This window comes from Acidobacteriota bacterium, assembly GCA_038040445.1.
GTDB classification, from domain to species: domain Bacteria; phylum Acidobacteriota; class Blastocatellia; order UBA7656; family UBA7656; genus Onstottus_A; species Onstottus_A frigus.
This window is the reverse complement of the sequence record JBBPIG010000003.1, coordinates 1-57,671: the sequence shown is the minus strand read 5'-3', so window position 1 is coordinate 57,671 and position 57,671 is coordinate 1. Positions and strand designations below refer to the sequence as shown.

Annotated in this window: 36 protein-coding genes (1 of these 36 running past the window's edge); 24 read left to right on the top strand and 12 right to left on the bottom strand. The window is 57.1% G+C overall.

Annotated elements, in window-relative coordinates; translation table 11 throughout:
- From nagA to AABO57_03930, 13 genes are all read left to right on the top strand, one after another.
- A protein-coding gene (nagA, locus tag AABO57_03990) for an N-acetylglucosamine-6-phosphate deacetylase (protein MEK6284879.1) crosses the window boundary here: on the top strand, nucleotides 1–13 show its end. The gene continues 1,208 nt to the left of window position 1, outside the view; 13 of the gene's 1,221 nt are visible here — the last part of the coding sequence; the start codon falls outside the window, past its left edge; its stop codon occupies nucleotides 11–13.
- 367 nt (nucleotides 14–380) lie between these two features.
- Nucleotides 381–587 (top strand): DUF2934 domain-containing protein, encoded by a 207-nt coding sequence (locus AABO57_03985; protein ID MEK6284878.1) that lies wholly within the window; start codon nucleotides 381–383, stop codon nucleotides 585–587.
- Nucleotides 588–779: 192 nt separating this feature from the next.
- On the top strand, nucleotides 780–2,822 hold the full coding sequence (gene tkt / locus AABO57_03980) for a transketolase (GenBank protein ID MEK6284877.1): 2,043 nt from the start codon (nucleotides 780–782) through the stop codon (nucleotides 2,820–2,822).
- A gap of 79 nt (nucleotides 2,823–2,901) precedes the next feature.
- Entirely contained in the window at nucleotides 2,902–5,775 is a 2,874-nt protein-coding gene (locus tag AABO57_03975; GenBank protein ID MEK6284876.1) for a bifunctional transaldolase/phosoglucose isomerase, read from the top strand.
- An 88-nt stretch (nucleotides 5,776–5,863) separates the two neighbouring features.
- Entirely contained in the window at nucleotides 5,864–6,688 is an 825-nt protein-coding gene (locus AABO57_03970; protein ID MEK6284875.1) for an HAD family hydrolase, read from the top strand.
- A 145-nt stretch (nucleotides 6,689–6,833) separates the two neighbouring features.
- Entirely contained in the window at nucleotides 6,834–8,303 is a 1,470-nt protein-coding gene (gndA, locus tag AABO57_03965; GenBank protein MEK6284874.1) for an NADP-dependent phosphogluconate dehydrogenase, read from the top strand.
- A complete protein-coding gene (locus AABO57_03960) occupies nucleotides 8,300–9,058 on the top strand; it encodes an ROK family protein (GenBank protein ID MEK6284873.1) in 759 nt (252 codons plus the stop codon). The genes gndA (AABO57_03965) and AABO57_03960 overlap by 4 nt, the downstream gene beginning before the upstream one ends.
- A 158-nt stretch (nucleotides 9,059–9,216) precedes the next feature.
- On the top strand, nucleotides 9,217–10,029 hold the full coding sequence (gene pgl / locus AABO57_03955) for a 6-phosphogluconolactonase (GenBank protein ID MEK6284872.1): 813 nt from the start codon (nucleotides 9,217–9,219) through the stop codon (nucleotides 10,027–10,029).
- Nucleotides 10,030–10,073: 44 nt separating this feature from the next.
- Nucleotides 10,074–11,516: an NADP-dependent phosphogluconate dehydrogenase gene (gene gndA, locus AABO57_03950; protein MEK6284871.1), complete on the top strand. Its 1,443-nt coding sequence runs from the start codon at nucleotides 10,074–10,076 to the stop codon at nucleotides 11,514–11,516.
- A gap of 105 nt (nucleotides 11,517–11,621) precedes the next feature.
- Nucleotides 11,622–13,154 (top strand): glucose-6-phosphate dehydrogenase, encoded by a 1,533-nt coding sequence (gene zwf, locus AABO57_03945; GenBank protein MEK6284870.1) that lies wholly within the window; start codon nucleotides 11,622–11,624, stop codon nucleotides 13,152–13,154.
- A complete protein-coding gene (locus AABO57_03940; protein MEK6284869.1) occupies nucleotides 13,154–14,296 on the top strand; it encodes a glucose-6-phosphate dehydrogenase assembly protein OpcA in 1,143 nt (380 codons plus the stop codon). The genes zwf and AABO57_03940 overlap by 1 nt, the downstream gene beginning before the upstream one ends.
- Before the next feature lie 43 nt (nucleotides 14,297–14,339).
- A complete protein-coding gene (locus tag AABO57_03935) occupies nucleotides 14,340–14,591 on the top strand; it encodes a hypothetical protein (GenBank protein MEK6284868.1) in 252 nt (83 codons plus the stop codon).
- A gap of 108 nt (nucleotides 14,592–14,699) precedes the next feature.
- Nucleotides 14,700–16,091 (top strand): mechanosensitive ion channel family protein, encoded by a 1,392-nt coding sequence (locus tag AABO57_03930; protein ID MEK6284867.1) that lies wholly within the window; start codon nucleotides 14,700–14,702, stop codon nucleotides 16,089–16,091.
- On the opposite strand, the gene AABO57_03925 is transcribed toward AABO57_03930, so the two are convergent.
- The 9 genes from AABO57_03925 to AABO57_03885 form a co-directional block, all read right to left on the bottom strand.
- Nucleotides 16,088–17,731, bottom strand: a complete 1,644-nt coding sequence (locus tag AABO57_03925) for an adenylate/guanylate cyclase domain-containing protein (GenBank protein ID MEK6284866.1) — start codon at nucleotides 17,729–17,731, stop codon at nucleotides 16,088–16,090. The genes AABO57_03930 and AABO57_03925 overlap by 4 nt on opposite strands.
- Before the next feature lie 12 nt (nucleotides 17,732–17,743).
- Complete coding sequence (locus tag AABO57_03920) at nucleotides 17,744–18,514, bottom strand: 3',5'-cyclic-nucleotide phosphodiesterase (protein MEK6284865.1); 771 nt, start codon at nucleotides 18,512–18,514, stop codon at nucleotides 17,744–17,746.
- A 214-nt stretch (nucleotides 18,515–18,728) separates the two neighbouring features.
- A complete protein-coding gene (locus AABO57_03915) occupies nucleotides 18,729–21,899 on the bottom strand; it encodes an NAD(P)-binding domain-containing protein (protein MEK6284864.1) in 3,171 nt (1,056 codons plus the stop codon).
- Nucleotides 21,900–21,948: 49 nt separating this feature from the next.
- Complete coding sequence (locus AABO57_03910) at nucleotides 21,949–24,387, bottom strand: cyclic nucleotide-binding domain-containing protein (protein ID MEK6284863.1); 2,439 nt, start codon at nucleotides 24,385–24,387, stop codon at nucleotides 21,949–21,951.
- Nucleotides 24,388–24,604: 217 nt separating this feature from the next.
- On the bottom strand, nucleotides 24,605–25,498 hold the full coding sequence (locus AABO57_03905) for a cytochrome c3 family protein (protein ID MEK6284862.1): 894 nt from the start codon (nucleotides 25,496–25,498) through the stop codon (nucleotides 24,605–24,607).
- A 23-nt stretch (nucleotides 25,499–25,521) separates the two neighbouring features.
- Nucleotides 25,522–26,484, bottom strand: a complete 963-nt coding sequence (locus AABO57_03900) for a hypothetical protein (protein ID MEK6284861.1) — start codon at nucleotides 26,482–26,484, stop codon at nucleotides 25,522–25,524.
- A gap of 127 nt (nucleotides 26,485–26,611) precedes the next feature.
- Entirely contained in the window at nucleotides 26,612–27,130 is a 519-nt protein-coding gene (locus AABO57_03895) for a cytochrome c3 family protein (GenBank protein MEK6284860.1), read from the bottom strand.
- 66 nt (nucleotides 27,131–27,196) lie between these two features.
- Nucleotides 27,197–31,330 carry a hypothetical protein gene (locus tag AABO57_03890; protein MEK6284859.1) on the bottom strand — a complete coding sequence of 1,378 codons (4,134 nt, stop codon included), beginning with the start codon at nucleotides 31,328–31,330 and terminating at the stop codon, nucleotides 27,197–27,199.
- A 36-nt stretch (nucleotides 31,331–31,366) separates the two neighbouring features.
- Nucleotides 31,367–33,670 carry a cytochrome c3 family protein gene (locus AABO57_03885; GenBank protein ID MEK6284858.1) on the bottom strand — a complete coding sequence of 768 codons (2,304 nt, stop codon included), beginning with the start codon at nucleotides 33,668–33,670 and terminating at the stop codon, nucleotides 31,367–31,369.
- Between the two features lie 556 nt (nucleotides 33,671–34,226).
- Between AABO57_03885 and AABO57_03880 the strand changes: the two genes are divergently transcribed.
- From AABO57_03880 to AABO57_03865, 4 genes are all read left to right on the top strand, one after another.
- On the top strand, nucleotides 34,227–36,818 hold the full coding sequence (locus AABO57_03880; GenBank protein ID MEK6284857.1) for a caspase family protein: 2,592 nt from the start codon (nucleotides 34,227–34,229) through the stop codon (nucleotides 36,816–36,818).
- 180 nt (nucleotides 36,819–36,998) lie between these two features.
- Nucleotides 36,999–40,754, top strand: coding sequence for a carboxypeptidase-like regulatory domain-containing protein (locus AABO57_03875; GenBank protein ID MEK6284856.1), 3,756 nt, complete (start codon nucleotides 36,999–37,001; stop codon nucleotides 40,752–40,754).
- Between the two features lie 198 nt (nucleotides 40,755–40,952).
- A complete protein-coding gene (locus AABO57_03870; protein ID MEK6284855.1) occupies nucleotides 40,953–42,962 on the top strand; it encodes a heme-binding protein in 2,010 nt (669 codons plus the stop codon).
- Nucleotides 42,963–43,261: 299 nt separating this feature from the next.
- On the top strand, nucleotides 43,262–45,307 hold the full coding sequence (locus tag AABO57_03865) for a DUF11 domain-containing protein (GenBank protein MEK6284854.1): 2,046 nt from the start codon (nucleotides 43,262–43,264) through the stop codon (nucleotides 45,305–45,307).
- 544 nt (nucleotides 45,308–45,851) lie between these two features.
- Here AABO57_03865 and AABO57_03860 read toward each other — a convergent pair.
- The 3 genes from AABO57_03860 to bla form a co-directional block, all read right to left on the bottom strand.
- A complete protein-coding gene (locus AABO57_03860) occupies nucleotides 45,852–46,313 on the bottom strand; it encodes a group 1 truncated hemoglobin (GenBank protein MEK6284853.1) in 462 nt (153 codons plus the stop codon).
- Between the two features lie 207 nt (nucleotides 46,314–46,520).
- Nucleotides 46,521–46,739: a hypothetical protein gene (locus AABO57_03855; protein ID MEK6284852.1), complete on the bottom strand. Its 219-nt coding sequence runs from the start codon at nucleotides 46,737–46,739 to the stop codon at nucleotides 46,521–46,523.
- Between the two features lie 46 nt (nucleotides 46,740–46,785).
- The gene (gene bla / locus AABO57_03850; protein MEK6284851.1) at nucleotides 46,786–47,808 is read right to left on the bottom strand and encodes a class A beta-lactamase; all 1,023 of its coding nucleotides are present in this window, start codon (nucleotides 47,806–47,808) and stop codon (nucleotides 46,786–46,788) included.
- 258 nt (nucleotides 47,809–48,066) lie between these two features.
- Between bla and AABO57_03845 the strand changes: the two genes are divergently transcribed.
- From AABO57_03845 to ppdK, 7 genes are all read left to right on the top strand, one after another.
- Nucleotides 48,067–49,557, top strand: coding sequence for an amidohydrolase family protein (locus AABO57_03845; GenBank protein MEK6284850.1), 1,491 nt, complete (start codon nucleotides 48,067–48,069; stop codon nucleotides 49,555–49,557).
- A 238-nt stretch (nucleotides 49,558–49,795) separates the two neighbouring features.
- Nucleotides 49,796–50,191 (top strand): FKBP-type peptidyl-prolyl cis-trans isomerase, encoded by a 396-nt coding sequence (locus AABO57_03840; protein ID MEK6284849.1) that lies wholly within the window; start codon nucleotides 49,796–49,798, stop codon nucleotides 50,189–50,191.
- A gap of 25 nt (nucleotides 50,192–50,216) precedes the next feature.
- Nucleotides 50,217–51,656: a hypothetical protein gene (locus AABO57_03835; protein ID MEK6284848.1), complete on the top strand. Its 1,440-nt coding sequence runs from the start codon at nucleotides 50,217–50,219 to the stop codon at nucleotides 51,654–51,656.
- Nucleotides 51,653–52,372 (top strand): ABC transporter ATP-binding protein, encoded by a 720-nt coding sequence (locus tag AABO57_03830; GenBank protein MEK6284847.1) that lies wholly within the window; start codon nucleotides 51,653–51,655, stop codon nucleotides 52,370–52,372. The genes AABO57_03835 and AABO57_03830 overlap by 4 nt, the downstream gene beginning before the upstream one ends.
- A gap of 292 nt (nucleotides 52,373–52,664) precedes the next feature.
- Nucleotides 52,665–54,131, top strand: coding sequence for a thioredoxin family protein (locus AABO57_03825; protein ID MEK6284846.1), 1,467 nt, complete (start codon nucleotides 52,665–52,667; stop codon nucleotides 54,129–54,131).
- Between the two features lie 194 nt (nucleotides 54,132–54,325).
- Nucleotides 54,326–54,664: a hypothetical protein gene (locus tag AABO57_03820; GenBank protein MEK6284845.1), complete on the top strand. Its 339-nt coding sequence runs from the start codon at nucleotides 54,326–54,328 to the stop codon at nucleotides 54,662–54,664.
- A 117-nt stretch (nucleotides 54,665–54,781) separates the two neighbouring features.
- Nucleotides 54,782–57,556 (top strand): pyruvate, phosphate dikinase, encoded by a 2,775-nt coding sequence (gene ppdK / locus AABO57_03815; GenBank protein MEK6284844.1) that lies wholly within the window; start codon nucleotides 54,782–54,784, stop codon nucleotides 57,554–57,556.
- Nucleotides 57,557–57,671: the final 115 nt, after the last annotated feature.

Sequence of the window (57,671 nt, the reverse complement as noted above, 5' to 3'; positions counted from 1 at the left end):
CTTATGTAAGTGATACTTCAGTGAGACTTCATCGTGTGTCGCGACACCGTTGAAACGGCGAAGGGTCAATGCCCGTTTGTTGTCGATGTCGCAATCTTGAGTTCAAACATCGCCCTAAATTATGACCCGCGCGAACCCGCTTTCGTTTGACCTATGGCGATCAAAAGTTATAACCTCTTCAACCAACAACCAAGGGGTATTCAGGGTATCGAGGCCATGTCATGGTTACGTCTCCATCAGCAATCGGCATCATTGACAGGACTCTTCACCGTACATCCTCTGGCTCAGTTCTTCTTGTAATCGCTGGTTAGCATGAGAGTCCGTCTCTGCGAGACGCCGAGGCCCTCGCGAGCAGGCAGGACTTTCTTGAAGGAGACGAGATGGCAAAGACAGCAAAAGGCAAAACCCAACCAGGCACCTCGTCAGTAGAGGCTGATGAGCCGGGCGAGACGCCAGGCACACAGTCGACCGAGGAAGAGATCGCGATACGCGCCTATCATATCTACATCGAGCGAGGCGGTGTCGAGGGCGATCCGCTTGACGATTGGTTGCAAGCCGAGGGCGAGCTAGCCCGGGACGGTGGCTGATAGGAATAGTCGAGCCCGATCATTTGTATTTCTGGGGTATTGCTTGGGTATTTCTGGTTTGAAGCGGCGCGCTGTTGGTCGCTTATCAGTCGGGGCCAACTTTAACCCGCGGAGGGAGAGGTTGATTTTTGTGTTTCAACCGACCGAAGCGACTTCAGTGAAAAGGAGCGTGAGCAGATGAGCCAAGCATTGATGACCGATGAAGGCGCAACCCAAGGCGAAACCCATGATGCCAAGCTTGACCAGTTGTGCATAGATACGATCCGGACGCTTGCGATGGATGGGGTGCAGCAAGCGAATTCGGGCCACCCCGGAACGCCGATGGCTCTCGCCCCCGTCGCCTACGTTTTGTGGGACCGCTATCTGCGGCACAACCCGCGCAACCCACAATGGCCCAACCGTGATCGCTTCGTGCTGTCGGCAGGCCACGCGTCGATGTTGTTGTACTCGATGCTTCACCTGTCGGGTTACGATCTGCCGCTCGAGGAGCTGAAGCGATTTCGCCAGTGGGGCTCGAAAACGCCGGGCCATCCCGAATACGGTCTGACGGCTGGAGTGGAGACGACCACCGGACCGCTCGGTCAGGGTGTGGCGAACTCCGTCGGGATGGCGATAGCCGAGCGATGGCTCGCTGCGCACTTCAATCGGCCCGGCCACGAGATAGTCAATCATCGCGTTTACGCGGTAGCAGGGGATGGCTGCATGATGGAAGGAGTATCGCAGGAGGCGGCGTCGCTTGCCGGACATCTCCGGCTGAGCAATCTGACCTGGATCTACGACAACAACCACATCACCATCGAGGGCAATACCGCGCTCGCGTTTAGCGACGACGTAGCCGCCCGATTCACTTCTTATCACTGGAATGTGCTGCGAGTGGGCGACGCAAACGATACTGATTTGCTTGACCGCGCAATTCAAACCGCTTTGAAGGAGACAGAGCGCCCCTCGCTCATCATCGTCGACAGCCACATCGCATGGGGTGCTCCCAACAAGCAAGATACGTCGGCAGCGCACGGTGAGCCTTTGGGCGATGAAGAGATTCGCTTAACCAAGGAGGGTTACGGCTGGCCCCCCGACGCGAAGTTCCTCGTGCCTGATGAAGTGAGCAAGTACACGGATCGCTCAGTCGCTCGGGGCCACAAGGCCGAAGACGAGTGGAACGGGCGCCTGGCTGCGTACAAAGCGGCTCATCCCGCGCTCGCCGAAGAGTGGGACTGCATGCAGCGCGGCGAGCTTCCCAGCGGATGGGATCAAGGCATCCCCACATTCCCTCCCGACGAGAAAGGAGTGGCCGGCCGCGACGCGAGCCAGAAAGTGTTAAACGCCATCGCCCCGCGTGTCCCCTGGTTGATTGGCGGCTCGGCAGACCTGGCGCCCTCGACTAAGACCCGAATGAATGAGGGTGGCGACTTTGAAGCCGGCTCGTATGGAGGCCGTAATTTTCACTTCGGGGTACGCGAGCACGCGATGGGCGCGATACTGAACGGGATGGTGCTTTCTAAGGTGCGCGCGTATGGGTCGGGCTTCTTGATCTTCTCGGATTACATGCGCGCCCCGATTCGCCTCTCATCGCTGATGGAAATCCCGGTGTTGTACATCTTCACACACGACTCGATTGGAGTGGGCGAAGACGGACCCACGCATCAGCCGATTGAACAAGTCGTATCGTTGCGCGCTATTCCGCAACTCCTGGTAATCCGGCCTGCTGACGGCAACGAAGTGGCGGAAGCGTGGCGGGTCATGATGGGTTCATCGCATCACCCGATCGCGTTGATACTCAGCCGCCAGCCGCTGCCGACGTGGGACCGCACGAAGTACGGGGCCGCCTCGGGACTCAAGCAAGGGGCATACGTGCTTGCCGATTCCGATGGTTCGCCTGAAGTGATCTTTATGGGCACAGGCTCCGAGCTGCAGTTGTGTGTGGCGGCTCACGAGCAATTGAAGGCCGAAGGAGTAAAATCGCGCGTCGTCAGCATGCCTTGTTGGGAACTGTTCGAGCGCCAGCCCGTAGAGTACCGCGAGTCGGTTCTGCCGGCGTCGGTGCGAGCCAGAGTTGCCGTGGAAGCCGGAACGAGCCTCGGCTGGCGAAGATACACCGGAATAGACGGCCGCATCATCGCGCGGCGGGAGTTCGGCGCGTCGGCGCCATTGAAGGAGTTGCTGAAGCAATTCGGCTTCACCGTGGAGAAGGTGGTCGCCGCAGCCCGCGAGAGCATGACGGCAGCGCATAAATAGACCGAAGACCGAAGACCGAAGACCGAAGACCGAAGACGGTCGTCCGTCGGCGGTCGTCCGTCAAAAGAAAGGATGTGCTATGAGCAAGAACATATTGGTAGAACTTCAAAAAACGGGTCAAAGCATCTGGTATGACAATGTCCGCCGCGCGCTGATCGATAACGGCGATCTGGCGAAGAAGATAAGCGAAGATGATTTGCGCGGGGTGACTTCAAACCCGGCGATCTTTGAAAAAGCAATTGTCGGCAGCACCGACTACGACCAGGCTATGCGGCAGTTGATTGCCGATGGAAAAAGCGTCGATGAGATTTATGAGGCGCTTGTCATCGACGACATCCAGCGGGTTGCTGATCTTCTCAAGCCCGTTTACGACCGCACGAAGCGCATCGACGGTTATGTGAGCCTCGAAGTCTCTCCGCTGCTCGCGCACGACACCGAGAACAGCATCGCGCAAGCGCGAAAACTCTGGGCGGCGGTCAACCGGCCTAACGTCATGATTAAGATCCCAGCGACGCCGGCAGGCATCCCAGCGGTTCGAACGTTGATCTCGGAGGGCATCAACATAAACGTCACGTTGATCTTCTCCCAGGAGACCTACGATCAGGTGGCCGAGGCCTTCATCAGCGGGTTGGAGCAAAGACACGCGGCCGGCAAGCCGCTCGATCACGTGGCTTCGGTCGCCAGCGTGTTTGTCAGCCGGGTCGACACAAATATCGACAGTCAGCTCGAATTCAGAATGCGCCGATCGACGGACGACAATGAAAAGGCCACGCTCGCCGCGCTGCTTGGCAAAGCGGCGATCGCCAACATCAAGTTGATGTACCAACAATTCAAGGAAATCTTCAATGCCGGCCGCTTCGCAAAACTTGGAGCCGCAGGCGCGCAGATGCAGCGGCCTTTGTGGGCGAGCACCGGCACCAAGAACCCCGCGTATCGGGACACCTACTACGTCGACGAATTGATCGGACCCAACACTGTCAACACCGTGCCGCCCGCGACCTATACCGCCGCGCGCGATCACGGACGGACAGAGGCGACACTTGAAACAGATCTCGACGGAGCGCGCGCGACAATCGCGAAGCTCGCGGAGATTGGCATCGACCTCAAGCAAGTCACCCAGCAGTTGCAGGATGAAGGCGTGGCGCAATTCATGGCTTCATTCGACACAATGACCGGCAGCATTACGGCGAAGCAGGCCGCGATAACCAGCGGCGTGCTCGAGCGAATGAAGGCTGAACTCGGCTCATACGCGGATGACGTGAAAGCTGCGATCAAGAAGATGGAAGCCGACTCGTGGATTCGGCGCATATGGCGCAAGGACGCGACGCTGTGGAAGGACGATGAGGCTCACAAAAAGATCATAGCCAACGCTCTCGGATGGGTGACAGTAGTCGATCAGTTGGTCGAGCACGCCGGCGAGCTAGCCGCCTTCAGCCAGCGTGTGAGAAACGACGGATTCACTCACGCGATGCTGCTGGGAATGGGCGGAAGCAGTTTGTGCCCCGAAGTTTTTCGCCGGACCTTCGGCAAGATCGACGGTTTCCCGGAGCTGCACGTTCTCGACAGCACGGACCCGGCAACCGTAAAGAGGTTTGAAGAGGGAGTCGATCTGCCACATACCCTGTTCATTGTTGCGAGCAAGTCGGGAACTACAACCGAGCCGTTGATGTTCTACAAGTATTTCTTCAACCGCATGCGCGAGATAAAGGGCGAGCGCGCGGGCGAAAACTTTGTCGCAATCACCGATCCCGGTACGTTGATGGAGGAGATGGCCAAAGGCGACGCCTTCCGGCGAATCTTCCTCAACCCGCCTGACATCGGCGGACGCTATTCGGCGCTGTCGTACTTCGGAATGGTGCCCGCCTCGCTGCAAGGCTTCGACTTCAAGACGTTGCTTGATCGAGCCGACCGGGCGCAGCACGCCTGCATGCACTACGTTCCCGCCGAGGACAATCCAGCCGCCCGGCTTGGAGCGATACTTGGCACGATGGCCAACGCCGGGCGCGATAAGCTGACGCTGTCGATCGCGCCTGAAATTTCTTCGTTAGGTTTGTGGATCGAACAACTGATTGCCGAGAGCACCGGCAAGGAAGGCAAAGGAATCATCCCGATCGCCGGCGAGACGCTTGGCGCGCCGTCGGTGTACGGCAACGATCGCCTGTTCGTTCACATCGGAGTCGGAGCGCCCAATGCCGATACGGAAGCGAAGCTGCGCGCTCTGGAAGCCGCGGGTCATCCGGTCGTGCGCAGAACGCTTCACGATCTGCTCGATCTTGGGGAGGAGTTCTTCCTTTGGGAGATGGCCACGGCGGTTGCCGGCGCCATCATCGGAATCGACTCCTTCGATCAGCCGAACGTGCAAGAGAGCAAAGACAACACCAAGCACTTTCTCGAAGTGTTCAAAAAGAACGGCTCGCTGCCCGACCAGGAGCTTGGCTCGGAAGGCCGAGGCTTAAAGGCGTACTGTGACGCCGAGGCGATCACCGAGCTTGGATCGGGCGTCGCAATTGATGGCTTCGTCACCTTGCACCTCAAGCGGGCGCATGCCGGCGACTACATCGCGATGCTCGACTACATTCAGGAGACGCCCGAGCACGAAGAGCTGATTCAAGCAATTCGCACCCATCTGCGCGATGCGATTCACGTTGCGACGACGACTGGATACGGGCCGCGCTTTTTGCACTCGACGGGACAGCTTCATAAGGGCGGACCCGCGAGCGGGGTGTTCATTCAGGTCACCGCGGACAATGCCGTTGATGTCCCGCTGCCGAATGAGCCGTTTACATTTGGCATCTTGAAGCAGGCGCAGGCGCTCGGCGATTTTCAGTCGCTGGCGAGCCGACATCGTCGAGCTATTCGTCTGCATCTGGGCACGGACATCGAGGCCGGTCTGCGCACACTGCTCGAGATCGTCCAGAATGCGTTTCCGATCGTGCAAGGTCACGCAGGATAACCTGGGAGCGCGGCCGTCCCGGCCGCTCCCATTGCAAAACACGAATGGCAGGAAAGAGGCGGCCGGGACGGCCGCGCTCCCAGGCACTATGCCAAATACCAAGCCCATCGCCCTCGTGATATCAGACATTGACGGCACGCTCATCACATCGAACCACGAGGTGACCGACGCAACAAAAGCCGCGGCCGCAAAGCTGTACGAACGCGGCATCGAGCTGTCGCTGGCGAGCTCGCGTCCTCCGCGCAGCATCGTGCCGCTCGCCGATGCGCTCAAGCTGCAAGGGCCCTTCGCCGCTTTCAACGGCGCGCTTGTAGTCAAGCGCAACGGCGAAGTGCTTGCTCGCAGCATAATCTCTCCGGCCATCATCGCCAGTGTCAAAGCCATAGCCGACCAGTTTGGGATCGGCGTGTGGCTCTATGACGACGTTGACTGGTGGGCTCCGTGGCGCGATGCGTTCGTCGATCGCGAAGAACATACATCAGGATTCTCAGCAAGGATCGATGGTTACGCCGAACGCATAACCCGCGATGCCAATAAGCTGACAGTCGTGGGAAAACCTGAACTGGTTGCTCAAGCCGAACAGCAGGTGTTGAGCGAGCTGGCCGATCAAGTGTCGGCTTCAAAATCGAAGCCTCGCTTCCTCGACGTGACCTCTCACGGGATTCACAAAGGGACGGTAGTCGTAAGATTGGCTGAGCTTCTCAACATCCCCACCGAAAGAGTCGCAGTAATCGGTGACGGGCCGAATGATGTCGAGATGTTCAGGCAAGCCGGCGTCAGCATCGCGATGGGCCAGGGCGTCGACGAAGTACGAGAAGCCGCCAGCTACCTGACGACTTCAAACGACGACGAAGGCTGGGCAAGAGGGATTGAACAGTACGTATTGGGTAGTTATCAGTCAGCTTCGAACTAGCGAGAGGGTTCTACGGGCGGTCCTTCGTGGCCGCCCTGGGAGCGCAGGCATTCCTGCCTGCCTCTTTCTTGCGCAACGCCAAGCAGGCACGGATGCCTGCGCTCCCAGGGCGGCCACGGACGGCGGCCCGTACAGGTGACTTGTTATGTCAAGCGAAGTAAAAGCTAAGCAGGCGCAGTTCGGGATGATTGGACTTGCGGTGATGGGCCGCAACCTCGCGCTCAACGTCGAAGAGCACGGCTTTCCCGTCGCGGTCTGGAACCTCGAGACCGAATGGGTCGACAGCTTCGTCAACCAGAATCAGGGCAAGCAGTTCATCGGAACGAAGTCCGTCGAAGAATTCGTGCGCTCGCTGGAGCGGCCTCGCCGAATGATGATGATGATCAGAGCGGGCGCGCCGGTCGATTTGACCATCGAGCGAATCAAGCCGCTGCTGGAAGAAGGCGACATACTGATCGACGGCGGAAACTCATACTTCAAAGACACCCAGCGGCGCGAAGAAGCGCTGCGCAAGGAAGGGCTGCGCTTCGTCGGGTCAGGCGTGTCCGGCGGCGAGGAAGGCGCGCGGCACGGACCTTCGCTCATGCCCGGCGGCGCGCAAGAAGCGTACGAACACATTCGGCCGATCTTTGAAGCGATCGCCGCCAAAACCGATTCGGGCGCTTGCGTCACTTATGTTGGGCCGGACGGCGCGGGTCACTTCGTAAAGATGGTGCACAACGGAATCGAGTACGGCGATATGCAGTTGATCGCCGAAGCCTACGACATTTTACGCTCAGCGGCGCGGCTCGAGGCTGACGAGCTTGCGGATATCTTCGACGAGTGGAATCGCGGCCCACTCGAATCGTTTCTCATCGAGATCACCGCGAAAATCTTCCGGTTGAAAGATGAAGAAACCGCTAAGCCGCTGGTCGATCTGGTGCTCGACAAAGCCGAACAAAAGGGCACGGGCAAGTGGACCACCCAGGAAGCTCTGGACGCCGGCGTGCCGATTCCAACCATCGCCGCCGCGATCGACGCGCGAGTGCTTTCCAGCATGAAAGACGAACGCCTGGCTGCAAGCAAGAAGATCAAGGGCACGCGGGTGCAGCGCTCGCGCGGCGACAAACAGAAACTCATTAGTGCCGTACACGACGCGTTGTATGCTTCCAAGATCTGTTCCTACGCCCAGGGCTTGAGCCTGATCCGCAAAGGCTCGGACGAGCACAAATGGAACGTCAACCTGAGCGAGATGGCGCGGATATGGAAGGGCGGATGTATAATTCGGGCTCGCTTCCTGAATTCGATTATGAACGCCTACAATCGCCGCCCGGACCTGCCAAACCTGCTGCTGGACGATGAGTTCAATCGATGGATGCAGTCAGCACAAGCGAACTGGCGGCTGGCGGTGAAGACAGCCCAGGGAATCGGCGTGCCGGTGCCGGCGATGAGCGCGAGCCTATCGTACTTCGACAGCTATCGCTCGCCGCGGCTGCCGCAGAACCTTACGCAAGCGCAACGCGACTACTTCGGCTCGCATACCTACGAGCGGGTCGATCATCCCGAGCGCGGCCATATGCACACCGATTGGGGAAGTTATGAGAAGCCCATCAATAAAAGCGAGGAGGTCAAATGACAACAGCGCAACAAACTACACAACCGGCTGCGGCCGATCAGACCCAGCCATCGCCTGAGGCGCGCATCCTGGCGATCGACATCGGAGGGACCGGGCTAAAAGCAGCGATTCTAAACGTGGACGGCGAGATGATCACCGAGCGACTCAGGGTGGTGACGCCGCATCCATGCACGCCCGACGAGCTAGTGAATGCGCTCGTAAAGCTGGTCGAGCCGCTGACCGGCTTCGACTATGTCTCGGCCGGTTTCCCCGGAGTCGTGCGCCACGGCAAGATCATCACGGCGCCCAATCTGGGCACAGATATGCTGAAGGGCTTCGATCTCGCAGCCGCCGTCGAGGAGCGCCTCGGAAAACCGGTGCGCGTGATCAATGACGCCGACATGCAAGGCTACGGAGCGATCGAAGGCAAAGGCCTCGAGATGGTCATCACGCTTGGAACCGGCTTCGGCTCGGCGCTGTTTATGGACGGCCAGATTGCGCCTCACTTGGAGATCGCGCACCTTCCCTTCCGCAAAGACAAGACGTACGACCAGCAAATCGGCGACAAGGCGCGCAAGAAGGTAGGCAAGAAACCCTGGAATCGACGCGTAAAGCGCGCCATTGACACGCTAAGAGTGCTGACGAATTTCGATAGGTTATACGTCGGCGGCGGAAATGCCAAGAAGATCAACTTCAAGCTCGACTCGGATGTTAAGACCATCTCGAACGAGTGCGGGGTAAGAGGCGGCGCGTGGCTCTGGCGGAAGAGAGATTGATCGGCGCAGCGTGCGGGACAATTGAAAATTGAAAATTGAAAATTTGAAGACTGATTGAAAGCCAAGAGTCGGCCTGCATAGCAGGCCGCGCAATTTGAATTTTTCATTTTTCAATTTTCAATTTTCAATGTTTCTCATTCCGGAACCCATAGGGAGTTATGTCAACCAAAATGCTGAAAAAGCCCGGCGGGCAGGTTCGCATTTATCGCGACCCTGAAGAACTCGCGCTCAAGGCAGCTCGGCTGTTCGCCCGTTTAGCCGACCAATACGTCGTCGGCAGCGGCCGGTTCACCGTAGCGCTCTCGGGCGGATCGACTCCGCGAGCAATGTTGTCGCTTCTGGCAGCCGACCCTTTTATTGATACTGTGCCGTGGTCTTCGATCTATTTCTTCTGGGGAGACGAACGCTGCGTTCCGCCCGATCACCCGGATAGCAACTATCGCATGGCCAGCGAGGCGCTTCTCTCGAAGGCTCCAGTGCCGCCGGAAAATATCTTTCGCATACCGGCGGAAATGGCCGGCCCTGAACGCGCAGCCGAAGCATATTCAGCAACGCTCACCCGGTTTTTCCTGGCTGGACCCGGCGCAACAAAGAGCGCCACCTCGCCGCTCTCAAACCTTCCGCGATTTGATCTGGTGTTTTTAGGAATGGGTCCCGACGGCCATACGGCTTCGCTGTTTCCGCACACGGCGGCGCTTCAAGCGAGCGAACAAATAGTCGTCGCGAACTACGTAGAGAAGTTCAAAGCTCACCGAATCACGCTGACGGCAGCTACGATCAATAACGCCCGCAACGTGACTTTTCTCGCAGCAGGAGAGGACAAGGCCGAAGCGCTGAAGAACGTACTGGAAGGAAGTTATCAACCTGACCTTTATCCGAGTCAGCTCATTCGTCCCCGCAATGGTACGCTGCTGTGGATGGTCGATGGAGCAGCAACACGCCTGCTCGGCGATCAGCATTCCGCAGAATGATCTCATACAACAACCGCCGCTGAGGCAAAGAGAGGAATTCAAAAATGGCCGCAGAGACTAAACCCCAACTCGCAAAGATTGGAATGATCGGATTGGCAGTGATGGGCGAGAACCTTGCGCTCAACATCGCGCGCAACGGATTCCCCATCGCCGTCTACAATCGCGACGCCGCGAAGGTGGACAAGTTCTTACATCGCGCCGAAGGCAAACAGGTCATCGGCGCCTATTCCATCGAAGACTTCGTCAAATCGCTCGAGAAACCGCGCAAGATTATCCTCCTGGTGAAAGCCGGAGGGCCGGTTGATGACGTGCTCACTCAATTGAAGCCGCTGCTCGACCCGGGCGACATCGTCATCGACGGAGGCAACTCGTTCTTCGAAAACACCCGCCGCCGCGAGAAAGAAATGAAAGCCGCCGGCTTCAACTTCATTGGCTCGGGCGTCTCGGGAGGCGAGTCGGGCGCGTTGTGGGGACCGTCGCTTATGCCGGGCGGCGACCCCAACGCCTATGAGCAAATTCGTCCGATCTGGGAAGCGATCGCGGCCAAGGTCGATGACGGACCGTGCGTGACCTACGTCGGGCCCGACGGCGCGGGACATTTCGTCAAGATGGTCCATAACGGAATCGAGTACGGCGATATGCAACTGATCGCCGAAGCCTACGATATTCTTCGCAACGCGCTCGGACTCCAGGCATCGGAGCTCGCGGATATCTTCGCGAAGTGGAACGAAGGCGACTTGAACTCATTCCTCATCGAAATCACCGCGAAGATCTTCACCGTCAAGGACCCAAATGGCGCTGGCGCGCTGGTCGATAAGGTCCTCGACGTCGCGGGTCAGAAAGGTACCGGCAAATGGACTGCCGAGACCGCGCTCTCGTTGGGCATCGCGATCCCGACCATGCAAGCCGCGCTTGATGCGCGCGTGCTTTCAGGACGAAAGACCGAACGCGTCGAAGCTAGCAAGCAACTCACCGGCCCGGCGGCGAAGTACACCGGCGGCAAGCAAGAGATGATCGATGCGGTTCACGACGCGCTTTACGCCAGCAAGATATGTTCGTACGCCCAGGGAATGAACGTGATCCGCCGCGGGTCCGATGAGTACAACTGGAACATCAACCTGGGCGAGATGAGCCGCATTTGGAAAGGCGGCTGCATCATTCGCGCTCAATTCCTCGACAAGATCAAGCAGGCTTATCAGCGGCGCCCGGATCTCCCGAATTTGTTGATCGATCCCGACTTCAAAGCCTGGGTGTTGGAAGCTCAGCCTCGATGGCGGCAAGCCGTGACCACCGCGCAGTCGCTTGGCATTCCCGCTGCCGCGATGTCGGCGAGCCTTGCGTACTTCGACACATATCGCGCGGCGAATCTTCCGTTGAATTTGACGCAAGCTCAAAGAGACTTCTTTGGCTCACACACTTATCAACGCACCGATAAGCCCGATGGTCCCGCCATTCATACCGAATGGGAAGAGCTTGCGAAGGAGTAAACTGTTTTGCGGTCTTTGCGAGTCTTTGCGCTCTTTGCGAGAAACCGGGTTTCGCGCAAAGGCGCTAAGGCTCGCAAAGAACGCGAAGAAATCTGAGGAACCTACATGTCCAGCACAATCGATAATCCTTTGAGAGAGGGTGTGAGGCTCGAACGCACGGCTGAACCTTGCGCGGTAGTGATCTTCGGCGCTTCGGGCGATCTGACCAAGAGAAAGCTCGTACCCGCGCTTTACCGGCTAACCCAGGAACGGCTTTTACCTGCCGAGTTCGCCATCATTGGCTTCGCGCGCTCTCCGATGAGCCACGAGGATTTCCGCGCCAAAATGAAAGACGCGATCGTGACTTACTCCGAAGCCAAACGGGTCGACGAGGCGGTCTGGGAGAGCTTCGCGAAAGGCATCTACTACGTCTCGGGCGACGTCAACAATCCGGACGCGTATCGCAAGATCCGCGAGTTGCTCGATGAGGTGGATCGCGACCGGGGGACTGCCGGCAATCGGGTCTTCTACCTGTCTACATCGCCGTCCCTGTACGCCGAGGCTATTCAGCAACTGGGCGCCGCCAGCCTCGCCAAACCGCAGGGCAAAGGATGGACAAGGATCATCATCGAGAAACCGTTCGGTCACGACCTCACCAGCGCCAAAGAACTAAACGTGGACGCCGCCAAGGTTTTCGACGAAGAACAGGTCTATCGCATCGACCACTACCTTGGTAAAGAGACCGTGCAGAACCTGATGGTGTTTCGGTTTGCCAACGGCATCTTTGAGCCCATCTGGAACCGGCGCTATATCGACCACGTGCAGGTCACCAACGCCGAGGCGATCGGAGTCGAAGGCCGCGGTGGCTACTACGACACGGCCGGCGTGCTTCGCGACATGATTCAGAACCACGTTTTTCAGGTTGTCTCCCTGGTAGCAATGGAACCACCCATTAATCTGGGCGCCAATGCGGTGCGCGACGAGAAGATAAAAGCTATGCAAGCCGTCCGCCCGATTCCTCAGGATAAGGTCGACGAATTCGCCGTGCGCTCCCAGTACGTGGCCGGCGCGGTGGCGGGAAAGCCCGTGCCTGGCTATCGCGACGAGAAAGACGTGCGGCCCAATTCACAGACCGACACTTTTGCCGCTGTGAAACTGTATTTCGACAACTGGCGCTGGGCCGACGTGCCGTTCTATCTGCGCTCGGGCAAGCGCATGCCCAAGCGCGTCACCGACATTGCGATTTATTTCCGCAAAGCCCCGCTCCAGTTATTCAAGAGCGTGCAGCAAGAGATGGAGCCCAACGTGCTGGTCATAAGAGTTCAGCCCGATGAAGGCATCACGCTCAGAATTGGGGCAAAGGTCCCGGGACAGGCGACTCGCATTCGATGGGTGAACATGGATTTCAGGTATGGCGCTTCATTCGGCGTCGCGTCGCCTGAAGCATACGAGCGGCTTCTGCTCGATTGCATTCTTGGCGATTCGACTCTGTATGCGCGGCGCGACATGACCGAACGCGGATGGGAGATCGTGATGCCGATACTGGAGGCGTGGGCGAGCTCGAAAGAAGAGACTCCAAAATACGAAGCCGGCACGTGGGGTCCCTCCGAAGCCGACGAGTTGATCCAACGCGACGGCCGCGAGTGGAGAAGACCCTAATGAGCACTTCAACTGTACCGCCGTCTGGCTCCTGGATTGACGTCGCAGCGCTCGAGCGCGAGCTGACCGCGTTGTGGCAGCAGGCTTCCGCCGACGAAGATCAGGGCGTCATTCGCTCTTCGATTCTAAACCTGCTTGTCTACGTGCCGGACACCTCGGTCGCGGCTGAGATCGACGATCTGCTCACCGGCATAACCGCTTCGCATCCGAGCCGGGCTGTCTTGATGATTGCCGACCGTGGGGCTGCCGAGGCGAGGCTCGAAGCGCAGGTGACTTCACGGTGCACGTTGCCGACCGGCACATCAAAGCAGGTTTGTTGCGAACAGGTGACCATCACGGCCGCCGGTGACGGGAGGGCCGACCTGCCCAGCGCGGTCACCCCGTTGCTGCTCTCGGATTTGCCCGTATACCTCTGGTGGCGCGCCGAGCCGCGCATTCTGGACAAATCGCTGTTCCGAAAGCTGGCCGACATTTCAGATCGAGTGATCATCGACTCCGCATTGTTTAATGATCCGGAGCGTGACATCGCAAGCATGGCAGCATTGCTTCGCGATACGCCGCGGTGGACTGCGGTAAGCGACTTGAACTGGGCCCGGCTGACAGCATGGCGCGCGCTGCTCGCGGGGTTTTATGACGTGTTGGACTATCGCCCGTTGCTCGACCAGTTCGACCAGGTTGACATCGAATACGCGCCTCCGCTTGCTGACAAATCGGCGATCCCGCCAAGGGCTATGTTGCTCGGCGGGTGGCTTGTAAGCCGCCTGCGTTGGACGGTTCAGCCTGACGCCGCCGAGCGATCTCCGGACTCGACGAGTTTTGAGTGCTCGGCGGAGGGCCGAAAGATTCGGGTCGAGTTCAGGCACACGCAGCGCGAGATCGAACCGGGGCACCTCGCGCTGGTGACCTTGAGAAGCAAGGCGGAGCAGTCGGTAGTGTTCACCGTCAGGAGGAGCGCAGACGGCAAGCGCATCGAGACGTCGATGGCCCGGGGCGAAGAAATGCGCGTGCAGCGAGTGCTCAGCTATGAAGGTCTGAGCGAGAGCGAACTAGTCGGAAAAGAGATCGAGATCCTGGGTCACGACCGGGTGTACGAGCAGGCGGTGCTGGCGGCGGGAGAGCTGATCAAGGCATTGAAAGAGTAGTCAGTTCTCGGTTGTCAGTCGACGCGTTCTGAAAGAAGAAGCTATGAGGAAGGCTAAGACGAAAGCGCCCGCCCGCAGCGTCGACGCAGACACAATGCGCCAAGAATATGATTTCTCGAAAGCCGTCCGTGGAGTCACCGCGGCACGGTACGCGGAAGGCAGCAATCTCGTGTTGCTAGACCCTGACGTCGCAGAAGTTTTTCCCAATGCTCGCGCCGTCAACGAGGCTTTGCGCACTCTTGCGCGTCTCACGAAACCCGGTTCTCGTTCGCGCACCGGCAGACGAACGGCCTAAAACGCCGCGCCGGCCGCGGCGGCCTGTTTCCGCCCGATAGGTACCTTAGAAGCAAGCCACGCGCTACGCTTGGCCTTTGAGCTTGGGCCGCAGTACCATTCACGAGCAATGAAGCGAATAACCCTTCCGCTTACCATTAGCCTGCTGCTACTTCTCGTATACGCCGCTATCGAGTGGCTAAGGCCCGGCCTGATCAGCCCGAACGTCTCGATATACCTGCTCACTGCTATGCTTGCCGTGTTGAGCATGGCGCTCGTACGGGCGATCGGGGTCGTGCTGTTCGACGTCGTCTTTAAGCGGCGCAGCGGCCGCGATGCGCCTCAACTGTTGCGCGTCCTTCTATCAGTGGTGCTTTATTTGGTCTTCTTTCTGCTGATCTACAGATTGGTCTGGAAACCGGAAGGCGGCGGATTGGGGTTCGTCGCGGGGTCTACTATTTTCTCGGTCATCATCGGACTTGCGCTTCAGGACACGCTGGGGAACTTTTTTGCCGGGCTGTCGATACACATCGAACAGCCGTTTCACGTCCTCGACGCTATTCGAATCCAGGACATGCTCGGGCGAGTCGAAGCGCTCACCTGGCGCACTACTACCATCCGAACCAACGACAACACGACAATCATTTTCCCCAACAGCAAAGTTGCGCGCGAGCCGCTGGAGGTTTTCCGCTTCAACAATCTGAACCGGCGAATCCTGCGCGTCCCAGCGCCCTACCGCATCCCGCCGCAGAAAGTCATCAGACTGATACGGGAAACAGTGGCATCGATCCCCAACGTGGCCAGCGAGAGGACGCCGGTCGTTCGAATGGGCGACTTCGGAGACTCGAGCATCGTCTACGAGATTCTCTACTGGGTCAAAGACTACCTGTGGATTCACGATATCGATGCTGCGATAAGACAGCACATGTGGTACATCTATCGGCGCAACGATATCGAGATTCCTTTCCCCATTCGCCACGTTTTGCTCGAGCAGCAGGAACCGCTGGTCACGCCTCAAGAAGACGCTTACGACAAGGTCATCGGGTCGGTAGAAATCTTCGCGCCGCTCTCAGCCGAGGAGAAAGAGGCCGTAGCGCGGTCGGCCATCAAGGCCGTATATGCTCCCGGCGAGTTGATACTGCGGCGCGGCGCTCCGGGCGATTCAATGTTTGTCATCTATCGTGGCAACGTTGAAGTGCGGCTACCAAGCGGCGACGGTCACGCACAACAAGTGGCGGAGCTTAAGCCGGGAAACTTCTTTGGAGAAATGGCCCTGCTAACGGGTGAGCCGAGGAACGCAGATGTGATTGCGGTCAACGAAGTCGAGACTCTCGAGATCACCAAAGGGATTCTACAGCGGCTGCTGGACGACAACGCCGCGCTGGCCGAAGGGCTCAGCCTCATGATAGCGGAGCGTCAGACACGACTCGATGAGTACGCCCGCGCGGTGCCGGAACAGGAGAAGCACGTTCAGAGGAATGCCATTCTTCGGCGCATCCAGCGGTTCTTCGGCCTGAGCTAACCCGGCGACTCGCTAGCTTCTTGCCAGAGCACCTCGTATATTTGAACGGGTTCCTGCTTACCCTTGACCATTATCTGATCGCACGGTTTCACCGCAAATCCGTCGCCTATCGCTTCAAACGTGAAGCGGCTAATTATTATTTGCCCGGCGCCTGCTCGTTTCTCAAGCCGAGCGGCGAGGTTCACGGCGTCGCCGATCGCTGTATAGTCAGTTCGATCCCTGGATCCGATGTAGCCGACCGTCGCGGTTCCCGTGTTGACACCGATTCCGATGGCGATCTCCGACAGCCCCAACGCTCTCAGGTCGTCATTCACCATAGTCATCCGGCGCTGCATCGCAATCGCCGCAGCCACGGCATTCGACGCCGCAGCGTCACAGGCGTATGGGACTCCGAACAGCGCCATCAACCCGTCTCCCATGAACTTGTCCAGCAGTCCCTGGTGGTCGAAAACAATGGGGGTCATGTCCGCGAAATACTCGTTGAGGATCTGAACCACGACCTGAGGCTTCAACTTCTCGGACATAGAGGTGAAGCCGCGAATGTCGGAAAACAGCGCCGTTATGCAGCTGTTTGTCCCGCCGAGGAGAAGCGTGTTGGGGCTCTTAAGAATCTCGTCGACGACGTGAGGCGGCATGAAGCGGCGGTACTTCGCGCGCGCGAGTTCTTCGCGAACCAGCCGCTTGTGAGTCAGAGCGTTGTCCACGGCGATAGACGTCTCAGCCGCCACCGCATTCAACAGATCGAGGTCGTCTTCTCTGAGCAGTTTCATCGTCTCCTGGCAATCAACATAAATGACTCCCAGTACATCGTTCTTTCTGAGCAGCGGTGCGCACATCACCGAAGAGATGTTTTGCATCACGATTGACTTGGCCTCCACGAAGCGCTGGTCCGAGAGCGTGTCGAACGACAGCACCGAAATCCGCTCGGTGATCACACGATCCACGACCGTCTTGCTGATGGTGACCTGGGCGCCCGCCTGCGCACTGCCGGGGTTGCGGAACTCGGCGGCGACGGTCGATAGCTCGCCGCTATCCGAATCCTTCAGCAACACCAGGAAGCGATCCGCCGGTGTCAAGCGAAAGACCATCTCGCTGACCTTCCTGAATATGTCCTCCTGAGAGAAGTCCGACCCGAGCATCTGGTTCAGCTCGTAAATGCGCGCCAGCGTCTCGGCCTTCTTCCTCAGCACCTCGACGTAACCCAAAACGGATTTCGCACCCGGGTCAGCCTGAGATATCGCCGACTTGTCCATCCGCGGGATGACCGACATTATTTCGCTAGGGGTTCGCATCACCATCGTACCTTCGATCTCGCGGCTCGAGTACCTGACCGAAGGCGACTCCGCAGCATCTTTGAATTCGACCGTGAACTTGCTTATCGAAAACGAGTCGCCGTTTCGCAGCAGGTGCTCTTTAACGCGCTGCCCGTTCATGAACGTGCCGTTAGCGCTGTTCAGATCGACGAGCGTAAAAGCCTGGCGGTTCCGTTTGATTACTGCGTGCTGACGCGAGACCTGGCTCTCCTCAAGCACGACGTCGTTGTTATCGGCAGAGCGCCCAATTTGGGTCTCATCTCGCGTGAGATCGAACTCAAACGAGTGCCCAGATTCGGAATTCTTAATGACAATCTTTGCAGGCATACTCCCCGTCCGTTACCACTCATAAACGCGGTCAATTTCGCCGACCGAAACCCTTGGATTGTCGAGCGCAGCGATTTGCTTTATCACCTCTTCACGGTTCGTCGGCTTGATGTGGACCGCATAAACCTCAACCTCGCGCTTGAGCTTCTTCAACTCAACGGCCAACAACTCCGGCGTAAGGTGCTTCGACGCCGCAGCCAGCTCGCCCATCTCATTCGGAAACGAAACGTCGACAAAGACTGCTTTCAAGTGCACAGCCTCCCGCGCCACCTCCCAAATTTCGTCGGTGCTATAGGTGTCGGAAGTGAACAGCACGGCTGCCACTTCGTTCTGCGCCAGCAACCCGAAAGTCGGTACGAGGTGATTGACCGGAATCGGCGTCACGTCAATGCCGGCGATGTTCAATGTCTGTCTCGCCTCGAGCTCGCGAAATTCAACCGTGGGTCCGCTGCCGTTGTTGAGCTGAATCTTTTCGAAGTCCGGCCACACGTGATCGTTGAAGACGTGTTGCCTGAGCACTGTTATCACTTCAATACTGCCGTAGATGATGATTGGATCGTTGAGCACATTGAATGCTTCGGCTACGTATATCGGCAAGGAAGCGGTGTGATCGCTGTGCGAGTGGGTGACGATGATATGGCGGACGGTGCCGATCTCACCCGGAGAGAACGCGAACCCTATGCTGCCCGCGTCAATCGCCACTCGTTCGTCGATGATGAATGAGGTCAAACACTGGAGTTGCGACTGGCGTCCGGCGCTGCTCGGCAGAAGTCTGATTCTCACGCGCGTTGCCTCCGTCTGTCGGGCCCTCGACCTCAGATACTATAGCACCGAGCTCAATGGGACATGTGAAATTCTGGTCTTTGCAATCATTTTCCAATTTCCATTTGCGATTTTCCATTTGCCATTTCAATCCCTGGTTCCTTGACCCTTTGAGCTGAATTGAAAATGACAAATGGAAAATCGCAATGAAAAATGGAAAATGGCTTGGCTTTGCTCATCCTACTTTGATCCCCAACCCCTCTAAAAACTTCGTCGGCTTCTCGCCGCCAATCAGCGCAAACACAAAATCGTTGGCGAGCCGCGCTTTCTCTTCCTTGCTTCGCACATCCATAAGCACGACTTCGTTTTGTGTGATTTCTTTGATCTCGGTTCGGAAGAAGACCTTGATCTTCCCGGCGTCAATGCAGTCGTAGACGTTCATCTTGTTGCCAAGCTTGAGGTCCCCCTTGAAATCGCTGCGGACGACCAGGGTCACATCGTTGTTGCGGGTGAAAGTGATTTTTTCGCCGTCGCGCTTGAGTCCGGCCAGATCAACCGCGGATTCTATGGACGAATTCCCTGCCCCCACGATTATGCATTTCTTGTTTACGTAGTCATCGGGGTCGGAGAGCTTGAATTGAACTTTGCCCGTTTCGTAAGCGGGCTGATTCTTGACCGGATACGGCGCGCCGCACACGACGCAGAACTGCTGCGCGCCTTTGCGGCCCGACCCGCAGCCCGGGCAGAACTTTGGGATTATGGGCGGCGGCGTCATCATCACCTTGAGGTCCTCGCCCGGCACTCGAAGCTTCATTGGCGTGCCGCGATTGCCGATCGCGATGATGATCTTGCGAGCCTTGTAGGTGGCTTTCTCTTTGGCTTTTCCCTTCTCGGTTGTGAGGGTGAAGACCCCGTCTTCCGGTTTTATGTCTTTGCAGCTTTCCTCTTCGTTGATGACGACGCCGTTCGACATCATCGCACCGAGCCAGCCCTTGAGCATGTTCTCTTTCGAGTCGCCGGGGCCCGGGAGCGGGATGCCGCCTTTCGTCTCAACTGTGTCGGGTTTGAAGAAAACATACTTGCCCGCGGGATAGACCTGTTGGATGGTGGCCACTATCTTGTCTTGCTCGATGGCGATGTATTTCAAACCGCGTTGTTTGGCAATAACCGCAGCCGACAACCCCGCCGGTCCGATGCCGACGACCGCGACATCGTACTCAGCTTTGCCGTTGGCGCCTTCTTTCTTGATGTCTTCGGCAATGGAATCGATGACCGTGCCGCCCTCGTTGATCGCGTTCTTGATCAGAGGAACGCCGGACACATCTCCGATCAGGTAGATACCTTCGACATTGGTCTTGAATCGCTGGTCTCGCTTCGGGACTTTTCTCTCTGGGATTTTCTTCTTGGTGTTGATGACGACGCACGACTTCGGATTAGTGGGGCACTCGACCTGGCAACTGGTGTCTTCCATGCACTGATCGGGATTGATGGGCGTTGAGACGCCGTTGACTATCGCAAGCACGTCGTGCGGACAGGCTTCCACGCAAGCGTGACAGCCTATGCAGGTCGCCTGGTTTATGACCGGATGCGGATACGGAGCCTCCTCGGCTTTCAGCTTCTCCAGATCGAGCACGCCTGTGAGCGCTCTTGCTACCTCGTTCTCGTTCGGCGCGGCGTCCGCTTTTACATTCTGCAAGGAGTATTTGCGGCGCACGGTTCCAACCGCCATCACCGCGAGACCCGCAATCGGCAGGATTCCGACCAGTCCGACCCAACCATACCACGGCAACCCGCCGAAGGATGAAAGCACGGTCGCGCTCAGAGTGTCTTTGTCCTGGCGGATCTGGTCTGCGCCGCCAACACCCGAAAACAGATTCTCGCTGGCCGTCGCCAATCGCTTGCCGACTTCATCTTTGCCGCTATCGATTTTGTTGAAGTATTCTTTGATCCTCCGATCGTCTTTTGCCTCAGCCACAAGCTGCAACAGGTCTTCGCTGCGTCCGTGCTGCCGATGGCACGTGTAGCAATTCGCCTGGACGCGTTGCGTGCCTGTCGCGCCGGCGACGAGGTCGTGGCACTTAGCGCACTCGGCCTTCGGCGAGTCGCGGAAGCTCGCTTCACCGCGCACCCCTGAGGTGTGGCAGTCTTTGCAGCTCATCCGGTTGTTCATCCGGCCGAGTTGATGAATGGAGTGGAACTGGCGATTTGAATCAAAGGTTGGCCCCGCCCATGTGTCGGGGAGGTCCCTCACCCGAAGTTGATCGGCATCCAGCATTTTAGCCCACTTGCCGTTGGTCACCGGATAGCCTACCGTGCCGCCGTGTGCGACGGGCAAGGCCTGTCCCGTCTTGTCGCCGGTCTTGATGGTGTAGCTCCCGTTATGGCAGTTCGAGCAAAGCTGGTTGCTCTTGAGTCCAAAGTCGGAGCTCGCGCCTCTGTGCTCGACATGGCAACCCGTGCAGCCGATGTTTTCGCGAGCGTGCTTGTCGAAGACGACGGGTAGGAATGCCGGCGCCGTTTGATTTGCCGGCGTCGTATGACAAGTGACGCACTTGTCCTGCATGCCTTCGCTCACGCCATGACAATTCGAGCAGGAGTTTTCATTTGGCTTTAGGGCAATCGCGCGGGCAGACATCTGCGACGAGGTATGAGCCAACGAGACCGGGCCCGGCGAATAAGCGTTCTCGTAGATAATCACTGCGATGATAGAGAGCAGCGCGACAACGCCGGCGCCCCAGTAAAAATATGACTTGCGCCAGATTCGCCGCAGATCGAGGGAGGGACGCCAGTTGAATTGCGCTTTGCCGACTTTCTTGTTGGTTCTCGGATGAAGCAGGCTTTGCGGAGCAATCTTTCCCGCCTCTCTTTTTCGCTTGTCCCAGAAAACGTTGAGCGCCTGCTGATCAAGCGCGGGTGGCACCGCGCTGAACAGGCCCGTTCCCAATTGAAATCTCTCGGTGCCGCCGGGCGCAACCGCCTGCTTCTTGACGCCCGCGGGAATCTGAACCATCACCGTCTTGCCCAGATCCTCTTCAAACAGCATGCGGGTCGCGCCGCCCTCGACCGGATGGATTTCGGTATCTATCTGGACAGTGAGCGACAACGCCCCCTGAGCGTAATTGGCCAGCAGAGAGTACGGACCTATCTGAATAACATCGCCGTCCAACAGCGGCGTCTTGTCCACGAGCCAGCCGTTGAGCACGGTGCCGTTTGATTCAGACAGATTGAAGATCCAGTACTCGCCGTTGAACTCTCTTATCCCGGCGTGGGTGCGAGAGACCGCGCGGTTATTGAGCGCCAGGTCATTGCCGGTAAGCCGGCCGATGGTCAGCCCTTCACTTTCGAGGAGGATGTCGTCGACCGACTTGTCTCTTCGCTTTATGATGAAACGACTCTTAGTAGCCATTGATTCGTACCCTGATTAGAGTGCAACGACGGGCGACCGGTCTATAGATCTACCGCGCGGCATAGTAAACAACTTGTATGATGTGAACGATCATCAACGCCAGCATCAAGGCAGTGGTCGCCACGTGCGGCGGCAGCCACACTTTCAACGAGCGATGCAGATAGATCAACGCGTCAATTCGGCGCAGCGTCGCGGCGGCTTCGATGGCGCGATCCAACTTGTGCCGGTCTTTCTCGTTCGCCAGACTTGCCCGCTCCTGGTTGAATCCCGCCTTTGCTGATTCAACCATCTCGTCCAGATCTTTTCGGCCGAGAAACTGCCGCAACAGAAAACCGAACGAGACAAAACGCGGCACCACTTTGTCCTTCACGATGCTTTGAAGCGGTCCGGCTGCCTGGCCGCCGATCTCCGCAATCTCCTTCCGCAACTCCTCGCGCCGGTCTTTTAGATCATCGATCAGGAGCGGCGTGCCTTCAATCTTCGTGAGCTTTCGAGGCGCGAAAAAGTAGATAAAGATTCCCAGTATGCCAGTGAAGATGACCAGATCGTAGCAGACCATTAGCGCAGTGGTGAGCGCGCCCCCGGAATGAGTGCCGCCGTGCAGCAGGATCAACATCCCCGCGATTATTCCCACATAAGCGTGCGCCAGCATCCAATAGCGCAGCGGCCCTACGCGCTTGGTGTAGATCTGCCGCCTCACCGGATAAGTCATCACCGCCGCGATTCCAACGAGGCCGGCTATGCCCGTGATCCAGCGCATGTTCAGGAAGCTGAAGATGCGCTCGCCCAGTCCATATTGCTGTAGTCCGAAGATTGTTGCGGCGGTCGCCAGCACGGTGAACAATATGCCTGCCAAATGAATCAAGCGTTTCGGCGGATCGGACTTGTGTATGTTACGCCCGTAGGCATGAGTCTTATCGACCAGCAGCAAGCCTTCGATCTGGCCGATCTCGGTGAAATATTCTCGCGGCCTGACGCGCGCGAGCGCTCCCGTGGGGCAGTTCTCTTCACAACTGTACGCTCGGGTCTTTGCGCCCGGAGGGTTCATCGACGTGCGGTCGCTGCACAGGTTGCATTTGATCGCAACGAGGTCTTCGGTAGTGTCAACCGGCGGCGGAATCGGATCGGGTTTGATTCTCAGGAATTCCTGAAGCTTCGATTTGAAACTGACGGCGCCTGGAGCAGGGGCTTTCGGTCTGCGCGGGACCAGCGATATCGCGTTGTAAGGACACTGGGTCGCGCAGTCGCCGCATCCGATGCACGTCTTGGGATCGATATCGACCTGACCCAGATCGAATCGGCCGATCGCCCCGGTCGGGCAGCCGGTCAAGCATTCGGGATCCGCGCAATGCATGCAGACCTCGGGCGAAAGCACGCTTTGAACGGCACTCGCGCGAGGGGCTTCAAGGCGGGTGACGTGAACGCCTCTGCGCATGAGTCTGGATTGGCCGTGAATCTTGTGGCACGCGAGCGAGCAATTGCCGCAGCGAACACACAGGTCCATGTCCATCACCAGCAGATTGGTTCCGTCCACGAGCCCCGTCTCGATGAGCCTCTCCTGAGCGGCGAGCATCGCGTCGTGAACAGCAGGCTTGTAGTTAACAAAAGAGCCGATTGCGGGTGGCACACTGGTGCCGAGCACTTTGAGCAGCGCTTCTCTGAGCGCATGTCTCTCACGCAGTTTCGAGGTGTATATTTCAACGACTTCAGTGCGGCCCATCAGCGTCACGGTGTAAGGCCAGCTTGAATCTTTCACAGCGCCTTCGAGACCAAAGCAGAAGCCGTGACCCACGAAGTCTTCGACCTCTCTGCCTGACACTGATTGCGTCCGGCGCGCCCATCCCTCCTTAATGATGTAGACTCGATTGACTCGCTCATTCTCGCGGAAAAGGACATGGTTTTTCGCGAACACCCGGAACAAGGAATAACCCCGCAGCTCGCTCGTCATTTCGGGGGTCAGCCCGCCGGTGAGTCTGAGGCTTTCAAGCGCGGCATCTCTGCCGTGAGTTCGATATGTGTTGTCGAGGTTCTCGCCAAACTTGGGGAGCTTGCGAAGCAGACGCAACGCCGGGCGGTGAATCTCGAGGACCTGGGCGGGCTTGTCCGGCGGCGCTTTGATAGTGGCGTTGCGAGGAACGCCCGCCAGCACGCTCATCTCTCCGAACTGAGTGCCCGGCGTCAACTCCGCGACTTTCACGTCTTGCTCGTTGGGCGCCCGGACGTAGACTTCCAGAGCGCCGGCGACGAGGAAGAACAAGGTGTTGCCGCCCCATTCCCCCTGAACCATAACCGCCTCTCCGGGCTCATAGTTCAGCAGGCGGAAGTAGGGACCTACCTTCTTGCCACCGTAGTTGCGCCCGTATACCGTGACTTCGAGATCGAGCTCATAGTCGTAGTGACCGTCGTGCGCGGACATAAGAGCAGAGATGGCTGGAAGGGTCTTGATCGCATTAATGACTTCGCGACGGCTCTTTTGTTCTTTCGGCATACGGCTCACCCGGCGACAAAGAATTTACCTGTACACTCGCTGTAACGCAAAACGTGATTATCAAACGTGCAAGCGGCTGGCACGAGGCGGCGTCTCGGGCCGCACACTCATGGTTGGTTACCTGTAAGGGCGGCCCTCCGTGGCCCGCCCCTCTTTCGCAGGAGAAACCATCTCGGCAAGAAGGGGCGGTCACGGAGCGCCGCCCTTACAGTGCAACCTAAAAGGAAAACGGCAGGGAACCGCGGTGACACTTCGTGCAAACAGACTCTTTAGCCTGAACGTGGCAGCTCCAACAGGCCGAGGTATGACGCTGACCTCGCCCGGCGCTGATCGTCTGAATATCAGCGCGCACCTGTTTCGGCGCGGTTTCGATCTGGTGATGGCATCTATCGCAACTTGCCTTCTTCGTATGAGGCCCGTGCTTGAAATTATATAAGCCCAATGCCGACCCGGTACCCCTTGTGAACTTCAAAGCGAGCTTTGTGTCGGCGTGACAGACCCCGCACTCGCCGAACTTCTGATTTGTTTGATGAACATGGCAGCTATAGCACTGCTGATGATTCGGAAAACTCGCCGCGGCACGTTCGGTAGACTGATGGCAGGTGCTGCACTTCGGAGTCTCAGTCTCGCCAGCCATCTTCTTCGGGTCCATGTGCTGTTTGTGCGAGAACCCTTTGACGCCGAACTCACTCATCTTCCCCGGAAAACTTATTCTTGTCCCTTGAGCGTCAACTGGAGCCTTGTGACATACGACGCACATTTGACTCGATGTATTTGTAAAATCTTTTGCGTGACATTCTATGCAAGCCGAGTGGCCGGGGAACACCGGCGTGACGCTGTTGTCCAAACGCTGATGGCAGAAGGCGCAATCCTTTGTCTTTGTCTGGTGCTCGGCGCGCGTGTGATTGAAGGGTGAGGTGCGCTCAATCACCACGGATTCTTTTACATCGAACGGTGACGGGGCAGCCGTTTGAGGCGCGGGCTGAGGCGTTTCAGCGGCCTTGTTGGCGGTCGGCTGCTTTGAGCTTTTGCAGGCCAGCCCGCCGATGACAAGAATCGCCGCCGCGCAGGTGATGATAAGTTTCAGCCTTCTCGTAGTGTCGTTTCTCATCTTGCCGCCCTCTGCGACTCTGTCTACTGTCTCAGCTTATCCAATACATCACGAGCCAAAGCGTCGGGGAGCCCTAACCGGCCGCTGTGACATGCTCCACAAGTGGTCTCTTCAGGCATCCGTATGTCCGTAAGTTTCTTCGCCTGGTCCACGGACTTGTGACACTCGGCGCACAGAAAGTCTGGTGATCGCTTCACTTGGTAATCGACTTTTCTTCTTGGGCGAATGTCATACTCGTGGTCGGCGTGGCTGAAGTCGCGAATCGAGGCCAGGTGCGTAGCCTTTGGGCCGCCAATCTCGTGGCACTCTTTGCAGTCGTTCATGTACGGGAATTTTTCTCGAGCGGCGGTATCGGGCTTGATGCCGTGACACTGGAAGCAAGTCGAGTGGCCCTTCTCGATCGTCATTTCATTTTCGCCGGCGTTCGCCTTCTTGATCCTCTGATGACAATCAGTGCATCGGGCAGTTTGCCCGGCGGTAAGCTTGGTCTGCGGTGCGTCAGACGGGATCGTAGTGACCGGCCGAAACACAAAATCCTCCGGCAGCGGTTTACGATGAGCCGGATGCGAAAAGTCTATGCCGAAATCGCTTCCGAGGACGGCGTGGAGCTTATTCGTCTTCTCTTTGAAGTCGAATAGCGCAGAACTCATCTTTGAAGTCGGCCCGCCCTGATGACAGACGCCGCAGAAGGCGACCCCCCTTTTGAAGAACTCCTGGGCGAAGTTGTGACAACTGACGCACGTCGGATGGGCCGGGAACGACACGACTTCCATCTGTTGCGGCGTCACCCGATGACAGACGTTGCAAGTGACCTTGGCGTGATCTTTTCGCTTGTGATCGAAAGTGGCGCGCTCGCCGCCGACTCGTCTCGGCCGTTGGGCGTTGGCCGCAGCGGCGTCGTCTTCTGCGTGAGACGGGAACCCAAAGTATATTCCCGCCGCCAGAAAGCAGGCCAAAGCGAAGATGCTCTTTTTGACTCGCAACATCGCCAAGTTATCCTCCGAGCAAGTCCTGTTTAGAGTTCAAGCTTCAGCTTGCCGTTTAGAGTTCAAGCTTCAGCTTGCGTGTCGCTATGCAACCTGAAGGTTGAACTCTAAACTTAGAACTCTGAACTTAATCGTTGCTCCCAGCTTGACTATCGAGCGCCCTTATTGTGCCGAGAGTGCCGGGCTGAACTCCCGCCTTATGACAGCCGCTGCATGTCGTGGGCCCCTTCTCGGCCACCCTGTGGCATTCGATACAACTATCGTGAAATGCCCTTTCGGCCATCACCTCATCGAACTCTCGATTCTTTGGGTTACGCGGATCGCCGTCCTTCCGGTGATGGCACACGTTGCACTTGTACAACTGCGGGATTCCCCTCGAGCTAATCGAGTGATGGCAACCGGAGCACGCGGCCCCTTTCTTTGCCGGATGTGGCGCATTCGAGTCCGGGCTTAGGCGCGATTCGTGGCCTTTGTGATCGAAGAAGACCACGCCGCGTCTTCCCTTCTCGTCAAGCCTGATCACCTTCGGCGCATAACCGCTTTCTGTCTGTTGCTCGGCCGCCTTAGCGAACAGCCCGGCGCCGAAAGCCACGGGCAACGCCACGCCCAGCGCGTAAGTGATAAGAACAGCCAGCTTCAGTCTCATCTAATCTTCTCCGTCAACTTCAAGCGTTGCCTCGCCGTTAAACGTCCGCTCATTGCCAACACCACATCATCGTCGTCTGCGTCGCCGGAACAACACGGCTGCGAGCGGCAATGACATAAAGGCGAGGCTCGACAACTGGGCGGCGTTACGCATCCGCGCTTCCTTCGCGGGGCTCTTCGGCTCGTTCGATTGCCCGGACTTCGTCTCATCCGCGTTCTTGCGTTCAACCTTCGGCGTCGAATCGGTGGTCGCCCCGTCCGAGGTCTTTGGCGCGCCGAAGAACCGGCGAATGTCCTTGTTCTCCTTCTTGTTTCCGTCCTTGATGTTGGGAACCGTGAACATAGCGCCGTTGATCATGTACATTCGCTGCATTTCGGCCGCGTTGAAGGGCCTCGCGCCCCTGCGCCCGAAAACGGACAGTTGGTTGCCGCTCTCGTCCACCGCGCGGTCGCGATCCACGCCTTCCGAGATCGATAGCGCGGGGCCGAGCGTCTCTTTGCTCGCGATAAGCTCAGGCCGCGGGCGCGGGCTGAAGCCATAGTTGTCCGGCTGCTCGGCCGAAGTCAGTTGAACGACGTGCATGGCATGGTGCTCGCCGTCGGCAATATAGGCGAAAAGGCTCACATTCGTCATGCCGACCTTGACGTCGCGCGCGTCTTTGATGTCGCCTTCGCCGTTGAAGATCTGATCGAGGCGGGGCTTCTCGGGATTCTCTATGTCGATGATCGCCAGCCCCTGCTTACCGGCCGCCACGTATGCGTAGGTGCGCACCAGATACAGATTATGAGCATCCGAAAGAGGCACGACTGCGCCGCTCACCGCGCGCCCACTATCAGGATTGGTCACGTCGACGACTTTCAAGCCTTCCGAGTCGGTCACGAACGCATACCGGAACTGCACCTGAACAGCTCGCGCGTTCTTTATGAACGGCGCGCCGAATTCGCCGACAACGCGAGGCTTGAGCGGGTCGCTTATATTGACGACCACCAGGCCTCGGTCACAGGTTATGTAGGCGTGGGAGCCTGCAACCGTGATGTTGTTAGCTCCGTTCAGAATTCCGTTCGGGTTCCAGGTGAGCGCCCGCTTGAGGAAATTATTCCTCGGATTCCCATCCAGCAGCGTGGCCACATTTACGAGGACCAACCCCTCATACTTGTCCGCGACGTAGAGGAACGCATAAATCAGATTTATCCCCTGCTTGTCGTCGCGGTTCTCCCATTCCTCGTTCTGCGGATAGTGCTTACGTGTAGGATCGACGGCTGTGGTCGACGGTGTGGCCACCGCGGTCGCGTACTTCGTTTTGACATAGAGCCGCTGCCCGAGAGGCGAGAACGGGGCCGTGGTTATTCGCTCCGAGAAGGCCTTCTGATCCACGTTGGCTATATCGTAGACTCTGAGGCCGCCCTCGCCGGTCGCCGCGTATAGAAACTCGCCTCGGTGCTGCAGCATCAAGACTTCGGTCTTCTCCTTCTTGAATAGCGTGAGGTTCGTGCCAACGTCGTTGCCCGGATGCTCGTAAAACTCCTCCAGTTCCTTCTTAAGCTCTAAATGCTTCTTGTATTCCTCAGGGAAAGCCAGCTTGTGCAAAGAGCTTCCGATGACCGCTTGCGGCTCGTCGCGCTCGGTGACGACAACTGCCTCAAAGCCGTGTTCTTTCTGCGCCACGTACATGAATCGCCCGATGAAGTTATAGAAGTTGGTTCCCTGCATCAGGGCCATTGCCATGTACGCATTGTTATCGTTGTTTTCAGAGAGGTGACAATCGGCGCAGCCTTTGGTCTCGGTCGTTCGCACGGTATGCGGGAAGTGCGAGCTGAAAGATATGCCGCTGTATCCCTCCGCGGAGACCGTCTGCTGTTGCGAGTAAATCCACTCGCGATTCGCATTCTGAGAGCTTACAAAAACCGCGCAGGCGGAACGCACCGGCGCCACCCGCCGTCCGGTCACCGTGCCGTCCTTACCCAACAAGAAGACGTCGTCGCGCAAGGTCTGGAAGTTGTAAGACGAGTAGTTGCGCAGCGACTCCGTTCCTTCGTTGTGCAGCATCGGCTTCTGCTGGTTCGCCGTCTGCTTCAGGTGACAGCCGAAACAACTCGGCGTCCACGAGGTATGACAGGTGAAGCAGGTCATGCTCTTGTTTGCGTGCGCAAGCTGAACGTCATCCTTCGGCGCACTGCCCCAGGTCTTTCCGTCCTTGAGAATCGTCTTGGCGAGCGCGGCCTTCTCGTTGTAGTGCTCGTTTCCGGGCGTGATGCTATCCATCACCTGCCTTACTTCCCAGACGAGCGGCTTGCCTTCTTGGTCTTTCGCGACCGCCCCGCGCTGAAACAGTTTACCGTCCTTCTTGAAGAACCGATCCTTGCGCGAAGGAAGATTCCGGTAGTCGAGCATGCGATTGCCGCCCGCGGCTGCAGTGGTCAATGCATCTCGCGAAGTCGGATCTGCCCGCTTGGTAATCGTCCCGTGACAGTCAATGCAATCAATCTCGATAGCGGCGCGCACTTCACCGTAGAGCTTTCCGTCGCCATGATTGTCCTGCTTAAAGTGACAATCCACGCAGTGCATCCCCTTCTCTTCGTGAATGTCCTTCAGGTGAACCGGCACGCCCTCCCGCGAAGAACCATCGCCAACAGGCTCATTCACTGCGCGCTGCAGCTTTTCATTGGTTACGTCAGCGATGACGTTGTTGCCGGCGTCGAGCAGGTTCCCTTTCCGATCATGTTTGAAAACGTAGCGGTAGACCCATCCGTGCCCGTTGAAGTCTGCAAACTGGGTGTGTTTGAGCTTCGGATTAACTTCATCCCGAATCGATTTCAAGAACTCGACGTCGCCCCACTTGCCTCTAAGCGCGGACTCTTCGGGGTTGCGCAAAATAATCTCGCGGCGTTGCTCGGCGCTGAGTTTCTTTTCTTCCTTTGGGTACATCTCTTCGCCGTCAGTCTCGAGGTCCCACCACATCGAGCCGAAGTAAGAATTCAGCACAGTTGTTCCCGGGTGCATGTGACATACTACGCACTGGCTTGATGGAATAGCCCTGGTGAACTGATGCTTGATGGGGTGACCGGGCTCGCCCCTTGGAATAGTCGGATCGGCGCTCGCGCTTTCGCCCGTGTGGCCGTGCGCCGCATACGGTCCTGCTTCAAATGGATTGCGGTTGTTCGCGTAGACGACGTGACAAGCAGTGCAGCCGCTCGAACGGTAATCTCCCGGCTGATCGTTCGTTCCCATGAAGGACAGCATCGGATCGAGCAAGCGAGTCTTTTGCAGGCCAATGTAAACCGGGTCGGTTCTCAGGTTCGTTCCAAGTCCTCGCGGGCTCAATAGATTCTGCGTCGGTTTTCCGGGCGGCTCTTCGATAGAGGGAATCCCGATCTCAGCAGCCTTGCGCCCGCCAAGCTCAAACGTGCGCAGGATGTTGCTCATCTGGGACATCTCCCAGCGCGGGAGCGGTTCAAGGTACGCGAGAATGCCTTTCTTTTGCGTCTCTTCCGCGGTGGGCTGCGGAGCGGTCTGCAGTCTCTGAGGCTTACCATCCGGCCCGTAGCTTTCGCCGAATCTGTAATTCTTGAACGGGAACGCTCCGTTATTGTAGAGCGCCGCGCCCCAGAGCATCGCGCCCGTCGCCATCATGCTCTTCTTCACATTATGCACGTCGCCGGAGTGGCATTCCGTTGTGCCGCAGCTCAGTTGCGCCACGCGCAGGTCGCCAGGATTCACGAACCGGATGAACTCAGGGCTCTCTTCAAGCGTGAGAGAGTAAGGGCGTTCAGGGTTAGCAGACGTCTTCCACCGGTCGGGGAATCGTGGCTTAACGTGCGCTGCTTTCTTAGCGCCCTCGTATCCGGCAGATCCTTTCTGCGTGCCCTGCGCACGAGCGTTCGCATCTCCTCCGTGACAATCGATGCAGCCGAGGCTGATCACCCCGTTGTGCATATCTTCTATGCCTTTGTGGCAATCGATGCAGCCTACGCTTCGGCGCATGGCTTCTTCCGGGCTTTCGCCGAACAGCCCGGCCGCCTGGACCGGCCGCGCCGTTTGCGTTGCTGGCGGATTCTGTGTGGAGGCGTCGGCCCCGTTCGAATCAGCCGGCCGCTTCGACGAGTCTGCCTTCGTCATCGAGCCTGCAAGAACGAAGAATCCGTAGAGGCCGACGATCACGAGGATCAACAGAAGCTTGAGCGCATTTTTCGATACTTTCATTCGGATCTCCCGGCGCGTACACGATGCTGATCGAGATCAGTAAGTAAACTTCAAGCGTATGAATGACGAAAAGAGAGTCTTGGACCGCTGCCCGCATCCCTGTCCGGTGCAATTTGAAGTGTAGATGTCGTTGAACCCTGCTCCGGGTATCAGCGATGAGAACCCGCCCTGAATGATCCAGTTCTCTGTCAGGAAAGGCCGATAGAGGACGCCGACCCCGTAGTCGAATCCGATGCTCTTGCGGATATTCGGCTGAAACAGGATTTCCTTCAACGACTCCGTGTGATGGAAGTGCAGATAATTGATGTTGGCTATGCCGCGAAGCTTCGGAGTCAGCTCGGCTTCAATTCCCAGATTGTATAGGAAGATTCCAGGATTGACGAAGCTGGCCTGTCCTTCAAACTTGCTGCTGCGCAAGGTAGGCAACAGGCTCTCGCCACTCTTCAAACCGACTCCGGTGCCGAGCAGGCGAATGCCCTGGCTGTTCCAGTAGCTGAATTTCCCTCCGGCGAATTCAGGGATGTCCACAATCGCGTCGAAGCCGGTTGCCCTATCGTCAAACGGCTCCTTGTCGCCCGATGCGAAGAAGAACGATCCTTTGTACCGCAGCCAATCTCTGTCACGCGACAACTCGATTGCCGCCTGTTGCGCGTTGATGCTTGTCCTCTTGCCTGCGATTTGATTGAACGAGTCGTGGCCGAACGCCTGATAAAAAGCGTGCGAGATATTGTTGAGGCCGATGTGACCATCGCCGGCCCAGCCAAGGTAGTAAGCTTTTATCCCGTGCTCTCTGACAGAGCCGAACAACCCGGGCCGAACCAGGAAGTCGTTTTCGTCGAAGTGCCTGCTCGGTCGATCGTTGTTGTAGTGAAAGCTGAACTGAGTGGTGTAGCCTTTCCACTTGGTGTCCTGGCGAAAGAGGTTGGCGATGAACACCGTCTGATTGCGGAACTCGCTGAGGTTGACGCGGGTGTTCAACTCGCTGTTGGTGTCTTTCTCGAGCAGGTGGAAATAGGCTGCGTTGAAGTTGTATCGGTTGTTTGCGAATTGGCCAAACACCCGCGCACCCAGGTTGAAATCGTTGAAGATGAACCCGCGAAAATCGCTAATGAACTGCTGTATGCCTGTGCGAATGAAGGTTGAATCGTAATAGGGACTCTTGCCGCCGTCGCTCCCTGCCCCGCGCAAGAACGGCATGAGCTTGGTTGTGTCTCCGATCTTGAACTCGGTGAACAACTCCTGGAAGCCCGTGTAGCTGTCGGTTCGATTCGTCTGTCTGCGAACGTCAATGTTGACGATGCCGTTTTCCTGAGTGTTGAAATAGTTGATATTGAAGTTGGGTGTGAACCGGAACCGCCAATTGATAGGCTTGAACGCTGCATCGCCGTTAAAGAATTCGATGCCCAGAGTGAAGTTCTGACGGAAGAACTCATTCACGCCCCGGCCGAAGAACTCCGCGCTGTCGGGGCGCGCGCTGCTCATATCGCTCGGCAGAGGCAGCCGCCTAAAAATAGCAAGAGTGTCACTCTCAAGAGTCAGTACGAGAAAATTCTGCTGCTTGTATATCGGATAATCGCCCTTGAGCACGTTCTGGCGATAGGGGTTGTACCACTTGCCTTGCTCAAAGCGGGGATCTTCCGGAAGACCGATGCGCCAGCGGTCCGGGCTCGGAATGGAATCAGGCGACGTCTGCGTCGGAGTGTCTATGCGGGAGCCGCCAGCGTAACCTCGCGGCGGGTCCATGGGCGTTGTGAAGATCTCGACTGGTCTGCCAAGAGACGGAGGCGCTTCAGGCTCTTCATCCGGCGGCGGAACGACTTCGGGCTGCGCGGCCAACTGCATAGGCTCAGCTTGATTGTCGTGGCACTGGGCGCACTTCGTGAACCCGACGTCGCGGAATCGAGCGTTCGAGGCTTTGAGGTTTGAAGCGCGATGGCAACTGATGCAGAGCCGGTGAAAAGCCTCTCGCGAGTTCAGATCGTAGCCTTCGCGATCGTCCGGGTTCGTGGCATTGCCCTCGTCCTTATGGCAAGCTGTGCACTTTTGAAACTGAGCTCTGGTGGTTTCCTCTTTTACCGAGTGATGGCATCCGATGCAGGCGACGCCCTCGGGTGCTTTATGAGGAAAGTTCGGATCGGGATTAAGCAATGCTTCGTGGGTCTTGTGGTTGAAAAGGACCAGACCCCTTCTGCCGGTCGTATCGAAGGCGATCGGAGTGAATTGAGTTTTCCCCTGCCCCTGTTCGTCGCTATCAGAAAAAGCCAGCGAGCGCATCGAGAAGCCGACGGGCAGAAATAGCAACAGCCCATAAATGGCGACGACTACCAGTTTGAGTCTCATTCCGCGCCTCACAATCGATGACCCAACGTCGGGAAATGATTACCAGTACAGCCTGATTACAAGCTATGAAGCATTGCGCTTGTGATGAGAAATATCAGACACCGAACACCCGCTACTCGAAAATGATCGCGCCGATATTATATGGAGTGATGCTCGGAGTCAACCAGCAATGATCCAGCAATGATCCAAAACCTTCTAGAGATTTCGGACTCGGTCACAGAAACGGCCGCCAGCATGGGTCCGCGTGCAATCGACCGCACGTCGGTCGCGCAACGCGACTTTTCACTGAACCTTTTCAGAATGCGCGAAAACTCAAGGATAGCCACTTCGAATCTGTCGGCGTTAATCCCTGGGCTTGAGTCTCAAGAACCTTAAGTTAGGCCGCTGCGTATGGTAGACTAATCGAGCTGTTATGCTTAAGGCAGCCAGTCAGGTTATCGCTCGGACTCACTCGATTAGTCGCAAGAGATCGGTCTTGCCTCATTTGTTGAGAGGACAAAGAAGAGCTATCGACAGCTATTGCTTTGCAACGGACAGTACCGCAGGAAATTCTCCTATGAAAAGAAAGCCTTCGTATCTTCGCTCCCTTATTTTTATAGCCACGGCTGCGATCTGCCTTTGCAACGCGACGAGCGGTGCGGCAAATCGCGCGGCTCAGACACAAAAAGATGGCCGCGGCATGCGAGTTCAGCCCTCGAAACCGATCGAAGCTCTGCCAAGCAGTTCCAAGCGATTCGCCTTGGTGATCGGCGTGGATGAATACGAGGACTCACAAATCAACAAGCTCGAGGGCGCGTCAAACGACGCTAAAGCAATCGTCGAAGCTCTGGTTCAGTATGCAGGCTTCCCACGGGATCAGGTGAAGCTGCTCACCGCCGATCAACCGACAGAGCGAAGACCCACGCGCAACAAGATTCTGAGACAGTTATCGAACCTGCGCGGAGCGGTGCCGAAGGACGGTTTGTTGCTGATCGCTTTCGCCGGGCACGGAATAGAGCGCGGCGACCAGGCTTACCTACTTCCCTCGGATGCAGAACTCAGTAACGATGTCTCGCTCCTCGAACAGAGTTCAATCAATGTAGATGACATGCGAAAGCGCATCGACGAGACCGGAGTTGGGCAGGTGGTATTGATCCTCGACGCGTGCCGGAATGATCCGTCGGCCGGACGCGGCGATGCTGATAACAAGCTCACCCAAAGGTTCACTAAGCATTTCAATTTTGAAGAAGCTAACTCCGAAGTAAAAGCTTTCGCCACGCTCTATGCGACAGACGTAGGCAGTCGCGCATACGAATACAAAGAGAAGAAGCAGGGGTATTTTTCCTGGGCGCTTGTCGAAGGGTTGAAGGGCGCGGCGGCAAATGAGAAGGGCGAGGTGACGCTAAGCAGCCTCCTGACTTACTTGCAGGATCAGGTGCCGAAGCGCATACGCCTCGACCTGGGAGCGGGCAAGGTACAAAAGCCATATGCCGTGATGAAAGGCTACAGGGCTAACGACCTGGTGCTTTCAAAAGTCGCGGCACCGGAGAATGTGGCGATCGTTGATCCCGCTGCAGTCGAACGGAGCGATTGGGAAATTGCTCAATCGAAGAATAGTCCCGTTGCCTTCCGGGATTACCTGAAGAAATATCCCGGCGGCATGTTTACCGAGCAAGCGCTTTGGGAGAGCATACAAAACAGTAAAGACCCGGCGGACTTCAACAACTATCTGAAAAGATTTCCGACAGGAAAGAACGCGAGCTTCGCGACGCGGCTAGGTGAAGATGCCTTATGGGAAAGAGTCCGAAACAGTAAGAATGTCTCGGACTACCAAGCGTACTTGAAAGAGTATCCGACGGGAAGATTCGCCGAGATCGCTGTTCGACGGATTCAGCCGCCTGCTCCGCCTCTCGCGGTCAAGACAGATACGGCACCCTCAAAGGCTCCGAAGGGAGTGCTGATAGTCATAACCAACACTCCAGCCAGCGTTGTTGTTAAGCCGCGCGATGCCGCGCTAAGGCCTGTGCAGGGTCAGAGCGTCGATAACAAATTCCGCGCAGAGCTTCCCCCGGGCCTTTACGACATCGAAGTCAGCGCAGCCAAATACTCGCTAAAGAGAATCTCAGGCATCAAGTTAGAGACCGACGAGGCAGTGCCAGTCGAACTGACTCCGCTAGGGGGCGTCATTCAGATCGGCGGGGTTGACCCCAGCGCGACCGTGTTGATCGACGATCAAAAACCTCTAAGCGTGAGCTTAAGGAAAGAGGAAAAACTAATCGAGTTGGCCGATGTGGCGGCAGGCCGCCACAAACTGAGAGTCATACAGAATCAAGTTGAATGGACCAGAGAAGTAGATGTCGAAGACGGCAGAACAAAGTATATTGGGGCTGAGTTCAAGGCGGCTCTGGTCGGGCTGATCGTGAAGACGGAACCCGAAGCCGAGATCTACATCGACGACAACTATGGAGGCCGCGCGAATGAGAAGGGCGAAATCAGAATTTCGAATCTCGCGCCAGGCCAGCACAGAATACGCGCGAAGAAGAATGAGTACGAACCGGCAGAGAAGGCTCAGACCTTCAGCGCCGGGCCTGCCGAGATAAAACTGGCGCTGAATCGCACAGTCTTCTCTCCAGAGTTTGTCGATACCTTCGACGCAGGCCTTAGGTTCTGGAATGCGCCGAAGTCCTGGCAATCAAGTTCCGGCAAGTTGAAGGTGCAAGGCCCAGGCATAGGGCTGATTAAAGATACAAGCTACAAAGACTTCAGGATGGAGTTTGACCTGATCTTCGGCAACGGCAAAGGAGCGGTCTGGGTCCTGCGCGGTCAGGATGAAAGCACATGCTATCTCTTTCAGCTTACGGGACCGGGCGCCTCATCGCCGAACAAGTTCCACACATTCCTCTACCAGAATGGCAAGTCAGATCTGCTGAAGACATTTACGGTCCCTGAAAACCTCGGTGTTCCAGGCGACAAGTTTCACATCATCATCGAGGCGAACGGGCCGCAGATAAAACACTTGCTTCAAGTGAAGAGCAACCCGAAAGCCACTCAGCCCCAACCTTTCAGCCTGGTGACCGATTCCACTTTCTCTAATGGACGGATCGGGTTTGGCACAAAAGACGGAGAGGAATTTGTCGTTCAATTCGTGAGCATCATTCCCGCCAAATAACAGACAGAGTTCGGCCATGGTTAGTGCGCTGGTGCTCCGATTCTCCTCGTGCTATCCTGCGTGGGGTCAAAATCCGTTCCCGGATCTTGACCGGATCAGTGAATCAACTCGGTTATTGGAAGGCACCACGACCTTCTTTATTCTGTCACCAGCAGTTCGTTTGATACGGGAGGAGAATGCATGTGCAGAACCGCCTCGAAGACCTTTGCTTTGTTAGTCGCGCTCTCATTGTCGAGCATCTACTTTCCACACGTCATCGCGCAGACCCAAAACACAGGAGCTATTCAAGGGCGCGTATTCGAAGCGACAACCCTCGATCCTTTGCCGAGCGCCGTTGTCACAGTCACTCACGAGGAGATTGGGATCGAGCGCACAACGGTCAGTAACGATCAGGGAATCTATTACGTCGGGATTCTACCTGCGGGCAGGTACCGAATCACCGCCGCGAAACAGGGGTATGAGAACGACGCCGATCCCAGGAACTCCTCGATAACCAACTTTCTCATTCATATCACCAATACTGAGCGCGCGGACCAGCCGCCCCCAATCATCCTGAGAAAGGCGGGCGTGGCCGCGCCCCCTCCGGTGACTCCACCTCCGGGTACACCTCCGCCGACAACCAGGCCGCCAGCGACGCAACCACCGCCAACGCCCAGACAGGCTTCAACAACGGATGAGTCGGATGTCGCCTTGTTGGCCAACACGTCGAACGCTACCAGAGGTGGAAACTTCGACGAGAGATCCTTGTTGTCTCTGCCGTTGCCCGGTGTTCGCAGCTTCGATGACCTTGCATTCCTGGTTCCCGGCGTCGCTCCGCCGCCTCTGTCCATCGGGACAAATGTCGGACCGGGCATCGGGCCGGGCGTCGGCACAACCGGGCAATTCTCGGTCAATGGATTACGCAGCCGCTCGAACAACTTCACGATTGACGGGTCGGACAACAACGATGAAGAGGTAGGCGTGCGCCGCCAGGGATTCACGTCGCTTGTGCCACAGTCCATTGAGAGTGTGCAAGAGTTTCAAATCTCCACGCTTTTGCCTGAACCACAGTACGGGCGCAACATGGGTGCCCAGGTCAATGTAGTCTCGCGCTCCGGAGGCTCGAGCTTCCACGGTACTCTCTACGGATTTTTGACTAGCAAGGGTTTAAGGGCTCAGGATACGTTTGACCTTTCCGGAGGGCCGGCAAGTTACACGCTCAGCGGCAACAACGGCAACACGGCATTCCTCAACGGCTCACCGTTAACAGTTCCCAATCCCGTCGATGGGAAGAATTCATACACGCGTGGGCAATACGGCCTGGTCTTCGGCGGTCCCCTGGGAGCACGTACCCGCTTCTTCGGCTCTGTAGAGCATCAGGACATCAACGCGGCTCGCGAATCTCACTTTGCGGTGCCGACCGTTGACGAACGTGGCGTCTTTAGCTCAGGAGGCACGGGGCTCAGGTTGGTAAACGGCGCTCGCGTACTTCCGGCGTCGCTGACCGGGAATTCGTTCTTGAGCCTCTTCCCGTTTCCAAACAACCCACTCGGCCCCTATCGCAAAAACACGTTCACCGAGATCCTTCCGGCGAGCGCCGATGGCACGATTTACTCAGTGAAGCTGGATCATAATCTGAAAGCCTTTGGCAGAGACCACAGTCTGACCGGCCGTTACAACTCCACCGATGATGACACGATTCTACCGGTAACCGGGGAAGCGCTTTTCTCGAGCCTTCGGGCGCTGGTAATCACTCGAGACCTCGCGGTGTCATTCAATAGCGCGATCTCTTCGGCCACTGCAAATCAGTTTCGCTTTTCTTTTGGAAGGACCGATCTGAGATTTAAGGAGGTTCGGGATCCGTTCCTGCTGCCATCGAGCACATTCCCCAATGTGCCGTTCCTTCTGAACGCGCGGCTTCTGTTCAACGCTACCATCAGCGGGACTCCCACATTCCTCCAGGTCGCGAGCGATACAGAGAGCGGATTTGGCCCTATCCCGGGCGTTTTTGCGAGTACAGGCACGGGTCCGATTGGGCAGGTCAAGGCTTCGGGCTTCAGTCCGCTGGGAGTGGATGTCTTTAACTTCCCGCAGGGAAGGACTAACAACACATTCGAGTACGCCGACACGATAATAACCAGCAAGGGCAGACACAGGCTCACAGGCGGGTTCGACATCCGCCAGACTCGCCTCAACAGTTTTCTAGATCGGAATTTCCGGCCGCTTGCCGTCTTCAGCGGCGCACTCGACTTTTCCGATGAGCAGCTAGCCATGAGCTTCGGTAACCCTGTGCCGTTTTATTTCGGCAAGGACTATCTTGCAGCAGGCGCGGCCACGGGGTTCTTCCAAACCCTGACTAATGGCAATGTCGATTCAAAGATTCGGCTCAGGTACTGGCAGAACGATTTCTTCTTTTCGGATCAGTTTCGCGTTCGTTCTAATCTGACTCTCACCCTTGGTTTGAGATACGAACTGAACACGGTGCCAAAGGAGGCCGACCGCCTTATCGAATCTACTTTTGATTCCTCGGAAGTGAAAGAATTCGAGGCGACCGAGAAAGCGGCATTCGGCCGTTCCGGTCTCGAGCAGTTCCTGGATGGGCGCAAGAACATATTCAAGTTGGACAAGAACAACTTCGCGCCTCACGTAGCTTTTGCCTGGGACCCGTTCGGTCGCGGCAAGACTTCCGTTCGGGGCGGCTACGGCATCTACTACGATCAGATTCTCGGCGCGGTCATCAGCCAGTCCCGCAATGTGTTCCCCAGCTTCCTGACCATCAACCTTGGAGGGTTCAATACAAACTTTGACTTGAACGATCCCGAGGGAAGCGCAGCGGTGTCGCACCCGTTTGTCGCAGCCAACCCGTCAGCGCTCTTTGCGGTCAAAGGAACTTTGAACACGTTTGACACTAAGACCGGCGGTGCCGTTGCTGGCGTGCTGGCAGCCTCCTTATTAACCAATCTTGCGGCCGGACCCGGGTTCGTTCTTCCTTCGAACGATTTGGTGACGCCATATTCGCAACAGTGGGGACTCACGCTCGAGCATCAGTTCGGCAAAGACTTTCTGGTTTCTGCGGCATACGTGGGAACCAGGGGCGCTCACCTGCTAAGGTTTGCGACACCGAACCTTGGACCGAACGCCATACCGCTGGTAAACCAGGCTCTGGCGCAAAGCGTTCGCGAGCTTCCCAATGTCTTATTCCCGGTCCTCTTTGGGCAAAGCATTCCACCGAATATTAACCTTCAAGATCTGAGGCCGTTTCCCCTGCTCGGATCGTTCAATTCAATTGAGTCGGACGCCAACTCGACATACCACAGTCTTCAGCTCCAGCTTATCAAGCGATTCGCGAGACGAGTTCAATTCACGACAGCCTACACCTGGTCGCACGCAATAGATGAGGTGTCGGATCTGTTCGATCTCGAGGGCGCGCGCGCGTTGCCGCAAAACAGCTTCGATCGCAGGGCCGAACGCGCCGACGCAAACTACGATGTGCGCCATCGCTTCGTCTATAGTCTGATCTGGGATTTGCCCGTCTTCGAACAGAACAAGATCCTGGGTGGTTGGCAGGTTGGCAGCATTGGGACCTTCCAGACCGGCCAGCCCTACTCGGTGTTGTTCTGCTGCGATCTGAATCTCGACGGTAACCTCACGGATAGAGTCGACCCGGGATCTGGACCTACGAACCCGAGCACAGGTAGACGCAATGGCTTCAGAGCGCCGGGAGTTGCAACGGTCGATCTGTCGGTCAATAAGTTTTTCAGATTCAATGAGAGGCACAAGCTCGAGTTCCGAAGCGAGTTTTTCAATGTGTTCAACAGAACAAACTTCGGTATTCCGGTGCACCAACTGTTCTTCGGAGGCTACACGATAGAACCGGGCACTGAGGACAACCATCTGTTTGTCGACACGAGAGTGCCTAAGCGCACGATTCAATTTGCGCTCAAGTATTCTTTCTAAACAAAAGCTCAGCAGCCGAGCGGACGAACCCGCGTAGTGGTCCGCTCGGCGATTCACGTGCTTCCGAGTGAAGGGCTAAGTGCTTGCGGCCCAATTACACATTCGCTATACTGCCGCGCGAAGAAACAAGCGCGTAGCTTGTAACGCAATGCCTCAAGTTGAACGTCGCTTGGATTGAACACGCTTCAGGAGGATAAGATGGCAATCCGGGATTTGGTTCGAAAGTATCGAATCACCAGAACGATCGCAGCGCTGATTGCAATCGTGATGGTCGCCCTCAGCGGACACTCTCTCGCCTGGTTAATCCAATCCGGTCCCGTCCCCCAAATCACTTCGGAAACCGCGCTTTATGACCCGGACGGCGGCAGACTGATCATCAAAGGCCAGAATTTCCAGAAGGGCGCAACCGTTGCCCTCAATAACGCGCACGGCTCGATCAGCTTTGCTCGCGCCAAGGTAAAAGGCTCGACAAAAATCGTCATCTACGAGGTTGCGGCCGCAGATATTACCGAAGGGATCGACGTAACCGTCACCAATCCGGATGGTACTGCCTCGGCGATGGTTCACATCACGGTCGAGATCGCCGCCGACGAGAGCAAGCTCACCGCCGACGACGTGAAGAAGATAATCTCGCAGGCGGCAGCTCAGGCTGACGCAAGTGGACTGAAAGTCACCATCGCGGTCACCGACAAGGAGGGCAACATCCTTGGCATCTTCAGAATGACTGGCGCCCGCAACGATATTACGATAGGCGGCGGCAGGCGGTGCTCTGGGAGCAACACTATCAACAATCCGATCTGTGGACTCGACGGGCTGCGCCTCGGTGTGCTTCCAGTCTCGGACGGTGCGACTCTTGCCGCTATCTCAAAGGCGGTGACCGGCGCGTTCCTCAGCAGCCAGGGCCACAGCTTCACGACTCGCACTGCAAGCTTCATCGTGCAAGAGCACTTCCCGCCCGGCGTCAATTTCCAAACAGGCGGTCCGCTGTTCGGCGTCCAGTTCTCGCAGTTTCTTATCTGCAGTGATATCAACGCTCGGTCACCGCTGGGGCTCGCCGCGGATCCAGGAGGAATCGCGCTCTACAAGAATGGGATCCAAGTCGGCGGAATCGGGGTTGAAGGCGATGGCGCTTACACGTTAGACCTGGACCCGGCAGATGACGATCAACCAGTCGAGGAACTGATCGCGCGCGCTGCCACTCGAGGCTTCGAAACACCACCGGAGATTCAGGGCGACAAGATCATCGTAAACGGTATCAGATTTACGTTCGTCAACACGCCGATGCCGCCGCAAACTCAAGCTACGCCCTTCGATCAATTGAGCGGCCAGGTCGTAACCCTTGGGGCTCTCGCTCCCGGGATCAGAGACGCCCAACCATCCAGGTTCACTGTTGCGACCATCGATTCCTCCGCACCGGCGGGGCGAGTTGACAGCCGGTTCTTTCCTTTCAGCGGGGGCTCGGTGTTGAGCAAGAGCGACGTTCAACAGATCATCGCTCAGGCAGCCAGGCAAGCGTTCATCACCCGAGCGGCTATTCGACAGCCTTTGAACAGCGCGACAGAGGTTAACATCTCAGTGGTCGACGTTGACGGAACGGTACTCGGAATCTTCAGCACGATCGACGCGCCGATATTTGGCTTCGATGTTTGCGTGCAAAAGGCCCGCACGGCTGCCTTTTTCAGCAAAGCGTCGGCGGGCGCCGATCTTCGCTCGCGAGGAATGGGACGCTACACTGACGCGGCGAGCAAGGACGGAGTGAAGCTCGACGGGTCCGTTGCCTTCTCCGACCGGGCGCAAGGCTTTCTCGAGCGCCCATTCTTCCCGGACGGAATTGACGACACGGAAAACGGACCCTTTTCTGTTCCGATTGAGGACTTCAGCCCGTTCAACGACGGCTTGCAGCTCGACCTTTTGCTTGCCGCGATAGGGAGGTTCGTCACCACCGGAGCCTTCAGCCCCGCGGATTGCACCGGCATTTCGAGCCTCAAGAATGGTATTCAGATTTTTCCCGGGAGCGTGCCGCTATTCAAGAACGGCCGGCTTGCGGGCGCCATTGGCGTAAGCGGCGACGGCGTGGATCAGGACGATCTGGTCTCCACGATGGGAAGCGCCGGATTTGAAGCGCCACTGGACATTCGCTCCGACCGGGTCTTTGTTCGCGGCGTCCGGTTGCCCTACGTAAAGTTTCCCCGGCATCCCAATCGCTAGCGCAACGAAAAAGAGGAGGTCGAAGCGCCGAGAACCGGCGCTCCGGCCTCCCTGATAGCCTCCCTTCGCAATTTGTGCTTCGCGCGGCTTGCCTCGCATCATGACGTTGGTTTGTTAAGAGAGACTTCCGCTCCGCGTTTGTGATTGACAGCCCTAGGGATTCTGATAGACTCGCTGCGACTGCCAAGAGTTTGAGCGGGTGCTGAACTTGGGTTGTGAGTCCACCTCGCCGCTTTTAGCTTTAAGCCGGAGCCTAGCGGCTTACTCTGACAACGTTGATCATCACAGGAGAAGCAGATATGAAGCCTAGTATTGTTTGTTTCCTCATCATATGTATTTTCTTGGTTTTTTGTGTGCTGCCCTCTACTTATACTGGAGGAATAGGATCTACTATTAGCCGGCTTGAGGGCCCCGCTTACACCAATGAATCTCCGCATAGTGCTGCTGGCGCGCAGCTTCGGGGGACAATCGATTCTACCTTTGTACCTCAATCCAAAAACTCATGTAATGGGACCAGCCCCGCTTGGGATTTCAAGGTTACCGTTGCAGAAATAGGAGGAGTGGGCGCTACTATACAAAATCTCAATTTGACTTTCTATGACAATAACTTCAACCAAATAGGTTCTCGAAATAATACAGGCGCTGAATTTGCCGGCTTTGTTGCTAATTGTGGTCCCGGTAGCAACCGGATTCCGGCGTTCGCGCAAGTGTGTGCGAATCTTTGTGTCGGCTTGAATGGCCGGCAAAGTGGCTACGTGGCATTGACTATTTCCGGTACCAGCGACGATGGTTTCCCTACAGGCGCCTGCTTTCCCCTGATCACTTTGCTAGGGCCTGATCGGACTCAGGGAGCGGATTTATCGATAACTAATTCTAGTTCCGCTGGCGAGGTGCCCAGCGGAGCCCTGCTAGTTTACTCAATCAAAGTTGCCAACGCCGGACCGGAGACTGCGACCGGTGTTACCGTTACAGATTCTGTACCGACCGGGACGACCTTTAATGCCGTTGCGATAAGTCAGGGGGGATTCACGGCACCCCCGGTGGGCGGGAACGGCGTGATTGCTTGTTCTTTAGGAGCAATACCTTCCGGTTCCTCGGCATTGGTCTGGCTGGTTGTAAAGGTCACGGCACAGCCGGGTACACAAATAAAGAATACCGCGAGCGTTGTCGGCACGTTAAGCGATCCAAACCCGAGTGACAACGTGGCAGATGAAACGGTGAGTGTCGCGCCCGAACTACCGGGATTGCCTAAATCTGATTTATCTGTAACAAGCACAGCTTCTTCTGAATCTGCCGCCCCTGGCGAACAGGTTACGTATAACATTACCGTGAGAAACGCAGGCCCGGACGCGGCTGCCTTTTTTACCCTCTTTGACATACTTCCTGTCGGCACAACCTTCTCCTCAATAAGCGCGAGCAGGAGTGGTTTCATAACGCCTAGAGTCGGTTCCAGCGGCGCGATCATAGGTGGCACCGGTCTTCTCGCAGGCGAATCGTTCACGATCGCGATAAAGGTTAATGTTCTTACTCCGGCCGGCTCGGTCCTGATGAATAAAGTTGAAATTATTGATGGATCTGTTGGGGAGAAGTTTCCTCGGGCAGTTTGTTCAATACCGCTTCAGCTCTCGGGGTCGGACGATCCGAATGACGATAACAATACAGCAGTTGATCGGAAATCAGTTCGAGGCGGGGGCCTAGTAGAACTCTCTTGGGTGCTGCAACCGTCGACTCTATCGGACCCTACTCCCGCCCCACGAGACCTGAGGGTGAACCCCGCTTCATCAGCGTTCGCTAACTCGGATATATTTGGTAGCGAATCTCTTGGCGATACTTTTGTCTTCCCTCAGGCCACATGTACGCTGCAAGGGTTTAACATATATCAGTCGAATACCCCACTGGTGCAAACAATACCAGCGAATCTAGTCAAGATTATTACGGCCGTTGGGGCGGCCTTTACAGCGATATACAAGACCAATATTCCTGTCGCGGCGATTGGATCCTTCTACGCTGTAACCGCCGTCTGGCGCTGTAGTACATCCAACGAGGTAGAAACAAATCCTGGTACTGGGGCCGGTGTGCCAGGTGGGCCTGCCTTAGAGGAGATAGAGGTTTCATCCAGACTGACAATCAGAGGGAAAGGATTCAGTGACCCTCTCGAAATCTTCGTAGATGGAGTTAGGTTTAAGAAGCCAGCGCGCCTGAAGAACGAGTCGGTAGTTATCCAGAAGGGACCATTACTTGGTGGCAAGAGTGTGGCGGAGTTACTAGGACCCGGAAAGACTCCCCTTTTAACGATTCGCAATAGCAATGGCGGAATCTCAAGCACTTTGCTCACAGCCCAATGAAGAGTCGCGATCTGGAATGCATGGTTGAACAGGCACGATACGGAGATTTATCAACTAATAAGCCCGCCTAGGCGCGATGCTAGTGGAGCCTTGGAGAACGTGTGTCCGACTATTTTTCAGGACACACACCACCACCCACTACCTTGCCCCTGGCCGGCCTTGAACGCTTGTCCACGTCAAGGAAGACGGATAGACAGACCCGGTCAGTGTACGAATTTGCGCCGAGCAGAGAGCCCACTGGTTGTAGCGCCTATCTACTTCAAAATTCAAACTGGCAGTCGGTTTGTGCTTGCCCGTCTGCGCCACCTCTAGGAAACAGGCGGCGCCTTCGCGAAACCTTCCTTAGAAAGGAGAATGTTACTTTAGAAAGGAAAAGAGATTGAAACGATCTGGGAGTCTGAGGATTGAGTATTCTTGAGGAGTGTGGCCTAAGCAAAGAAGTCGACGCCTGCGGAGTTTTCGTTCTCCGCAGGCGTCTTCTAGTTTTAAAGAGGAAACGTTGGCGTGCTCGCCGGTGCTTCATTCCCCTTTTCTTGATTTGAGCTTACTGCCCGACTATGTCGCCCTTCATCCCGCCTAGCGCTCCAAGAAGCTCGTTCTTCTCAGTCGCACCGACGTTGAACTTGTCCAGCGCTTTCACAAGGTCCTCAACCAGCGCGGTGAAGTCTGCGTCCGTAATGCCCATACCCTTGTGAGCCGGCTTCATGGCTTTGCCCGTATACTTGCAGGGTCCACCGCTCGCCTGGCAGATTTGGTTTATAAGGTTCTTCTTGAACTTCGCAAGCCGCTTCGGATCCTTGGCCGTGTCGGCAAAGAACTTGTTGATCCGCGTGTCAGTTGCGCAGTTGTTGACAAACTCACCGACGACGGCGGTGATGGCCTTCTTACCCCCGAGCCGGGAGTAGAGCGATTTTGCCTTCTTATCCTTCGCCTCGGCGGATGCGATGCTGAAACATCCCATTGCCACTGCCGCCGCGATCGCGACTACCATCAGTTTCTTACGCATACAGTTTGTACTCTCCTTCTTGGTGATTAAATGATACCGGCTTCGAAGCCGCGTCTTCTTCCAAGTCGAACTGTTTCGAGTGTACTAGCCACGCGTCTCGATAGCAGCCGACACACGCACTATCAAGCGATCGGATAATGCCATTCGGATCAAGAATCCGCGTCAGATCGCGCGGGAAATTGGACCACTCTTAGTTTCAAACTCAGTTTACGCCAGCCGCAGCGAAACGGATTCAAGCGGCTCAACAAAAGCCTTGCGCTGAGTGCCCACGACCCTTGTCGGGGACAAGTCTCTCACAAACCGCCCAAGCCACAAAGCACAAAAGACGGGGCAATCGAACGTTCCCAAGCCAGATTCGAGTTCAGGGTTCGTAGTCCCGCCTTCAGGCGGAAGCTCGTAGCTCGATTGGCGGAGACGTCGTTTCACAAACTTCCGCCTGAAAGCGGGACTACGAACCCTGAACGGGAGCTCCTCATGAAGAAGGGCGAGGCTGGAACAGAAAGAAATCGTGCACCGCTCGGGCAATTTCGGCTATCCCTCGTTCGCGGGCGGCGGTGTCCTTCTCAGATGACTTTACGAACACCGCAATAGCTACGTGCCCGGCGTTGTCCGGAAGCGCAATGATCCCGACATCGTTTGTACTCCCGCCGATCGTCCCGGTCTTGTGCGCGATTTCGGTTCCCTGCGGGATCAGCCCTTTGAGCCGCATATCACCAGTCCTGCACCTGCGCATGATGTCCAGCAATAGGGCCGAGCTCTCTGGCTTTAGAATGTTTTTGTGATAGATCTGCTCAAGCAGAGCGGCCATACCATCCGGAGTCGAGGTATCGCGAGGATCGGTGTCGAATTTCTTCGCCGCGGCCTTTTGGTCTTCGGGCTTCACCGCCGAGAACGCTACGAAGAAGACGACCGGGTTCCACTGATCCTCCGGCGGAAGACTCGTAACGCCCGCCCGGTCGGCGATCAATTGCGCGGTCGAGCGATTCACGCTAATCCCATCGATACCCAGAGATCGCATGCGAGCGGTGACCGCGTCCGCTCCCCCAGCGGTGCGTAGTAAGACATCCGTCGCGCTGTTGTCGCTGATCAGAAGCATCAACTCCATCAAGTTTCGCACTGACAGCGCCAGCCCGCCTTTGTTAAACAGGTCGCTAAGCGTTCCGCTGCCTGGATGCAGATCGCTCTGCTTGATATCGATCATCTGGTCGAGTTTCACTTCGCCCTTGTCGATTCGAGTCAGAAGCTGAACCGCGATCGGGACTTTGAATGTGCTCGCCATCGGAAAGCGATCGGACCCGTTCATTGATACCCGGCGGCCTGTTTCGAGATGGATCGCAGTTACGCCAACGACGCCGCCCGATACCGCCGACACTCGCGCGATTTCGCGCTCGAGTCTTTGAAGCGCAGGATCACTCGCCGCACGCGAGCTGGTAGCTGTTTGCGCAAAACAGGTAGCGCTCAGCAATAGCGCCAGAACCAGGGACAAACTGATCATGGTTCTCCGCTCTAGAGTTTCCGTCTGTCTCATTGTTATTCCTTTCGGTCTTCTTAGGCTGCCGCGAGGACTCCAAGCATACCAAGAGACTTGGAATCTCTCCACAGCCCGGGTTGCGGGTGCGCGTCAGATTTTCTCGCATCACCTCTGATGTGCAAAATCTGACGCGCACGCCCAAGGCTTTCCACTTGACAAGGCCCGGCTCGGATTCCATATTCTCCGCTTCTATGTTGATCGATATGTAGAACGGGGGCTTTCATGAATCATCGCACTTCACATGCCAGGCGCCGCACTGCTGTCGTATTGTGCTGCGCCCTGCTCACGGTCTCAGTGGTTCTGCAAGGCGAAGTCGTTTCGCCGGCAGCGCAGTCCGACTACGACGTCGTGATCCTTAACGGCCGAGTCGTCGATCCAGAGTCCGGGCTCGACGCAATCCGCAATATCGGCATCAGCAACGGCATCATCCAGGCCATCACCGAGAAGAGCTTAAGGGGCCGCATAACCGTCCTCGCAACCGGACTCGTTGTCGCGCCGGGCTTCATCGATCTGCACTCGCACGGCCAGGATCAGGAGAACTATCGCTTCAAGGCGATGGACGGAGTGACCACCGCACTCGAGCTTGAGGTCGGAACCGGCAACGCGGAGAAGTGGTATGGCGCGCGTGAAGGCAAGGCGTTAGTCAACCACGGCGCGAGCATCGGCCACATTCCGGTGCGCATCGCTGTGATGCGCGATCCGGGCGCGTTCTTACCAAGCGGAGATGCCGCGCACAAGGCCGCCTCGGACTCGGAGATCGAAGAGATGAAGCGGCAAATCGAGCAAGGCTTGAAGCAAGGCGCGCTCGGGGTCGGCTTCGGCATCAACTATACCGCCGCCGCTTCGCATTGGGAGATTCTGGAGATGTTCCGCGTGGCCACGAAGCACGCCGCGCCGTGCTTCGTGCATATGCGCTACGCTGGTTTGAAGGAACCTAACAATAGCGTCCGCGCGCTTGAAGAAGTACTCGCGGCTACGGCGACTACCGGCGCGCCGCTGCACGTAGTTCACATCAGCAGCATGGGTCTTCGCGCGACTCCGCTCCTGCTTCAAATGATCACCGAGGCGCAGTCGCGCGGTCTCGACGTTACGACGGAGTGCTACCCATACACGGCAACGCAGACAAACATCGAGTCTGCCATTTACGATGAAGGATGGCAGGAGGCGCTGGGCATAGACTACAAGGACCTGCAATGGGTAGCGACCGGTGAGCGATTGACGGCCGAAAGCTTTGCGAGGTATCGGAAGACAGGCGGCGGCGTCATTGGCCACTCGATTCCCGAGGAGATCGCGCGAATGTCAGTCGCGAGTCCGATCACCATGATCGCCAGCGACGGAGGTCTGCAAAACGGCAAGGGCCACCCACGAGGTTCAGGCGCCTATGCGCGCGTGTTAGGACGCTACGTGCGCGGCGAAAGGGCGCTGACTTTAATGGATGCCCTGCGCAAGATGACCATAATGCCTGCCCAAAGACTGGAACGCCTCGCGCCGATGATGAAGAATAAGGGGCGCATTCGAGCCGGCGCCGACGCCGATCTCACGATATTCGACCCCGCCCTGATCATCGATAGATCGACCTTCGAAGAACCGGCAAAGTATTCTGAGGGCATCAAGCATGTGTTGGTCGGCGGCGTGTTTGTTGTGAAAGATGCTAAGCTCCAACAGGGCGTCAATCCAGGCCGGGCGATTCGGGCGCCTGTTACCGCGAAATAGCTAAAGCAAGGTTAAGGAGTTCGTAGTACCGCCTTCAGGCTGAAGTTTGTTTCATAGTCTATCAAGTAAACGGGTACGAACTTCCTTCATAGGAGAAAAAGCTTTGCCGAAGAGTCGAAAACGAAAAACCAGCCGAGGCGGAAAATCATCCCGCACTAGCCATTCCTCAAAGAAGCAATCTCAACAAACGACCAAAAGAATCGCTGTCTTCACAGTCATCGCGCTGGTAGCGGCAGGTCTGCTCTTTGCAGGGCTATTCGTCATACTGCAAGGCTCAGCCCCTGTCGCCGGCTCTCAAGTGACCACGGCATCCGGACTAAAATACATCGACGAGGTTGTCGGCACAGGAGAAAGCCCGAAGCCCGGTAGAAATGTGACTGTGCACTACACCGGCACACTTGAAAACGGAACAAAGTTTGACAGCTCAGTCGATAGCGGCCAGCCGTACACCTTTCTCATCGGCACCAGAGCGGTGATCGATGGCTGGGATGAGGGCATAATGACGATGAAGGTGGGCGGCAAGCGAAGACTGATAATTCCACCCAACCTTGCCTATGGAGCCGCCGGACGCCCACCAAAGATTCCGCCTAACGCCACTCTCATATTCGAGATAGAGCTGCTGGGTGTGAACTAGCCGTGACGCTCGTCAGGCTTTCGACGTGAAGAAATCATTGCTGCTGATCGGCGCGTCCGTTCGCGCTCAGCTACGCTGGGCGCGGCAACATGTGTACGCGTGGCTCATACTGGCGCCGGTTGTTTTGGGAACGACCTACTTTACGGCCTTGCGGCTAGCCGAGAATCTGCCTGACTGGCAACCCTCGCCTCTGATTGCCATCACGCTTGCGACGCTTTTCAACTTAAGCCTCTTCGGATTGAGCCTTTCACGCGCCAGCGCGGAAATCTATCACCTGCGCCGTCCCGAATCCTACTTCGACTCCCTTCCCGTTTCCGCGGCAGCGCATATGCACGCGGCCCTGGCGACGCGGGTCGCTCGAACCCTGGCAGTCGCAGCCGTGGCGTTGATCGCGCGCGCGTCGTTCAGCGAAATCGATTCGATTCGCGCGCTTGATCTTCCTCTGCTTCTTTCTTTGGTAGCCATCATTTCGCTCTCCGAAACGCTGGCCGCGCTCAACTGGATTCACTGGGGGCACAAGAAGAACACGGGTGCGGCAATCGCAGCGATTCTTGTTTTGTTGTTCAACGGAATTCTTGGAGGTTCACTGCTGACGATGGTGCTCAAGCCGGCGATGTTTTCATCACGCGCTCACCTCTGGCTATCTGCCGCGTCTTTCGTCTGGATTCTGACTGTCTACTATCTCGCCCATCGTTTGAATGAACGGTGGCGTGGTCCGGACATCGAATATGCCAGGCGGCTGCAACCGTCCAACCGCTCAACCATCCCGATCGCCGACTCTATTTGTCGAAGACTCTCACCTTCGGTTGCGGCGCAGCTCGCGCGCGATCTGCAACTGACCGCTCGCGCATTCTCGTCGGCAGTGTACGTAGTATTCGCAGTCACCGCGCTCTGTACACTGGCTCTGATAGCTGCGCTCACAACGGACTTCCTGCCCCCGGCCATCCGCGAAACTGCGTGGCTCGACGCGACGTGGCTGCCGCCGGTAGTGGCGATCAAGATAGCTTGCGTATTGACCGTCGTCACGTTAGCCGCGTTGTCACCGGTGCTGGTAGCGTACGAGCTGCCGCACATGTGGCTTGAACGCGCAGCCGGAACGACGGGTCTCGACCTCTTGCAAGCGAAAATCTGCTATGCGCGGTTTGTTACAACACCCGCGCCGCTCATGATTTGGTGTGCAGGCATCCTCACTGGAAATGTCCCGATGTTCTACGCGCTCCCGCTCCTTGCTGAATGTCTCTGGTTGTGGTGGCTGGTAAGCTCGCTGATTGGCGCGCTGTCTTTTGAGATGCCAACTCGGCCGGATCTGGCGATCATCGTGCTTGGCTCGCTCGCATTGGCGTTGGGACTGCTGGCCGCAATGCTGTGGCCCGTCGGTCTTGTGGCTTATCCGCAGGTGATGCACTCTCTCCTTGCGCGAGGGCGCCAGCGAGCGCGCTACTACCTGATCACGGAGGCCGAGTGAGCGATACGCTCGTAGCAGTCGAAGGCGTGACCAAGCGTTATGGCGATGTTGTTGCGGTCGACAACGTGAGCCTGTCGATACTGCGCGGTGAGGTTTACGCGCTTGTCGGGGCCAACGGTGCGGGGAAATCGACTCTTCTGAGGATGCTTGTCGGAATCACCGAGCCGGACGCGGGGCGGGTGTTGGTCTGCGGTGAAGACATCTCGCATCGCGCGCCCTCAACGAGAAAGCATCTGGGCTATCTGCCCGAAGAGCTGATCCTGTATGAACACCTGACGGGAAGAGAGTACCTGGAGCTGGTTGCAGGGTTGAAGGATGCCGCCTCGACGAGGATCCCGGAAGAGCTGAATTTTTTCGAACTAGACCCGGCTCGGAACAAACTCGTGGGGGGATATTCGCTGGGCATGCGGAAGAAGCTCGGGCTCGCGGCCGCGATGCTCGGCGCCGCCGAGTTGCTCATATTGGATGAGCCACTCAATGGATTGGACGTCGAGATGATGCGCAAGCTGAGGTTTCGCATCGAAGACGAGCGCCGCGCCGGACGCGCCGTATTGGTTGCGTCACATGTCATGAGTTTTGTGGAACGAATCAGCAGCCGCGTAGGCATAATGAGAACCGGCGTATTGGTTGCCGAAGACTCTCCGTCGGCGCTTCGAGCCGCCGCCGGAATGAGCGACGCGCCGTTCGAAGATGTGTTTTTCCATTTCAGCAGTTGAAACTCCGAAGCGCAGTCCATTGGGACTGCGGCGGCACCTCGCTACATTTCACTCGGGCGACATCTACGCCGCCGCTTTTGCTTCGCAGTCGAGACGGTCCATTTTCAAAAAGCGATCCAGCCTCGGCCGCAGCCAAAGCGCCGCCGCTGTCAGCGTCAGTGCACTTCTCACTCAAAGGCGGCGCAGTCAATATGGACTTGGGGACCCCTTCTTGAAGCGGCGCAAGACTGATGACACATATCGTGAGATAATTCTGGCGCCAAACCGAATACACTCTGAAAGCGAGCGACAAATGAGAGTCAAGATCATTCTCGCGCTGTTCTTCGTAGCCAGCATCGCTGTAGGCTCAGCACAAACCGGTAATGTCCCCGCGCTCAACTGGACCGATACCACGCGCGATGTTTACGTCGACAATGAGCTCGATCGAGGCGCTCAGGTTCTAACGAGCGATTCGCCTTCGCGGCTTGCTCTGCTCTCGCCAAAACTCGAGTCCGCGATCGTGCTGGACGTGGCCGCGCATACGGTCGGCACTATGTCGAAGGACCTCTTTCAGTTCGGAGCCGACCGCACGACTGCCACGTCTGAAGCAGCCGGCGCGATCAAGGCTGTTGGCAAATTCACCCGCGTGGATGGGCCCATCTATTTCTTTGTCGTGGACGGAAAGCCGGTGCTGATTCGCGCGCATCCAGGAGCTACGGGCGAGCTGACCATGGACAAGCTCTGGGAGACTGTCCCGGTTTGGCGCTCGGTTATGAAAAACTATGAGCCCAACGCTCTAGCAGTCGCCGCGATCAAATCCAATGACAAGGACACGACCGTCACGGTTGCGCTGGGCACGTGGTGCCCGGACAGCAAGAACTACATTCCCAGATTGATCAAGGCACTGGGCGCCGCCGCTAATGACAAGATTCAAGTCAAGCTCATCGGCATAGACAATCAGTTCCGCGAACCGGTTGATACCGTTCAGCCCCGCCGCATCACTAACGTTCCTACCGTGATTGTCGAACGCGGAGGGCGCGAGCTCGATCGCATAGTCGAGACCCCGGCGGCGGGGACAATGGAAGAAGATCTTGCCGCGATACTCAGCGGAAAGCACCCGGTCAACAACGGGCGATCGGAGCACGGACCAAAGATAGCTAGCGGCGCTTATTCATATCGTGATCGCGACGGCAAGCAAATCGGCGCCGAACAGTGGGAGTTGTTCAGCACCTCAGAGGGCGGCTACCTCGTTCACAGCCGGATAACCATGGGCGAGCTGACGACTGAGGTCTTCCACCGCGTGGACGCAAAACGCCGGCTCTCGTTCGCTGAAATAACAAAGCTCCAGGGAGATGACCGAACCCGCACCCGATTCAACGTCGACGGCAAAACCATGACGGCTCGCATGCGAGGGAGCGTTTCCGGAGTGATATCGCAAACGCTTGAAGTCCCGCAGCGGTTCTTCCTCTCATCGCCGTCAATCGCTGCGCAAGGCTTCGTGCAGCCGCAGGACGGAGATCGCTATCAGATTTCCAGTTATGCCACTCCGCTAGAGTTTGATAAGGCGCTGGGCACGCTGGCCACGGTCAATTGTGAAGCAAAGGGTGACGAATCGATTCGCACACCGGCCGGGGAATTTCGCGCGCGACACCTCACACGAAGGTCCGAGAAGGAAACATCCGAGTGGTGGCTACATAAAAAGCTGGACGTTCCAGTGAAAGGACAAAGCTCAGGGGTGGAATTCGTGTTGACCTCGCTCGAACTATTCTCGAACAGGTGAGCGCTTCACTTCTCCCGTTGCCTCACGTAAACATCTAGTCGAAATGATGATCGTTGCCTCAAGTAAGAATCTAATCGAAATCGGGTGCGCGTCAGGTTTTCGCGCATCACCTCTGACAGAGACTGTGAAAACTTCGGGAATACCACCCACGGCATCATCAACAACAAATCCGCGACGCCGCCGGTAAGCCTGGTTTGAAAGAGCCGAAGTTCTTCGCGCCGCTCCTCGACGCTTTTGTCCGAGCGCTACCGCGGACGTACAGAAACGTCGAGGCGAAAGAAGGCACGCTTGTAGCTTTAGCGATATCCGGCGACGCCGGCGGCCGATGGGTTCTGTTGCGGGAGAACGGCGCTTGGGGTCTCTACGTCGACGTCACGAAACCCGCCGATGCCGAAGTTGTGATAGATCAAGACGTCGCATGGAGATTGTTCACCAAAGGCATCACCAGGGCCGAAGCTCTCGGCAAGGCCACCCTCATCGGCCACCAGTCGCTGGCAGCGAAGTCGCTCGATATGGTTTCGGTTATTGCCTGACGAGCGAGTCAGTCGCTTTGCTTGACAACCACTGCGCCATCCACTATTCGATTAGTTTAGCTCTTCTCAATAGTTTCTCACTGTGAACCACCGCTTCGTTTCAAGACGGGAGATCCAATGGCGACAAAGTACATTTACCTCTTCGCGACCGGTAAAGCTGACGGGCGCGGAGATATGAAAGACCTGCTGGGCGGCAAGGGCGCGGGGCTGGCCGAGATGACCAATGCGGGGCTGCCTGTTCCGCCCGGTTTTACCATCACCACCGAAGCTTGCAACGCGTACTATTCCGCGGGCGCCAAGTTCCCCGAAGGCCTGTGGGGCCAGGCCCTCGGCGCGATGCTCCAGATCGAACGCGCCACCGACAAGAAGTTCGGCGATCCTTCCAATCCTCTGCTCGTATCGGTCAGGTCGGGCGCAAAGTTCTCGATGCCGGGAATGATGGACACGGTATTGAACCTCGGTCTCAACGACGAAACCCTCAAAGGCCTGGCCCGTCTTACCTCGAACGAGCGGTTCGCATACGACTCTTATCGGCGCTTCATTCAGATGTTCGGCAAGATCGTGCTGGGCATCGATGGAGACCTATTCGAGCACGCTCTTGGCGCCGCGAAACAGAAGGCTCGCGCCAAGCTCGATACCGATTTGTCGGCGAACGATCTGAAACGCGTGTGCAAAGACTTCAAGAAGATCGTCAAGGACCATACAGGCAAGCCGTTTCCGACAGATCCTTTCAAACAGCTCGAAGAGGCTGTGAAGGCGGTTTTCCGTTCATGGAACGGCGACCGCGCTAAAGCTTATCGGCGGCGCGAGAGGATTCCCGATGGTCTCGGCACTGCGGTCAATATCCAAACGATGGTCTTCGGCAACATGGGTAACGACTCGGGCACCGGCGTGGCCTTCACTCGCAACCCGGCTACTGGAGAGAAGAAACTGTTCGGCGATTATCTTACCAATGCGCAAGGCGAAGACGTGGTCGCCGGCATCCGCACTCCCAAACCGATCGACGAGTTGAATCAGGAAATGCCGAAAATCTACCGCCAGTTTGTCGAAGTCGCCAACCGTCTCGAACGCCACTATTGCGACATGCAAGACATCGAGTTCACGATCGAGCGCGGCAAGCTTTGGATGCTTCAAACGCGAAACGCAAAGCGCACCGGTCCGGCAGCGGTCAAGATCGCGATCGACATGGCCCGCGAAGCCTTGATCGATGAACGCACCGCCGTGCTTCGCGTCCCGGCCGGCGATCTCGATCAGTTGCTTCACAAGATGATCGACCCGAAGGCCCAGGTTAACGTTCTCACTCGCGGCATCAACGCCAGCCCCGGGGCGGCAAGCGGCCGCGTCGTGTTCACACCCGAAGAAGCCGAAGCGTGGGCCGCTGAAGGCAAGTCCGTCATCCTGGTTCGGCGCGAGACTTCACCCGAAGACGTGCGAGGCATGGACGCCGCGCAGGCAATTCTAACTTCGACCGGCGGACCTACCAGCCACGCTGCCGTGGTCGCGCGCGGTTGGGGCAAGCCTTGCGTCGTAGGCGCGGGCGAAATCGCGATCAACTACGACAAGAACGAATTCACCGTTAACGAAATACGCATTCGACGCGGAGACTGGATCACCGTTGACGGCACCAGCGGCCGGGTGATCGAAGGACAGGCGCCGCTCATCGATCCCGAGCTTGGTGATGATTTCAGGACCTTGATGAAATGGTCAGACAGGTTCCGAACCATGCGCGTTCGCGCAAACGCCGACACGCCCGATGACGCAACCGTCGCGCGCGAATTCGGCGCTGAAGGCATCGGGCTGTGCCGCACCGAGCATATGTTCTTCGAAGGCGATCGCATCGACTACGTTCGCGAAATGATTCTCGGCTCGCTCGACTACAAGAAGCTCGAACGCGAGCTTGCGGTGATCGAAAACGAATTGCGCCGAGCTACCGCGCCGAAGAAAGTCGAGGAACTCAGCCGCGCGCGCAGGAAGCGAAAACTGCAAATCGAAGAGCCGAAGCGGATGTACAAGGGCGGGCTCGCGCGCTTGCTCAAGCTGCAGCGCAAGGACTTCGAGGGAATATTCAAGGCGATGGATGGACTGCCGGTGACGATTCGCACGCTCGATCCGCCGCTCCACGAGTTCCTGCCTCACGATGAAATCGAAACGCGCAAGCTGGCGCGAAAATTCAAAGTAAAGCCGCAGCATCTGTGGGAGCGCGTGCAGTCGCTTCACGAAGCGAACCCGATGCTCGGGCATCGCGGCTGCCGATTGGGAATCGTCTTCCCCGAGATAACCGAGATGCAGGTGCGAGCGATCTTCGAAGCAGCGGCCCGCGCCCAGAAGAAAGGCGTAAAGGTGCTGCCCGAAATCATGATCCCGCTGGTCTGCGACGTGAACGAGTTGAGGCTACAATCCGAAATCGTGCGCCGAGTCGCTCAGGAAGTAATGGACGAAACCAAACAGAAAATCGAATACCTGGTCGGCACAATGATCGAGCTTCCACGCGCGGCGCTCACCGCGGACAAGATCGCCCAGGAGGCGGAGTTCTTTTCATTCGGCACGAACGATCTGACTCAGACGACCTATGGAATCTCGCGGGACGACTCCCCGAAGTTCCTGCTGAACTACATCGAGAACCGGGTCTTCAATGAGGACCCATTCCAGGTACTCGACCAGGAAGGCGTCGGCCAGTTGATAAAGATCGGAACTGAGCGCGGCCGCGCAACCCGTCCCGATTTGAAGGTCGGCATCTGCGGCGAGCACGGAGGCGAGCCTTCATCGGTGGGCTTCTGTCATCGAATCGGCTTGAGCTACGTGTCCTGCTCGCCGTTTCGAGTGCCGATCGCTCGATTGGCGGCGGCCCAAGCAGCGTTGGGGAGCGAGCAAGCTATCTCGCATACCGCGTGAAAGACACCGTCAGGAGTCTCCTGTCCATAGCCAACGAGCCAGCGAAAGCCCGTCCGGACTCCGTCAGGAGTCTCCTGTCCATAGCCAACGAGCCAGCGAAAGCCCGTCCGGACTC

What these genes read in the sequence shown, in the direction of transcription:
- AABO57_03985 (MEK6284878.1), top strand. Translation starts at nt 381, where the DNA reads ATGGCAAAGACAGCAAAAGGCAAAACCCAACCAGGCACCTCGTCAGTA.
- tkt (MEK6284877.1), top strand. Translation starts at nt 780, where the DNA reads ATGACCGATGAAGGCGCAACCCAAGGCGAAACCCATGATGCCAAGCTT.
- AABO57_03975 (MEK6284876.1), top strand. Translation starts at nt 2,902, where the DNA reads ATGAGCAAGAACATATTGGTAGAACTTCAAAAAACGGGTCAAAGCATC.
- AABO57_03970 (MEK6284875.1), top strand. Translation starts at nt 5,864, where the DNA reads ATGCCAAATACCAAGCCCATCGCCCTCGTGATATCAGACATTGACGGC.
- gndA (MEK6284874.1), top strand. Translation starts at nt 6,834, where the DNA reads ATGTCAAGCGAAGTAAAAGCTAAGCAGGCGCAGTTCGGGATGATTGGA.
- AABO57_03960 (MEK6284873.1), top strand. Translation starts at nt 8,300, where the DNA reads ATGACAACAGCGCAACAAACTACACAACCGGCTGCGGCCGATCAGACC.
- pgl (MEK6284872.1), top strand. Translation starts at nt 9,217, where the DNA reads ATGTCAACCAAAATGCTGAAAAAGCCCGGCGGGCAGGTTCGCATTTAT.
- gndA (MEK6284871.1), top strand. Translation starts at nt 10,074, where the DNA reads ATGGCCGCAGAGACTAAACCCCAACTCGCAAAGATTGGAATGATCGGA.
- zwf (MEK6284870.1), top strand. Translation starts at nt 11,622, where the DNA reads ATGTCCAGCACAATCGATAATCCTTTGAGAGAGGGTGTGAGGCTCGAA.
- AABO57_03940 (MEK6284869.1), top strand. Translation starts at nt 13,154, where the DNA reads ATGAGCACTTCAACTGTACCGCCGTCTGGCTCCTGGATTGACGTCGCA.
- AABO57_03935 (MEK6284868.1), top strand. Translation starts at nt 14,340, where the DNA reads ATGAGGAAGGCTAAGACGAAAGCGCCCGCCCGCAGCGTCGACGCAGAC.
- AABO57_03930 (MEK6284867.1), top strand. Translation starts at nt 14,700, where the DNA reads ATGAAGCGAATAACCCTTCCGCTTACCATTAGCCTGCTGCTACTTCTC.
- AABO57_03925 (MEK6284866.1), bottom strand. Translation starts at nt 17,731, where the DNA reads ATGCCTGCAAAGATTGTCATTAAGAATTCCGAATCTGGGCACTCGTTT.
- AABO57_03915 (MEK6284864.1), bottom strand. Translation starts at nt 21,899, where the DNA reads ATGGCTACTAAGAGTCGTTTCATCATAAAGCGAAGAGACAAGTCGGTC.
- AABO57_03910 (MEK6284863.1), bottom strand. Translation starts at nt 24,387, where the DNA reads ATGCCGAAAGAACAAAAGAGCCGTCGCGAAGTCATTAATGCGATCAAG.
- AABO57_03905 (MEK6284862.1), bottom strand. Translation starts at nt 25,498, where the DNA reads ATGAGAAACGACACTACGAGAAGGCTGAAACTTATCATCACCTGCGCG.
- AABO57_03900 (MEK6284861.1), bottom strand. Translation starts at nt 26,484, where the DNA reads ATGTTGCGAGTCAAAAAGAGCATCTTCGCTTTGGCCTGCTTTCTGGCG.
- AABO57_03895 (MEK6284860.1), bottom strand. Translation starts at nt 27,130, where the DNA reads ATGAGACTGAAGCTGGCTGTTCTTATCACTTACGCGCTGGGCGTGGCG.
- AABO57_03890 (MEK6284859.1), bottom strand. Translation starts at nt 31,330, where the DNA reads ATGAAAGTATCGAAAAATGCGCTCAAGCTTCTGTTGATCCTCGTGATC.
- AABO57_03885 (MEK6284858.1), bottom strand. Translation starts at nt 33,670, where the DNA reads ATGAGACTCAAACTGGTAGTCGTCGCCATTTATGGGCTGTTGCTATTT.
- AABO57_03880 (MEK6284857.1), top strand. Translation starts at nt 34,227, where the DNA reads ATGAAAAGAAAGCCTTCGTATCTTCGCTCCCTTATTTTTATAGCCACG.
- AABO57_03875 (MEK6284856.1), top strand. Translation starts at nt 36,999, where the DNA reads ATGTGCAGAACCGCCTCGAAGACCTTTGCTTTGTTAGTCGCGCTCTCA.
- AABO57_03870 (MEK6284855.1), top strand. Translation starts at nt 40,953, where the DNA reads ATGGCAATCCGGGATTTGGTTCGAAAGTATCGAATCACCAGAACGATC.
- AABO57_03865 (MEK6284854.1), top strand. Translation starts at nt 43,262, where the DNA reads ATGAAGCCTAGTATTGTTTGTTTCCTCATCATATGTATTTTCTTGGTT.
- AABO57_03860 (MEK6284853.1), bottom strand. Translation starts at nt 46,313, where the DNA reads ATGCGTAAGAAACTGATGGTAGTCGCGATCGCGGCGGCAGTGGCAATG.
- bla (MEK6284851.1), bottom strand. Translation starts at nt 47,808, where the DNA reads ATGATCAGTTTGTCCCTGGTTCTGGCGCTATTGCTGAGCGCTACCTGT.
- AABO57_03845 (MEK6284850.1), top strand. Translation starts at nt 48,067, where the DNA reads ATGAATCATCGCACTTCACATGCCAGGCGCCGCACTGCTGTCGTATTG.
- AABO57_03825 (MEK6284846.1), top strand. Translation starts at nt 52,665, where the DNA reads ATGAGAGTCAAGATCATTCTCGCGCTGTTCTTCGTAGCCAGCATCGCT.
- ppdK (MEK6284844.1), top strand. Translation starts at nt 54,782, where the DNA reads ATGGCGACAAAGTACATTTACCTCTTCGCGACCGGTAAAGCTGACGGG.